The sequence below is a fragment of the Deltaproteobacteria bacterium genome (genome assembly GCA_005879795.1).
In the GTDB taxonomy this organism is placed as follows: Bacteria; Desulfobacterota; Binatia; order DP-6; family DP-6; genus DP-6.
This window is the reverse complement of the sequence record VBKJ01000103.1, coordinates 1-42,059: the sequence shown is the minus strand read 5'-3', so window position 1 is coordinate 42,059 and position 42,059 is coordinate 1. Positions and strand designations below refer to the sequence as shown.

The 42,059-nt window shown below is 71.9% G+C and carries 43 protein-coding genes, 2 tRNA genes and 1 other RNA gene; 14 read left to right on the top strand and 32 right to left on the bottom strand.

All coding sequences use genetic code 11. The annotated features are described in order from the left end of the window. The 12 genes from E6J59_05505 to E6J59_05450 all read right to left on the bottom strand — a co-directional run. The coding region (locus E6J59_05505; GenBank protein ID TMB21653.1) for a polyribonucleotide nucleotidyltransferase at positions 1-1,214 on the bottom strand (1,214 nt) is incomplete at its 3' end. Positions 1,215-1,252: 38 nt separating this feature from the next. Next, positions 1,253-1,522: a 30S ribosomal protein S15 gene (rpsO, locus tag E6J59_05500; protein TMB21652.1), complete on the bottom strand. Its 270-nt coding sequence runs from the start codon at positions 1,520-1,522 to the stop codon at positions 1,253-1,255. Positions 1,523-1,641: 119 nt separating this feature from the next. Beyond that, positions 1,642-2,532, bottom strand: a complete 891-nt coding sequence (truB, locus tag E6J59_05495) for a tRNA pseudouridine(55) synthase TruB (GenBank protein TMB21651.1) — start codon at positions 2,530-2,532, stop codon at positions 1,642-1,644. Next, a complete protein-coding gene (gene rbfA, locus E6J59_05490; GenBank protein TMB21650.1) occupies positions 2,529-2,891 on the bottom strand; it encodes a 30S ribosome-binding factor RbfA in 363 nt (120 codons plus the stop codon). Before rbfA ends, truB begins: the two co-directional genes overlap by 4 nt. Positions 2,892-2,898: 7 nt before the next feature. Beyond that, entirely contained in the window at positions 2,899-3,186 is a 288-nt protein-coding gene (locus E6J59_05485; GenBank protein TMB21649.1) for a DUF503 domain-containing protein, read from the bottom strand. Positions 3,187-3,295: 109 nt separating this feature from the next. Further along, the gene (gene infB, locus E6J59_05480) at positions 3,296-6,031 is read right to left on the bottom strand and encodes a translation initiation factor IF-2 (GenBank protein ID TMB21648.1); all 2,736 of its coding nucleotides are present in this window, start codon (positions 6,029-6,031) and stop codon (positions 3,296-3,298) included. 4 nt (positions 6,032-6,035) lie between these two features. Next, complete coding sequence (locus E6J59_05475) at positions 6,036-6,317, bottom strand: YlxR family protein (protein ID TMB21647.1); 282 nt, start codon at positions 6,315-6,317, stop codon at positions 6,036-6,038. After that, complete coding sequence (nusA, locus tag E6J59_05470; GenBank protein TMB21646.1) at positions 6,314-7,666, bottom strand: transcription termination/antitermination protein NusA; 1,353 nt, start codon at positions 7,664-7,666, stop codon at positions 6,314-6,316. Before nusA ends, E6J59_05475 begins: the two co-directional genes overlap by 4 nt. Positions 7,667-7,677: 11 nt before the next feature. After that, positions 7,678-8,172: a ribosome maturation factor RimP gene (locus tag E6J59_05465; GenBank protein TMB21645.1), complete on the bottom strand. Its 495-nt coding sequence runs from the start codon at positions 8,170-8,172 to the stop codon at positions 7,678-7,680. Between the two features lie 129 nt (positions 8,173-8,301). Further along, positions 8,302-10,110 carry a long-chain fatty acid--CoA ligase gene (locus E6J59_05460; protein TMB21644.1) on the bottom strand — a complete coding sequence of 603 codons (1,809 nt, stop codon included), beginning with the start codon at positions 10,108-10,110 and terminating at the stop codon, positions 8,302-8,304. A gap of 143 nt (positions 10,111-10,253) precedes the next feature. Then, the gene (locus E6J59_05455) at positions 10,254-10,733 is read right to left on the bottom strand and encodes a transcription elongation factor GreA (GenBank protein TMB21643.1); all 480 of its coding nucleotides are present in this window, start codon (positions 10,731-10,733) and stop codon (positions 10,254-10,256) included. Positions 10,734-10,740: 7 nt separating this feature from the next. After that, positions 10,741-11,199 carry a hypothetical protein gene (locus tag E6J59_05450; GenBank protein TMB21642.1) on the bottom strand — a complete coding sequence of 153 codons (459 nt, stop codon included), beginning with the start codon at positions 11,197-11,199 and terminating at the stop codon, positions 10,741-10,743. A gap of 284 nt (positions 11,200-11,483) precedes the next feature. On the opposite strand from E6J59_05450, the gene E6J59_05445 reads away from it, so the two are divergent. Beyond that, positions 11,484-12,209, top strand: coding sequence for a ComF family protein (locus tag E6J59_05445; protein TMB21641.1), 726 nt, complete (start codon positions 11,484-11,486; stop codon positions 12,207-12,209). A gap of 11 nt (positions 12,210-12,220) precedes the next feature. Here the strand turns inward: E6J59_05445 and E6J59_05440 are convergent, their stop codons facing one another. The 7 genes from E6J59_05440 to E6J59_05410 all read right to left on the bottom strand — a co-directional run bounded on the left by E6J59_05440 (position 12,221) and on the right by E6J59_05410 (position 17,344). Next, positions 12,221-12,856 (bottom strand): lysoplasmalogenase, encoded by a 636-nt coding sequence (locus E6J59_05440; GenBank protein ID TMB21640.1) that lies wholly within the window; start codon positions 12,854-12,856, stop codon positions 12,221-12,223. An 81-nt stretch (positions 12,857-12,937) separates the two neighbouring features. Next, positions 12,938-13,885: an alpha/beta hydrolase gene (locus E6J59_05435; GenBank protein ID TMB21639.1), complete on the bottom strand. Its 948-nt coding sequence runs from the start codon at positions 13,883-13,885 to the stop codon at positions 12,938-12,940. A 546-nt stretch (positions 13,886-14,431) separates the two neighbouring features. Then, positions 14,432-15,010: a recombination protein RecR gene (gene recR, locus E6J59_05430; GenBank protein TMB21654.1), complete on the bottom strand. Its 579-nt coding sequence runs from the start codon at positions 15,008-15,010 to the stop codon at positions 14,432-14,434. Positions 15,011-15,031: 21 nt separating this feature from the next. Then, entirely contained in the window at positions 15,032-15,358 is a 327-nt protein-coding gene (locus E6J59_05425; GenBank protein ID TMB21638.1) for a YbaB/EbfC family nucleoid-associated protein, read from the bottom strand. Between the two features lie 6 nt (positions 15,359-15,364). Next, entirely contained in the window at positions 15,365-16,948 is a 1,584-nt protein-coding gene (gene dnaX, locus E6J59_05420) for a DNA polymerase III subunit gamma/tau (protein TMB21637.1), read from the bottom strand. Between the two features lie 37 nt (positions 16,949-16,985). Continuing rightward, positions 16,986-17,084, bottom strand: an RNA gene (gene ffs / locus E6J59_05415) — signal recognition particle sRNA small type. 174 nt (positions 17,085-17,258) lie between these two features. After that, positions 17,259-17,344: transfer RNA gene (locus E6J59_05410), tRNA-Ser, on the bottom strand. A 226-nt stretch (positions 17,345-17,570) separates the two neighbouring features. On the opposite strand from E6J59_05410, the gene E6J59_05405 reads away from it, so the two are divergent. Then, on the top strand, positions 17,571-19,145 hold the full coding sequence (locus tag E6J59_05405) for a hypothetical protein (GenBank protein ID TMB21636.1): 1,575 nt from the start codon (positions 17,571-17,573) through the stop codon (positions 19,143-19,145). A gap of 912 nt (positions 19,146-20,057) precedes the next feature. Here E6J59_05405 and E6J59_05400 read toward each other — a convergent pair. The 3 genes from E6J59_05400 to E6J59_05390 form a co-directional block, all read right to left on the bottom strand. Beyond that, positions 20,058-20,148: transfer RNA gene (locus E6J59_05400), tRNA-Ser, on the bottom strand. Positions 20,149-20,314: 166 nt separating this feature from the next. Then, entirely contained in the window at positions 20,315-20,881 is a 567-nt protein-coding gene (tadA, locus tag E6J59_05395; GenBank protein ID TMB21635.1) for a tRNA adenosine(34) deaminase TadA, read from the bottom strand. Further along, positions 20,853-21,116 carry a hypothetical protein gene (locus E6J59_05390; GenBank protein TMB21634.1) on the bottom strand — a complete coding sequence of 88 codons (264 nt, stop codon included), beginning with the start codon at positions 21,114-21,116 and terminating at the stop codon, positions 20,853-20,855. Before E6J59_05390 ends, tadA begins: the two co-directional genes overlap by 29 nt. Before the next feature lie 242 nt (positions 21,117-21,358). Between E6J59_05390 and E6J59_05385 the strand changes: the two genes are divergently transcribed. The 5 genes from E6J59_05385 to E6J59_05365 all read left to right on the top strand — a co-directional run bounded on the left by E6J59_05385 (position 21,359) and on the right by E6J59_05365 (position 25,798). Then, positions 21,359-23,155, top strand: a complete 1,797-nt coding sequence (locus tag E6J59_05385) for an AMIN domain-containing protein (protein TMB21633.1) — start codon at positions 21,359-21,361, stop codon at positions 23,153-23,155. Positions 23,156-23,199: 44 nt separating this feature from the next. Then, entirely contained in the window at positions 23,200-23,394 is a 195-nt protein-coding gene (locus E6J59_05380) for a hypothetical protein (GenBank protein ID TMB21632.1), read from the top strand. A gap of 260 nt (positions 23,395-23,654) precedes the next feature. After that, entirely contained in the window at positions 23,655-23,843 is a 189-nt protein-coding gene (locus E6J59_05375; GenBank protein TMB21631.1) for a hypothetical protein, read from the top strand. A gap of 93 nt (positions 23,844-23,936) precedes the next feature. Then, complete coding sequence (locus E6J59_05370) at positions 23,937-25,451, top strand: aldehyde dehydrogenase family protein (GenBank protein ID TMB21630.1); 1,515 nt, start codon at positions 23,937-23,939, stop codon at positions 25,449-25,451. A gap of 5 nt (positions 25,452-25,456) precedes the next feature. Then, a complete protein-coding gene (locus E6J59_05365; GenBank protein ID TMB21629.1) occupies positions 25,457-25,798 on the top strand; it encodes a DUF779 domain-containing protein in 342 nt (113 codons plus the stop codon). A gap of 19 nt (positions 25,799-25,817) precedes the next feature. On the opposite strand, the gene E6J59_05360 is transcribed toward E6J59_05365, so the two are convergent. After that, complete coding sequence (locus E6J59_05360; protein TMB21628.1) at positions 25,818-26,306, bottom strand: PH domain-containing protein; 489 nt, start codon at positions 26,304-26,306, stop codon at positions 25,818-25,820. Positions 26,307-26,312: 6 nt separating this feature from the next. After that, a complete protein-coding gene (locus tag E6J59_05355; protein TMB21627.1) occupies positions 26,313-27,137 on the bottom strand; it encodes an amidohydrolase in 825 nt (274 codons plus the stop codon). 190 nt (positions 27,138-27,327) lie between these two features. Here E6J59_05355 and E6J59_05350 point away from each other — a divergent pair, with 190 nt between their 5' ends. After that, positions 27,328-27,906 carry a hypothetical protein gene (locus E6J59_05350; protein TMB21626.1) on the top strand — a complete coding sequence of 193 codons (579 nt, stop codon included), beginning with the start codon at positions 27,328-27,330 and terminating at the stop codon, positions 27,904-27,906. Between the two features lie 6 nt (positions 27,907-27,912). Here E6J59_05350 and E6J59_05345 read toward each other — a convergent pair whose 3' ends face one another. After that, positions 27,913-28,416, bottom strand: a complete 504-nt coding sequence (locus E6J59_05345; GenBank protein TMB21625.1) for a hypothetical protein — start codon at positions 28,414-28,416, stop codon at positions 27,913-27,915. Further along, positions 28,416-29,615, bottom strand: a complete 1,200-nt coding sequence (locus E6J59_05340) for a hypothetical protein (protein TMB21624.1) — start codon at positions 29,613-29,615, stop codon at positions 28,416-28,418. The genes E6J59_05345 and E6J59_05340 overlap by 1 nt, the downstream gene beginning before the upstream one ends. 93 nt (positions 29,616-29,708) lie before the next feature. Between E6J59_05340 and E6J59_05335 the strand changes: the two genes are divergently transcribed. Then, positions 29,709-29,918 (top strand): hypothetical protein, encoded by a 210-nt coding sequence (locus E6J59_05335; GenBank protein ID TMB21623.1) that lies wholly within the window; start codon positions 29,709-29,711, stop codon positions 29,916-29,918. Between the two features lie 54 nt (positions 29,919-29,972). Here E6J59_05335 and E6J59_05330 read toward each other — a convergent pair whose 3' ends face one another. Then, positions 29,973-31,013 (bottom strand): 3-deoxy-7-phosphoheptulonate synthase, encoded by a 1,041-nt coding sequence (locus E6J59_05330; GenBank protein TMB21622.1) that lies wholly within the window; start codon positions 31,011-31,013, stop codon positions 29,973-29,975. Positions 31,014-31,103: 90 nt separating this feature from the next. On the opposite strand from E6J59_05330, the gene E6J59_05325 reads away from it, so the two are divergent. From E6J59_05325 to E6J59_05310, 4 genes are all read left to right on the top strand, one after another. Further along, complete coding sequence (locus E6J59_05325) at positions 31,104-32,039, top strand: ATP-binding cassette domain-containing protein (GenBank protein ID TMB21621.1); 936 nt, start codon at positions 31,104-31,106, stop codon at positions 32,037-32,039. A gap of 9 nt (positions 32,040-32,048) precedes the next feature. Then, a complete protein-coding gene (locus tag E6J59_05320; protein TMB21620.1) occupies positions 32,049-32,807 on the top strand; it encodes a hypothetical protein in 759 nt (252 codons plus the stop codon). A 41-nt stretch (positions 32,808-32,848) separates the two neighbouring features. After that, entirely contained in the window at positions 32,849-33,130 is a 282-nt protein-coding gene (locus tag E6J59_05315) for a hypothetical protein (protein TMB21619.1), read from the top strand. Positions 33,131-33,383: 253 nt separating this feature from the next. Further along, a complete protein-coding gene (locus E6J59_05310) occupies positions 33,384-34,544 on the top strand; it encodes a M20 family metallopeptidase (GenBank protein ID TMB21618.1) in 1,161 nt (386 codons plus the stop codon). A 27-nt stretch (positions 34,545-34,571) separates the two neighbouring features. Here E6J59_05310 and E6J59_05305 read toward each other — a convergent pair whose 3' ends face one another. The 3 genes from E6J59_05305 to E6J59_05295 all read right to left on the bottom strand — a co-directional run bounded on the left by E6J59_05305 (position 34,572) and on the right by E6J59_05295 (position 39,171). Beyond that, positions 34,572-35,780 (bottom strand): MFS transporter, encoded by a 1,209-nt coding sequence (locus E6J59_05305; GenBank protein ID TMB21617.1) that lies wholly within the window; start codon positions 35,778-35,780, stop codon positions 34,572-34,574. Positions 35,781-35,857: 77 nt separating this feature from the next. Then, on the bottom strand, positions 35,858-38,605 hold the full coding sequence (locus E6J59_05300) for a response regulator (protein TMB21616.1): 2,748 nt from the start codon (positions 38,603-38,605) through the stop codon (positions 35,858-35,860). A gap of 47 nt (positions 38,606-38,652) precedes the next feature. Further along, positions 38,653-39,171 carry a response regulator gene (locus tag E6J59_05295; protein TMB21615.1) on the bottom strand — a complete coding sequence of 173 codons (519 nt, stop codon included), beginning with the start codon at positions 39,169-39,171 and terminating at the stop codon, positions 38,653-38,655. Between the two features lie 308 nt (positions 39,172-39,479). On the opposite strand from E6J59_05295, the gene E6J59_05290 reads away from it, so the two are divergent. Beyond that, a complete protein-coding gene (locus E6J59_05290) occupies positions 39,480-39,860 on the top strand; it encodes a response regulator (protein ID TMB21614.1) in 381 nt (126 codons plus the stop codon). Between the two features lie 24 nt (positions 39,861-39,884). Here E6J59_05290 and E6J59_05285 read toward each other — a convergent pair whose 3' ends face one another. Both E6J59_05285 and E6J59_05280 read right to left on the bottom strand, forming a co-directional pair. Then, on the bottom strand, positions 39,885-41,309 hold the full coding sequence (locus E6J59_05285) for an MFS transporter (protein TMB21613.1): 1,425 nt from the start codon (positions 41,307-41,309) through the stop codon (positions 39,885-39,887). A 44-nt stretch (positions 41,310-41,353) separates the two neighbouring features. Continuing rightward, entirely contained in the window at positions 41,354-41,665 is a 312-nt protein-coding gene (locus E6J59_05280) for a hypothetical protein (protein TMB21612.1), read from the bottom strand. Positions 41,666-42,059: the final 394 nt, after the last annotated feature.

The following is a 42,059-nucleotide window of genomic DNA, read 5'->3' as shown; positions in this document are numbered from 1 at the left end:
AACTTGACCTCGCCCGTGCTGAAGGGCGGGAAGTTGTAGTGCAGCATGAACTTCTTGTACTGCTCGCCGATGAGCGCATCGATCTTCTGCTCGTCGGAGGAGGTGCCGAGCGTCGCCACCACGAGCGCCTGCGTCTCGCCGCGCGTGAAGAGGGCCGAACCGTGCGTGCGCGGCAGGACCTCGACCTCGCAGGTGATGGGGCGCACGTCGGCGAGCCCGCGGCCGTCGAGGCGGCGCTTCTGCTGCACGATCGCCTCGCGTACGACGTCCTTCTTCATGTGATCGAAGATGCCCGCCACCTGCTTGGCGCGCTCGGCTGTTCCTGCGCCGAGGCGCGCCACCACCTCGTCGCGCGCCTGATCGAGGGCGTCGTAGCGCTCCTGCTTGCCCGACCTGGCGAGCGCCGCGCGGAGGCTCGGCAGCGCCGCCTCGCGCACCTGCCGCTCGAGCTCGGGGTCGACGGCGGGCGGCGTCACGCTGCGCTTGGCCTTGCCGACCAGCCGTTGCAGGCCCTCCTGCAGCGCGATGAGCGGCTGGAGCGCCTCGTGAGCGGTGAAGAGCGCCTCGAGCAGCACCGCTTCGGGCACCATGTGGGCGCCGCCTTCGACCATGACGATGGCGTCGCGGCTGCCCGCGACGATGACGTTCATGTCGCTCGAAGCGAGCTGGCTGGTGGTGGGGTTGATGACGAACCGGCCGCCCACGCGCCCGATGCGCACGGCCGCGATGGGACCGTTCCACGGAATGTCGGAGAGGACGAGCGCGGTCGAGGCGCCCAGGAGCGCGAGGACGTCGGGGTCGTTCTCCCTGTCGTGCGAGAGCACGGTGGCGATGACCTGCGTCTCGCAGTTGAAGCCCTTCGGGAAGAGCGGGCGGAGGGGGCGGTCGATCAGGCGGGAGGTGAGGATCTCCTTCTCCGCCGGTCGCCCCTCGCGCTTGAAGAAGCCGCCCGGGATCTTCCCGGCGGCGAAGGTCTTCTCCTGGTAGTCGCAGGTGAGGGGGAAGAAGTCGATGCCCTCGCGCGCCGTGGCGAGCGCCGTCGCCGTGACCAGCACGACGGACTCGCTGAACTGCACGAGGGCGGCACCCCCGGCCTGCCTGGCCATGCGGCCGGTTTCGACCGTCAGCGGACGGCCGTGAAACTCGATCTGGACTCGCTGGTGTCCGGGCTGCGACATCAAAGATGACTCCTCCGCGGCCGACGGCCGCAGCATCTCGAGCACTCGCGAGGGAAGGAAGGAAGGACGGGGAGTTACTTGCGGATCCCGAGCTGCTCGATCACGCTCTTGTAGCGCTGGAAATCGCGCCGCTTGAGGTAGTCGAGCAGGCGGCGACGCTGTCCCACGAGCTTCAGCAGCCCACGACGGGAGTGGTGGTCCTTCTGGTGCACCTTGAAGTGCCCCGTCAGGTACCCGATGCGGTTGGTGAGGAGCGCGATTTGGATCTCGGGCGACCCCGTGTCGCTCGCGTGCCGGCGATACGCCTGCACGATCTCCTGCGTGCGCTCCTGCACGACTGCCATCCCGCCCTCTTCGTCTCGTTCGTATCTCGCTATTTGAGCCGGCTCTCCTAACATGGCGTTTGTGCCTTGTAAAGCTGGTGTCCTCCTCGGCGCTGGCTGATCAGGGCAGCATCTCCTCCTCACGACACCCCGAGCAGGCGGACGAGGCGCCAGGCCGCGCGCGCCCCCGCGGCCTCGATGACCGCCGCCACGTTGCCCGCGGGGTCGAGCAGGAGCGCCGTCTCGCCCGCGGCGCGCGGCGCGGGCAGACGCGCGAGCGGCTCCTGCTGGCCGCGGCGCAGGCGGCCGAGCGCATCGGAGGGAGCCGAGAAGGCCGCATAGCCGGCGAGCGCGTCGCGGACGGCCACGACCGGCAACGTGGCGCCGGGCGCGAGCCCGAGGAGGGCGTCGACCGCCGTCGCGTCCTCGACGCGAAAGGCGCCGACCCGCGTCCGCCGCAGGCGCTCGAGGTGGGCGACCGTCCCGAGCGCCCGCCCCACGTCGGCCGCCAGCACGCGCACGTACGTCCCCTTCGAGCAGGCGATGCGGAAGTCGATCCGGTCCGGTCCGCTGAGCGCCAGCTCGATGCGCTCGATCGTGATCTCGCGCGGCGCGCGCTCGACCTCGAGGCCGCGGCGGGCGAGCTCGTAGAGGGGCACGCCGTCGCGCTTGAGCGCCGAGTACATGGGCGGCACCTGCTGCTGGCGTCCGGTGAAGCGCGCGGCGACCGCGTCGAGCTCGGGCTGTGCGAGCGGCGGGACGGGTGCCGTGGCGATCGGAGAGCCGGTGCGGTCGAGTGTGTCGGTCGCGGTGCCGAGGCTGATCGTCCCCTCGTAGGCCTTCTCCTCGGCGAGGAGGTAGCGCGCCACCTTGGTCGCCTCGCCGAGGCAGAGCGGGAGGAGGCCGCTCGCGAACGGGTCGAGGGTGCCCAGGTGCCCGACCTTGGTCCGGCCGAGCCGCGGCTTGAGGGTGCGGATCACCCCGGCCGATGTCGTCCCCTCGGGCTTGTCGACCAGGAGGACGCCGGTCACTCCTCGTCCTCGTCCCGGGCTGCCGCGGCGCGCAGCAGGTCGTCCACCCGGCGGGCGATGTCGGGCTGCGTGTCGTACTCGAAGCGCAGCTCCGGCGTGACCCGCAGCCCGAGGGCCCGTCCCACCTGCCCGCGCAGGAACGTCGCCGCACGCGCGAGCGCGCGCAGCGCCGCCGCGCGCGCGTCCGCCGTGTCGCCGAGCGTGCGCACGTACACGCGCGCCACGCGCAGATCGGGCGACATGCGCACGGCGGTCACGGTCAGGTCGCGCAGCCGCGGGTCGTTCGCCCGGCGCAGGAAGAGCGCCGCCAGCTCGGCCTGGACGAGGTGGGCCACGCGCTCGGGGCGGCGCTCGGCCATCGCGCCCTCAGTAATGGAGGAACTCGAGGCGCTCCTCGCCCAGCTGGGCGAGCTCGAGCCCGTCGATGAAGCGCACGACTTCCCTGAGGCAGGCGTCCACGTGCCGCTCGTCCACCCCCACCTGGCTCACCCCCAGGGTCGTGCGCTGCCAGTGATCGTGGTCGGCGCACTCCGCGATCGAGACGTTGAACTTGCTCTGCACGCGTGCCTTGATGGTCCTGAGCACGCTGCGCTTGCCCTTGAGCGAGTGGTTCTCGGGCAGCAGCAGCTCGAGCCGGAGCACGCCGACCACCATCTGTATCCCTCGCTCGCGCTCGCGCAGTATCCCTCGCTCGCGCTCGCGCTGTAACCCTCGCTCGCGCTGGCGCTGTATCCCTCACGCTCGCGGCGCGGCGCCGCGCCCGTCAGGCCGTCCGCTCGGCCGCCTGCGCGCCCTTGGCTGCAGCGGGTGCGAGCCGGCGGGCCACCTGCTCCACCTCGTAGGCCTCGATCACGTCGCCCACCTTCATGTCCTGGTACCCGTCGAGCGACATGCCGCACTCGTAGCCGCCCGCGACCTCGCGCACGTCCTCCTTGAAGCGCTTGAGACTCGCGATCCGCCCGTCATGCACGACCACGTGGTCGCGCAGGAGGCGCGCCTTGGTGCCGCGCGGGATCTTACCCTCGGCAACGAAGCAGCCCGCCACCTGGCCGATGCCCGAGACAGTGAACGTCTGCCGCACCTCGGCCCGACCCAGCACCTTCTCCTGCAGCGTCGGCTCGAGGAGCCCTTCGAGCGCGTCGCGCACGTCGTTCAGGGCCTCGTAGATGATGGTGTAGAGGCGGATGTCCACCCCCTCGCGCTCGGCGAGCGCCGCGGCCTTCGGCTCCGGCCGCACGTTGAAGCCGATCACGACGGCGTTGGAGGCCGAGGCGAGGAGCACGTCCGACTCCGTGATGCCGCCCACCGAGCCGTGCAGCACGGTGAGGCGCACGTCGCCGCTCGAGAGCGCGCGCAGCGCCTCGCTCGTCGCCTCGACCGAGCCCTGCACGTCGGCCTTCAGGACGACCTTCAGCTCCTTCACCTGGCCGGTCTGGATCTGCTGGTAGAGCTCGTCGAGCGAGACCTTGGCGGTCTTCGCCATCTCGGCCTCGCGCTGCTTCGTACGGCGATGCTCGGCGACCTGCCGCGCCTTCTGGTCGTCCTGCACGCCGACGAAGGTGTCGCCCGCCTCGGGCACGCCGCCGAGGCCCAGGATCTCCACCGGGGTCGACGGACCGGCCGCCTCGATGCGCTGTCCCTTGTCGTTCATCATGGCGCGCACGCGGCCGTACTGCGTGCCGCACACGAAGGCGTCGCCGGGCCGCAGCGTCCCCTCCTGCACCAGCACGGTCGCCACCGGGCCGCGGCCACGGTCGAGACGGGCCTCGACGATCGTCCCCTTGGCGAGGCGGCCCGGGTTGGCCTCGAGCTCGAGGACGTCCGCCTGCAGCAGGATCATGTCGAGAAGCTGCGCGATACCCTCCCGGGTCTTCGCCGAGACCGGCACCATGATCGTGTCCCCGCCCCACTCCTCGGGCGCGAGGCCGTGGTTGCCGAGTTCCTGCTTCACGCGCTCGGGGTTCGCGTCCGACTTGTCGACCTTGTTGATCGCGACGATGATTGGCACTTCGGCCGCGCGCGCGTGGTTGATGGCCTCGACGGTCTGCGGCATGACCCCGTCGTCCGCCGCCACCACCAGCACCACGATGTCGGTCACCTTGGCGCCGCGCGCGCGCATGGCGGTGAAGGCCTCGTGGCCGGGCGTGTCGAGGAAGGTCACCTGGCGGCCGTTCACCTCGACCGTGTAGGCGCCGATGTGCTGCGTGATGCCGCCGGCCTCGCCCTCGGCCACGTTGGTCGAGCGAATCGCGTCGAGGAGCGAGGTCTTGCCGTGGTCGACGTGCCCCATCATGGTGACGACCGGCGCGCGCACGGCGCCCTTCTCCTCGCCTCCCTCGGCCTCGGCGGCCTCGAGCATCTGCTCCACGTCGAAGGCGACGTTCTCGACCTGATGCTCGAACTCGGCCGCGACCAGCGCCGCGGTGTCGTGATCGAGCGCCTGGTTGATGGTCGCCATCATCCCCATGTCGAGGAGCTTCTTGAGAACGTCGCCCGCCTTGACCCCCATGGCACGGGCCAGGTCGGCAACCGTGATGACCTCCGAGATGCGGACCACCCGCTTCGACGCGCGCGGGACCGTGATCTCGGTCTTCTTCTGCTCCTTGCCGGGGAGCGCGCGCCGCTTCTGCGGGCGCTTGCCCGGGCGCAGGAAGTCCCGCTCCATGGTGTCGAGCATGTCGGACTTCTTGATGACCTTGCGGCCCTTCTTCTTCTTGGGGGCGCCGTCACCGGCCGCCGGCTCGGCGCTCGGCGCCGGCTCGGCGGCACCGCGGACCGCGGGCGACGGGGCGGGCGCCGTGGGCCGGCGCAGGTCGATCTTGCCGAGGACTTTGACCCCGCGCATCTCCTCGAAACCGGGCGGAGGCGGCGCCGGCACGGGGCCCGGTGCCGGGCGGGCCACCGCCGGGCGCCCGGCCGGCACGGTGGCCGACGCACTCGGCGCGGCGGGCTCCGGCGCGCCGGCGGCAGGGGTCGGCGGCAGCGCGTGCTCCGCGGCCGGCGGCGCCGGGGCCGTCGCGGCCGGCGGCGGGGCGGCCTCCGCGGCGAGAGGCGGCGGCTCGACCGCGGCCTGTGGCACCTCGCTGAGCGGCGGCGGGACGCTCGCTTCCAGGTCGAGCGCGGGTGGCACCTCGCTCACGACACTGTCGGCCGGGCTCGGCGGCGGCAGGTCCTCGCGCTTGAGCACCTCGCGCGCCGTGCGCCGGCGGATCACGTTGGGGCGCAGCCGCGTCTCGGTCGTCTGCTCGCGCGCCGTGACCAGGTGGTCCCCGCCGGCATCGCGCTCGGTCACGACCCGCTCCGCGACCACCCGCTCGGTGCCGACGACCACCCTGGGGCGCGCCCCGAGCCCGAGCACGTCGTGCACGCGCTGCACCTCGTCGTCGGCGAGCGAACTCTGGGAACGCTTGCCCCGAATACCCACCTTCTCGAGCGTCGCCAAGAGGTCCTTGGGCTGCACCCCCCATTCCCTGGCCAGCTCGTGGATGCGCCTCGACATGGTGCTACCCTTCGCCCCGCTCCGCCTCCGCCGCCGCCAGCGCCGCGACGAGCGCCGCGCGCTCCGCCGGCGCTGGGCTCACGCGGAGCGAGCGCACCGGGCCGCGGCGGCGGGCGAAGGCGCGCCAACACTCCGGGCTCGCGTGCAGGTAGCCCCCGCGCCCGGGCGCACGCCGGCGCCCGTCGACGCGGAGGCCGGCGGGACCGGCGACGAAGCGCACGAGCGCCCGTTGCGGGGAACGCGCGCCACAGCCGACGCAAGTGCGGACCGGCTCGTGCACGCTCACCTCCGACCCTCCTCGCCGACCGGCTCCGCCGGCGAGGCCCCGCCCTCCTCGCCGCTCCCGGCGCTCGGCTCGGCCGCTGCGGCCTCGGCTGCGGCCTGGGCCTCCTCGGCCCGCAGGCGCTCGACGTGCTCGCGCGCAGCGGCCAGGATGCCCGCCGCCCGCTCGGAGCCGATGCCCTCGATCTCGCCCACCGTCTCCTCGTCCGAGGCGGCCAGCTCCTCGGCCGACTTGAAGCCGCCCTGGTAGAGGAGCTCGGCGGTCATGTCGCCGACGTTCGGGAGGGCGGTGAGCGAGGCCCGCGCCCGGCGCGCCTCGTCCTCGGCCTCGGCCTCGCTGCGCACGTCGAGCTTCCAGCCCGTGAGCCGCGAGGCGAGGCGCACGTTCTGCCCCTTCTTGCCGATGGCGAGCGAGAGCTGGTCGTCGGGGACGATCACCTCCATGGCGCGCTCGTCCTCGTCCATGATGATCTTCGACACCTTGGCCGGTGCGAGCGCGCGGCACACGTACTCCGCCGGGTCGCTCGTCCAGGGCACGATGTCGATCTTCTCGCCGCGCAGCTCCTGCACCACCGCCTGAACGCGCGTGCCGCGCATGCCGACGCAGGCGCCGACCGGGTCGACGTCGCGGTCGTTGGAGATGACCGCGAACTTCGCGCGCCCGCCCGGCTCGCGGGCCGCGCCCTTCACCTCGACGATGCCCTCGTAGATCTCGGGCACCTCCTGCTCGAAGAGCTTGATCAGCAGCCCGGGGTGCGTGCGCGAGAGGACGATCTGCGGCCCCTTGCCGGTCAGCTCGACGTCGAGGATGTAGGCGCGGATGCGGTCGCCCTGGCGGTAACGCTCGCGCGGAATCTGCTCCTTCTCGGGGAGGATGGCATCGGTGCGCCCGAGGTTCACGATGATGTTCTTCCTCTCGAAGCGCTGGACGATGCCGGAGAAGAGCTCGCCCTTCCGATCCTTGAACTCCTTGAAGATGATCTCGCGCTCAGCGTCACGCACCCGCTGGATGATGTTCTGCTTCGCCGCCTGCGCGGCGATCCGGCCGAACTTCTCGGCTGGAAGCCTGACCAGCTGCTCGTCCCCGACCTGCGCCTCGGGATCCACTCGGACCGCGGCCTCGAGCGACATCTGGTTCTCGGGATCGTCGACCGTCTCGACCACGGTCTTGACCTCGAAGAGTTCGATCTCGCCCAGCTCAGGGTTGAACTCCGCCTCGATTTTCTTGTCGTGCCCAAAGGTCTTCTTGGCCGCCGAGACCATCGCGTCCTTGAGCGCGTCGACGATGATCTTTCGGTCGATGCCCTTCTCCTTGCAAACCTGCTCGATGACGCGGTTGAGGTCGGGTAGCATGAGAGGCTCGTTCACGCGTGCGGCGGCCCTGCGGGCCGGCTGAAGTCGTGGTCGATGTGGGCCTTGTCGATCGCCCCGAGCGGGATGGCGATGCGTCCGGCATCGGGATCGTGGAGCGTGATCTCCTCCGCCGATGCGGCCTCGAGCGTGCCGCGGAAGTGCCGGCGCGCGCCGATCGGCGCGCGCGTCTGCACCCGCACGCGCTCGCCGAGCGCACGGTGGAAGTGCGCCTCGCGCAGGAGCGGCCGGTTGATGCCGGGCGAGGAGCACTCGAGGTGGTAGCGCCCGGGGACGGCGTCGTGCGCGTCGAGCAGGTCACCGAGCTCCCGCGACACGCGCCCCAGCTCGTCGAGCGTCACGCCGCCCTCGGGGCGGTCGAGCAGGAGCCGCAGCACGACGCGGCCGGCTTCGGGGCGATACTGCACGTCCACGAGTTCGAGGCCCCCCGCCAGCGCGAGGGGCTCCGCGACCTCCCAGACTCGCTGGGTCACCGCGGGCCGATCCATGAACCCTGCTCCTCCAAAATGAAAGAGTGGGCGGGGGCCCACTCGGTTTGGTCAGTGAAGGCCGGAGAGCCGGGATCTATAACACGGGGCTCGTAACCCCGCAACGGGCCGAACGAAGTCGCCGCCCGCTCAGCCCGCGTACATCTCCTCGATCTGCGCGCGATAGCGCTCCGCCATCACCTTGCGCCTCACCTTGAGGCTCGGGGTGAGCTCGCCCGTCTCGGTGGAGAGGTCCCGGGGCAGGATGCGGAAGTACTTGATCGATTCGTAGGAGGCGAGCTCCCGGTTCGCCGCCGCCACCTCGCCCTCGATCAGCTCGCGCACCCTGGGATGCGCCGCCATCTCCTCCGGAGACGCGAACCGCAGCCCCTGCACGCTCGCCCAGCGCGCGACCTCCTCCTGATCGAGCGTGACGAGCGCCGTGCAGTACTTGCGGTTGTCGCCGATCACCACCGCCTGGCTCACGTGCGGCTGGAGCTTGAGCAGGTTCTCGATCTTCTGCGGGGCAACGTACTTGCCGCCCGAGGTTTTGATCAGGTCCTTCTTCCGGTCGGTGATGCGCAGGAAGCCGTCCGCGTCGAACTCGCCGATGTCACCGGTGTGGAACCATCCCTCGCTGTCCCAGCTCTCGGCGGTGGCCTCGGGCCGGCGGTGGTAGCCGAGGGCGATGTTGGCGCCGCGCGCCAGGATCTCGCCGTCGGGCGCGAGCCGGAGCTCGCAGCAGTCGAGGGGCAGGCCAACGGTCCCGAGCTTGAAGCGGTCCGGCCGGTTCACCGTCAGGCTGGGGGTCGTCTCGGTGAGCCCGTAGCCCTCCAGGATCGGGATGCCGATGGCGTGGAAGAACTCGGCGATCTCGCGCGAGAGCGGCGCGCCGCCCGAGGTCATGTACCGGATGTTGCCGCCGAGGAGCTGATGGATGCGGGAGAAGACCAGGCGGTGGGCGACCGCGTGCTGCAACGCCATCAGCCGGGGGACCGGCCGGCCCTCCTGCTCGTGTCTGCTACGCGCCCGGCCGACACCCACCGCCCAGTCGAAGAGCGCCCGTCGCAGCGCCCCGCCGGCGTCACGCGCCCCCTGGATGCGCCCGTAGAGCTTCTCGTAGATGCGCGGCACGGCTGGCACGAGGTGCGGGCGAGAGGTCGCAAGGTCCTCTGCCAGCGTGTCGATGGAGCGCGCGAAGGCGGTGACCGTCCCGGCCGCGATCCCGTAGTACTCGATCAGGCGCGCGAAGGAGTGAGCGAGGGGCAGGAAGAAGAAGTCGACGTCGCCCTCGCGCGCGATGCCGACCTTCAGCAGCGACTCGATCGTGGCGAGGTGGTTGCCATGGGTCTGGAGCACGCCCTTGGGCGGCCCGGTCGTGCCCGAGGTGTAGACGATCGTGGCGAGCTGGTCGCGCCGCAAGGCGGCAACCCGCCCCTCGATCTCCGCAAGCGTGCGTCCGAAGGCGACGCGGCCCCGCTCCATGAGCGCTGCCAGCGACTGCCCGGCGCCCGGGTCGCCCTCGATCGTGACCACCGCCCGCACGCCGATCGTCTGGCGCACGCCGTCGAGCTCGAAGCCGCGCTGGGTCACCTCCTCGATCTTCGCGCGCTGCTTCGGATTCTCGACGAATACCACCGAGGACTCGGAGTTGGCGATGATGTAGCCGCACTCGGCGGGCAGGTTCGACTGGTAGATGGGGACGGTGAGGGCGCCGCAGGCGAGGATGGCGAAGTCGATCTCCATCCACTCGGGGCGCGTGTTGGAGAGGAGCGCCACGCGATCGCCGGGGGACACGCCCATGGCGATCAGGCCCGCCGCCATGGCGCGCACGCGCTCGGCCATCGCCCGCCACGTGACCTCGTGCCAGCCGTCCTCGGTACGGTAGCGGTAGCGCGGCCGGGTGGTCAGCTCGTCGGCCCGCTCGAAGAACATCTCTGCGAGGTTCGCGTACGACATGCGCGCCCTTCCCAGCTCGCGCCCGCCTGCGGGCGCGAGCGGCGCGTACCGTACAATACTGCCGTTTCACCCCTCAACCCCGCCGGTTCGGCGCCGGGGGCCGGCAGGGGCCCGGCCGCGCCGGACCGGGGGAAAGCGTCCCGCTACCGCTCGCCCTGCTGCAGGTGGTGCAGCGTCACGAGCTCGAGGATCTGATACGTCCGCTTGCCGCTCGGCGTCTGCACCTCGACCTCGTCGCCTACCGCCTTGTTGAGCAGCGCGCGTCCGAGCGGCGAGGAGAGGGATATCTGCCCCCTGCCCGCGTCCACCTCCTCGGGGAACACGATCTCGTAAGCCATCGACTCCCCGGCGTCGTCCTCCACCGTGACCCGACTGCCGTAGGCGACCACGTCGCGCGGGATCGAAGCGACGTTGTACATCGACAGCTCGCGCACCCGCCCCTCGAGCTGTCCGATGCGCGAGCGGACATAGTCCTGCCGCGCCTTCGCGGCCTCGTACTCGGCGTTCTCGGAGAGATCGCCGTGCGCGCGGGCCGCCTCGAGCTCCTTGGGCAGCTTGACGTTCAGCTCGTACCTGAGATCCGCCAGCTCCTTCTTGAGCCGGGCGATGACCGGCAGCTCCATGAGCTCCTCAGGCGCGGGCGGGCTCGGCCAGTACGCGGCGCGCGATCTCGCTTGCCTGCCGGCCGTCGAAGCGGCCGGCGAACCGCTCGCGCAGCGCGCCCATGATCGCGCCCAGAGTGCGCTCCGCCGGCCGCGCTGCGATGGCGCGGATGGCCTCTTCCAGCTCGGCGGGGGCTAGCGGCGCCGGCGCATACGCCTCGAGGAACACGCGCTCCGCGCGGTTCTGGTCGACGAGCTCGCTGCGGCCGGCCTTGACGGCGAACTCCTCGGCCTCCTCGCGCTTGCGGATCTCGCGGCGCACGAGCTGCACCAGGTCCGCCTCCGCGAGCGCGGCGCCCCGCCGCTCGACCTTCAGGTTCTTGGCCGCGGTGAGGAGACCGCGCAGCACGTAGACGCGCGACATCTCGCGCGCCTTCATGGCGCGCGTCAGGTCGTCGGCGAGCTGCTGCTCCGTGAGTGCGGGCATCGCGCGTTAGGGTAAGGAGAAGTCGCGAGGTTGTAAAGCGCGGCGGCGCGAAACCGGCACAGCGCCTCAGGGCTTCTCGTGGGTGAACGGGGGCGGCGCCGAGGCACGCGCCCACCACGACGCAGCGACCGCGCGCACGTGGTCCCCCTGGGTGCAGTACCAGTACGCCGCCGCCACCCCGAGCAAGACGCCGGCCCAGAAGTTCCTCACCGCTCACCTCCTCCGCCCCGGTTGCTTGAGCGCCGCACAGCCTCACAATGGTGTCGCGCCGCCCTCGGTTCGCCATGCGGCGCTGGCTCCCGATACTGCCCGACCTCCTCTTTCCCCCGCACTGCGAGGCGTGCGAGGCTCCGCTGCCGCTCGGCCACCGCTCGTGCCTGTGCGCGGGCTGCCGCGCCGCGATGGCGGCGCCGCCCGCGCCCCTCTGCCGCTCGTGCGGCGTCCCGCTCGGAGCGAGCTGCCCGAGCGATTCGTGTCCCGGCTGCGCCCACCATCCCCCCGCCTTCACCGCTGCGCGTGCAGCCGCATTGTATCTCCCCTCGGCCTCCGGTCTCAATCCGCTCGCGGCGGCGGTCCAGGGTCTCAAGTATCGCCGCCGGCGGCGGCTGGCCGGCGCGCTCGGCGCGCTGCTCGCGGAGCGCTATCCCTTCCGTCCCAACGCGCTCCTGGTTCCCGTTCCCCTCCACCCCGCGCGCCTGCGCGCGCGCGGCTTCAATCAGGCGCTCCTCCTCGCGCGCGCGCTCGGCCGGCGGCGCGGGCTGCCGCTCGCGCCGCGCCTCCTCGTGCGCACCCGCGCCACCGACGTGCAGGCGCGGCTGCCGGCCGCCGAGCGCCGGAGGAACCTGGACGGCGCGTTCGCCGTGCGGGCCCCGCGCCTGTGCCGCGCGCGCTCGATCGTGCTCGTGGACGACGTGCTCACGACCGGAGCGACGGCCGACGCGTGCGCCCGCGCGCTCCTCGCCGCCGGCGCCGCCCGCGTCGACGTCTACACGGTCGGCCGGGCCCCGTGACGCGCTGGAGATCAGCCGCGCACCGAGAGCGCGATCAGCGTCTGCGCGGCGTAGTAGGTCGTCATGACCGTGGCATCGGCCGCCCGCAGCCGGCGTGCGAAGCGGTCGGTCGCGAGCAGCCCGTCGGAGAGCATGAAGAGGAGCGCGCCGGCGAGCGCGAGCTCGCCGCTCGCGCTCGGCGCGGCCGTCGCGCGCACCGCCGCACGCCAGCCCATGACGGCGATGACGCTCACGTAGACGCCGACCGGGGCCCGGTCGCGCCCGAGATGCGGCCAGAGGTAGCGGAGCATCGCGAGGCTGCCGAGCGCGAAGGGTGCGAGCAGCGCCCATGCGGACGCGCTCCACGCCGCCTCGCGCGCGAAGGCTGCGATGTAGAGGAGGTGCGCCACCAGAAAGTGGAGCAGGCCCGCGACGAAGCCGCGCGGCAAGAGGAGGCAGACGTCCCCCCCGAGCGAGCAGAGGAGCCCGGCGAACACGAGCCAGCGGTACGCGTGGCCGACGGGGGCTGGCTCGGCCGCGACGAGCCCCGCCAGGAGCGCGATCGGCACCGCCTTCGACAGGTCGGCGGCGGCGCGCGCCCCGGCCACGCGCGCCATCACGTGCGCCGTGCCGAGCAGCAGCACGAGCCCGATGCCTCCGCGCCACATGGTCGCGGCGCACTGAACGCCGGCCGGCGCCGGGAAGTCAAACTCCCGGGACGGATCCGGCCGGCTCGGCGTCGGCGGTACTCAGGCCCGGCGGAAGCGGCGCGTGAGCCAGTCGATCATGATGCGGGAGAGCTCGCCGGGTCGCTCCTGCTGCGTCCAGTGGCCGCAGCCCGGGATCATGACCGTCTCGAGATCGGGCACGAGGTCGCGCATCGCCTCGGCCAGCTGGGGCCGCAGGACGGGGTCGTGCTCCGCGGTGATCATCAACGACGGGACGGCGATCGTCGCCCCGGCGAGCTCGGGCGTCGTCTCCCAGTTCCGGTCCATGTTACGGTACCAGTTGATCCCGCCCGTGAAGCCGGTGCGCTCGAAGGCGCGCACGTAGACCCCGAGCTCCTCCTCGGAGAGGAGCGGGCGGCCCGGCAGCTCGGCTCCCGTGACAGCCTCGACCAGGTTCCGGCGGTGCCACAGCTTGCGGGTCTCCTCGAGCGGCACGCCCGAGCGCATGAGCTGGGTGAACACGCGCCGGACGTCGCGCACCAGGGCCGTGTCCGCCTCGCCCGGCTTCTGGAAGTGGACGACGTAGTAGTTTTCCCCCCACATGGCGCGCATGAGCGTGAGGGGCGGCGCCGACGGACGCGGGAAGTACGGCGTGTTGACCCCGATCACGCCCGCGGTGCGCGCCGGGTGGAGGAGCGCCATGTGCCAGACCACGATGCCACCCCAGTCGTGGCCGGCGAAGACCGCGCGCTGGAGACCGAGCGCGTCGAGGAGCCCGACGAGATCGTCGGTCAGATGGCGAATGTCGTAGTCGGTGACGGCCGCCGGCCGCTCCGTCGCGCCGTAGCCGCGTTGATCGGGTGCGATGGCGTGGAAGCCGGCCGTGGCGAGCGCCGGAATCTGATGGCGCCACGAGTAAGCGATCTCGGGAAAGCCGTGGCAAAGCACCACCGGCGGGCCCTCGCCCTGCTCGCTGACCGCCATGCGAATGCCGTTGGTGTGGATCGCGCGCGTGATCGCGGCCGTCATCCCCCCGCGCTCATCGCACGCCGGGCGCGAAAGGAAAAGGGCCGCCGGAGTCACCTCCGACGACCCTCTTCGGATTTGGCTCCCCGGGCCGGACTCGAACCAGCGACCAATCGGTTACACCGGTCCCGCCGTTTCCGACGGGGGTGGACTATCTCATCGCCGTGGGCCGGACGGCCTGTAGGCGGCGGGCGCTCGTGGGGAGATTATCCTTCCGTCACTCCCTAGTCTCTGCACCTTCCCTCCGCCCTGCGTTCTCGGAGGGCTCGGCTCAGGGTTACCATATGCCCCGACCCTGCACTTAGGCTTCCCTGAATTCACCCGCTTTTCACTCACCGGTTTCCCGGTGAGGCTGCGTCATGGCCACAGCCGATCGCTCTACCTACTGAGCTACCGGGGAACGACGAGCTTATAGGCGAAAGCGCCGGGGGTGCGCAAACCGCCGTCGCCGTCAGGCTTGTTCGGGGGCCCGTCCGCTGCTCGCGGCTCCCGCGCGCTGCGCTGCTCCGATGCGGCCAAACCCCGTCGGCCTGCTCGGCGGCGGCCTCCCTACATCTCCCGGCGGCCCTCGAGGGCGCGGCCGACCGTGACCACGTCGGCGTACTCGAGGTCGCCCCCGACCGGAATGCCATGCGCGATGCGGGTCACGCGGATGCCGAGAGGCTTGATCAGCCGGGCAAGGTAGAGCGCCGTCGCCTCGCCCTCGGTCGTGGGGTTGGTGGCGACGATCACCTCGCGCACCGCGCCGGCGCGAAGGCGAGCCAGGAGCGGCTCGATCTTGAGCTCGTCGGGCCCCACGCCGTCGAGCGGCGCGAGCGTGCCGTGCAGCACGTGATAGCGGCCGCGAAACTCTCGCGCGCGCTCGACGGCGAGCAGGTCGGCCGGCTCCTCCACGACGCAGATCGCGTCGGGAAGGCGCGCCGGATCGGTACAGATCGGGCACGGATCCGCTTCGGTGAGTGCGAAGCAGACCGAGCAGAGGCGGGTCTCCTCCTTGACCGCCAGCACGGCCTCGGCGAGCGCCCGCGCGTACGGCCGGTCGGCGCGCAGGATGTGGAACGCGAGCCGGGCCGCCGTCTTCTCGCCGATCCCCGGCAGCCGCATGAGCTGCTCGATCAGGCGCGTCATGGAGGGCGGCTGGGCCACGGCTCAGCCCAGCCCCGGGAGCTTGATGCCGAGGCCGCCGGTCAGCTTCCCCATCTCCTCCGACAGCATGCGCTGCGCAGCCCGGAGGCCCGCGTTCACCGCCGCCACGACGAGGTCCCGGAGCATGTCCGCGTCGGGCTTCTCGAGGAGAGAGGGGTCGATGTGGAGCCCTACCACCTCGAGCTTCCCGCTCACCACGGCGGTCACCATGCCGCCGCCCGCGCTCGCCTCGACCGTGCGCTCGGCCAGTTCCTGCTGGATGCTCGCGATCTTCTCCTGCAGCTGCTGCGCCTGCCGGAAGAGCCCACCCAGGTCGAAGCCCTTACCCATCGCGCGCTACCGGCGCCGGTCCCGCACGCCGCGCACCTCGGCGCCAAAGATCTCGACCGCGGCTTGCACCATCGGATCGGCGAGCGTCTCCTCGGTGCGCCGCCGGGCCTGCGCGAGAGGCGCCTGGCCGGCGTGCTCGCTCGGCAGCGGACCCACCTCCACCCGGAGCTCGCGTCCGGCGACCTCGCTCGCGATGGCGCGCAGGCGCTGCAGGGTCTCCTTGCGCGACAGCTCCCGCCGCGCCGCCTCGTTCTCGATTCCGATGCGGAGCGCTTCGCCGTCGGCCCCGAGCAGCGTGCCGCTCACGAGCATCATGTAGGGCGCGACCAGCTTTGCCTCCTGTACGCGGGCCAGGAACCGCTCCCACAGGTCGCCACCGGGCGACGGCGGTGCGCTCTCGCGCAAGGCGCCGTCAGGTGCCGGGCCGGGAGCGGCGGGGTTTCCCCCGCCCAGGGCCTCCAGGCGGCGGAGGATGTCGTCCAGCGGCAGGAGCGACGGCAGCGTCGCGAGCCGCACCGCGCACATCTCGAGGACCAGCTTCGGGTCGACGCTGCGCGCGGGCGCCGCGAGCGCCTCGTCCGCCTCGAGGAGGAGACGGAAGAAACGCTGCAGGTCGTCGGCCGAGCGGCGCTCGGCCTGCGCGGCGAGTGCGTCCACGTCCGCCTCCGGCAGGTCGGCCACCAGCGCGCGCTCGCCGGTCGCGGCCAGCACGGCCAGGTGGCGGAAATGCTCGAGGAGATCACGGCAGAAGCGCTGCGCGTCGTAGCCGTGCGCATGGAGCTCGCCGAGGTGGCGGACGCAGGCGGCGGGGTCGCCGCCCAGGATGGCGTCGGCCACCGCCAGCACGAGCCGCCGGTCCGCCGCGCCGAGCACCTGTCGCACGGTGGCGGCGTCGGCCGCACCGCCCGCGGCCGTGAGCACCTGCTCGAGGAGGGACTGCGCGTCCCGCAGGCTCCCCTCCGCCTCCCGCGCCACGAGGGCCAGCGCCTCCTCCGAGAGCGCGAGCCCCTCGGCGTCGGCCGTGCGCCGGAGGTGCGCGCGCAGCTCGCCCAGGCCGATGCGCCGGAGGTCGTAGCGCTGGCAGCGCGAGATCACCGTCGCCAGCACCTTGTGCGGCTCGGTGGTGGCGAAGACGAACTTCACGTGCGCCGGCGGCTCCTCGAGCGTCTTCAAGAGCGCATTGAAGGAGTGCGACGAGAGCATGTGGACCTCGTCGATGATGAAGATCTTGAAGCGGCTCTTGAGCGGCAGGTGCGCGACCGTCTCCATCAGGTCGCGCATCTTGTCGACCTGGGTGTGCGAGGCGCCGTCGATCTCGAGGACGTCGAAGGCCGTGCCGTCGCCGATCTCCCTGCAGTTCGAGCAGGCGTTGCAGGGCTCCGGCGTCAGGCCCCGCTCGCAGTTGAGGGCCTTGGCGAGCAGCCGCGCCGTGGTGGTCTTGCCGACGCCGCGCGGGCCGCTGAAGAGGAAGGCGTGCGCCACGCGGCCCGCGGCGATGGCAGCCTGCAGGGTACGGGTCACGTGATCCTGCCCGACCACGTCTGCGAAGCGCTGCGGCCGAAGCCGCCGGGCGAGCACCTGGTATGTCATCTACTACTACGCGGCGAGGCCAGAGGCGTCCGGCGGTAACGGCTAGGGCGCCCTGCGGCACAGGAGGACATTCGGTACCGCTGCTTCCTTCCGGACCTGACGGGGTTCGCGACGCCTTCTTGCGCAGGACCTAGCCGCCACCGCCCGACGCCCGCGGGGCGAGCGTCACAGTACCCACGTTCGATGAAGGGCGCAAGGCAAGATGGAGGCCGAGCGCGAGAGCGCTCGAGCTGGCCGACGGGGTCTTGGGGGCAGCGGAGCGCGCGGCAGCGCGCGAGCAGCGGACGGGCCCCCAGGAATGTTGGTCGAGCGGAGAGGGAGGGATTCGAACCCTCGGTACCGGGTAGGTACACACGCTCTCCAGGCGTGCCCCTTCGGCCGCTCGGGCACCTCTCCGGCGCGCCAAGCGTCGCAAATGGCGACGAGAGGTGCAAGCGGGATGGGGCACGGCTGCGGGCCGTCGAGTGCGCGTGGGGCGCAGAATGTGGTAGCCCCTCGGGGCGGCATGGACGGCATACCACCCTCGCCACATCCGCCGGGCCGCCATCGGCGGTCGCCGCGGCGACGCGGAGGAGGCGACCATCCCTCCGCCTCGCGTGCGCCGGCCGCGGTCGTCCCCGAGGTGAGCCGCCTCGCCGCCACCACGAGCGGCAGCGATCGGCTGGAGGCGACCGAGGTGGCGGAGATGAGGGAGCATCTGTCCTTCCTGCGCCGCTACAAGGACCTCCTGCGCCTGAGGCTCAATGCCGCTGAGGACCTGCTCGTGAACGGCCAGCGCGAGCCGAGCGAGCGCGGGGTGTGCCATCATCTGCTCGCCAAGGTCGAGCGCGGCGTGATCGAGGCGGCCGTCCAGCGCGAGCCCCTGCGCTCGGACCCGGCAGCGCGTGCGCGCATGCTCGCGGGTGTCATCCGGCTCACCGCGGACGTCGGGGTTCTGCTCGCGTACCTGGAGACGCTGGCGCTGGTCCGGTCACGCGCCGAAGCGGCCGCGGCCTTCGGCGAGGTGGTCCGCCGCATCGACTTCGAGAGCCTGTCGCCCACGCGCCTCGCACGCCTTCTCCAGGTCCTGATCGCGACCTTCGTCGATCACGAGCGCATCCAGGTCCTGTTCAACCTGCTCGCCACCGCACCCTTCCGCCGCGCGTTCGACGCCGCAGCCGCGACCCTGCCGCCCGAGGTGACGGATGCCTTCGCCCCGCTGCGCGCGGTGCATCGCCGGCTCCTCGAAGACCCGGCCGCGCCCGAGGCCCCCACCCTGCTCGCGCGCGGGATGGAGCAGGTCCTGTCCGCGCCGGATCCCGTGCTGCGCGCCTACCCCGAGGGTCTGCGCGCCGGGCTGCTCGAGCTCGCGCTCCGTCCCGAGACGCCGCTTGCGCTCGCCGACCGTGCCGCCGCAGCGCTCCTCGCGACCCTGCCCCGCGCGGGCCGCACCTACCCGCGCCTCGCTCTCCGACGCGCCGCCCAGCTCCTCGAGCGCCATGCGGATGACCGGGCGCGGGTCGTGCTGGACGATCTCCACCGCACGCGGCAGGACGTGGGCGCCGCGGTGCGCTGGCGCGCCGCGCTCGACGCCCGCCGCCTGGGCCGCGTGGCGCTTGCCGGCGAGCTGCCGGCGCGCGGCCGCCTCGCCCCGGCGTTCTGGCTCGATGGGCAGCGCCCGGTCTGGCTCCGCACGGCGGCGACGCCCGAAGCCGAGCGTCTCGCCGCCGAGGCGCGCCAGCAGGCGGCCCTCGCGCTCCCCGCCGTCGCCCCGGTCGTCGAGCACGGAGTCGCGAGCGCCATCCCCTATGTCGCCGTGAGCGGCCCGGGCAGACCGCTCGTCCTCGACGGCGCAACCCCGTTCGAGGTCGCCCGCGGCCTTCTCCTCGCCGCCGCCGCGGCCCGTATCCTGCGCGCGCTGGCACTCGCGGGCGCCGCCCTCCCCGATGCCGCCCCGGAGCGGTTCCTCCACGCCCCTCCGTCGACGCTCGTGCTCGCCGATCTGGACGGGGTCGAGTGGCGCGAGCCGGCCGACGCTGCGGCGCTCCACGCCCCGCTCGCCGTCGTCCTGGCGCTGGCTCTCGTGCCTTCGGCTGGGGTCGGCGCCCTCGCGCCCGAGATCGCCGCGGCTCTCGCGCGCGCGCTCACCGAGCCGCGCGAGCTGGGCGACTTGATCAGCGCGCTCGACGGCGCCGCGCTGCGCGCCGCCCGTGCCTGAGGGCGCGCCGCTCAGCCGAGCGGAGAGTCGGGAATTCGAGCCCCTGTAAAGCCGGAGCGATCGGCGCAACGAAACGGCCGCAACTGCAGCAGTTTACGCAGCCCGCGGTCTCTCTTGCCCACGTCGATCCCTCAGCCTTGCGATCCGCTCCGTAACGGCCGCTTCAATCCGGCCGCGATAGGCTTCTGAGCTCTCCGTCGGCCGGGGCGGCGCGAGCGGGGTCCGGATCGCCTGCCGATGCGCCGAGAGGATCGCGTCGATCACGGTCCCCACCGACAGGCGATCCCCGTTCCGTTGCCGCAACCACGCCTCCGGGCCAAGCGGCAGAAAGGTGCGAATCCGTCGCTGCCGCTCACTGACGCACAGGAGAACCCAGCGCCTCAAATGGCGCACGAGGTAGGCGACGTCGCCCCGCGCTTGCCGGGCGACGACAAGCCCCTGCGCGGCGACGAGGCGGAGGAACATTCGCTCCCGCGCCACGGTCAGATCGATTCCATACCGCTGCGCAGCCTGTTCGACCCGGTGCGCCCGAGCATGGTCGAGGGAGCATCTCATCGCGGGTCTGCTAGCTAGACTCCTACCCAGCGGGCGGTGACGGAGCGAGTTACGTCCCGCGCCACGAACCGCACGCGACAGTCTCCTAACGCCGGAAGCCGAAGCGCGTCAAGGTGCGATCAGACGGACCGCTACTCAACGAACCTACTGCGCGCCATGTACGTGCACGCCAAGACCACCGACAATCGCCTGACCCTCGTGGCACATCCCGGCTTATCCACACCTGGGGATAACACACGGTTGTCGCGCGGAGGTCGAGCGTGCGCAGCGGCTCTTCCAGCTGCGCCAGGATTCTCGCTTCAAGACGATACGCTGGTCATGCCGGCGTTCAGGGTGTAGCGAAGGATCTGCAATCTCTAGCGGAGAGGGGGGGATTCGAACCCCCGGAGCCACGAGGGCTCACACGATTTCGAGTCGTGCCGTTTCAACCGGGCTCACGCACCTCTCCGGCGCGGCCCTGCCTAGGAGGCCGTGGGGGTTAACCATGGTGAGCGAGGTGAACGAGCCGCGGAGCGAGCACGCCGTTCGCAGCCCCAGGATCTCTCGCCGCAGCCGCCATGGTGTTCCCGACAGCCTCCTAGCACAGCCGCGGCGCGGGGGCCATGCGCGCGTCGCTACGTCGAGGGCACGCGACGCGTCCGGAAGAACTCCCGCAACAGGGCACGGCAGCCGTCCTCGGCCACGCCGGCCGTGACTGCGATGCGGTGGTTGAGGCGCTGGTCGCTCGCGAGGTCGAAGAGGGAGCCCGCGGCGCCACCCTTCGGGTCTGCGCAGCCATAGACCAGGCGCGCCACACGGGCGTGGAGCGCCGCGCCCATGCACATCACGCACGGCTCCAGGGTGACGTACAGGGTCGTCTCCAAGAGACGGTAGTTTCGGGCCGCGTGTGCGGCCGCGCGCAGCGCCCGCACCTCCGCGTGCGCCGTCGGATCGTGCACGGCCACGCTCGCGTTACCCGCGCGCGCGAGCAGCCGATCGCCCAGCACCACCACCGCCCCGATCGGGACCTCGCCGCGCGCGCCCGCCGCGGCGGCTTCGCGGATCGCCTCCTCCATCCAGCGGCGATCGGCGTCGAGGTGCGGATCCGTCGGGGGCTCGTGTACGAACGACGGGTGGCGATCGGGCCTCCGATCGCCACCCACGCGGATCGTCCTACTTGGGCTTGTCCTTGGTGGCCGCATCGCCCGCGGGCTTCGCCGCGTCCTTCGCGCCACCCGCTGCGCCCTCGCTCGCGGCCTGCTCCTGACACTTCTTCACGTCCGCCTCGTCGATCACCATCGTCTGAGCGACATCCGACACCGATCGTCCGGTCCCCAGGTATTTGTTCACCTGCTTGCAGTTCACCGTCCCGGCGAACCCGGGACCCGCCGTCCCCAGCAACAGCCCTACACCGATCACAAGCGTGCCGAGCTTCATGCGTGAGCCTCCTTGCGCTTGCGCGCAGCCATTGGATGCAGATCGTGCCGCCTGCGTAATACCGGGCGGTTGTATAGCAACGGCCCTCCGGCAAGGAAAGTTACGCGGGCCCGGTTCGTCTCGTCCTCACCCTCGCCCCGCGGGGGTGCTGTCCGAGGGAGAGCACCCCCGCTGCCGCCCCGCTGCCGCCCCGCTGCCGCCCCGCTGGACACCGGCTGCGCACCCGGCGTACATCTGAAAGGATGCGCCTGCGGGTGTTGGTGATGGTGATGCTGGCGGTGGCGGAGCCCACACTGGCCGCCACGCCCAGGCTAGAACGGATCGACGTGGTGGGGGACCGGGCCCCTGCTGTGCGGCTCCACCTGTCGGCGGCCGTGTCGGCCACGGCGCACCGCCTTCCCGCCCAAGGCGGCGCCCCCGCGCGCATCTACATCGACCTGAGGGGCGCAGCGCTTGACGGCGGGCTGCTCCACGTGACCCCGGGCGCCGGGCCCGTGCTGCGCGTCCGCGCCGCGCAGTTCGGCCCGACCACGGCACGCGTCGTCGTCGAGCTCGAGCGCGCCGTGCCCTTCTCGCTCCGCCAGGAGGGCGAGACGATCACGCTCGAGCCCCAAGCGCCCGCGCCGACGGTGGCGGCGACCGAGCCGCCTGCCCCGCCCGCGCCCCCGGCTCCGCCGCTGCCCGCCGAGGGACCCTCGGCACCCACGGCCCCCGAGGCGGCGAACCCTCCGGCGGACGCCGCCCCTTACCTCGACTCCACGCCCCGCTCCGTGTCCTTCTCGCTCCGCCAGGCGGACTCGACGATCATGCTCGAGCCCCAGGCGCCCGCGCCGACCGTGGCGGCGACCGAGCCGCCTGCCCCGTCCGCGCCCCCGGCTTCGCCGCTGCCCACCGAGGGACCCTCGGCACCGGAGACGACGAACCCGCCGGCGGACGCGCCTCACCTCGACGCCGCGCTCCCCTCCGTGCCCCTGGCGCTCCGTCAGGGGGACCCGACGATCATGCTCGAGCCCCAGGCGCCCGCGCCGACCGTGGCGGCGACCGAGGCGCCTGCCCCCTCCGCGCCCCCTCCCTCCGAGGCGCCCTCGGCGCCCCCGGCGACGAACCCGCCGGCGGACGCCGCGCCTCACCTCGAGGCCGCGTCCCCCTCCGCGCGCCTGGCGCTCCGTCAGGGGGACGCGACGATCATGCTCGAGCCCCAGGCGCCCGCGCCCAGGGTGGCGACGACGGAGGCACCCGCCCCGTCCGCGCCCCCGGCTCCGCCGCTGCCCTCCGAGGGACCCTCGGCGCCCGAGGCGCCGCCGCTGCCCTCCGACGCACCCTCGGCACTCGCGACCCCCGAAGCGACGAACCCGCCGGCAGACGGCACATCCCAGCCGCCGACGTCGCCACGGCGCCCCCAGTCACCGGGCTCGCAGGTCAAGCCGCGGAAGGCCACCCGTCCTCTGGTGGTGCATCCGCCCCTCATCGTCCTCGACGCCGGGCACGGCGGGCGCGACCCGGGCGCCGCAGGCATCGGCGGCGTGCTCGAGAAGGACATCGTGCTCGAGGTGACGCAGATGGTCGCGAGCCGGCTAGCAACGCGCCTTCCCGTCGACGTGCTGCTGACACGCACCGGCGACTCCTTCGTCCCGATCGAGCGGCGCATTGCAATGCCGGGCGACGGGGCCACGCTCTTCATCTCGCTGCACGCGAACGCGTGCAGCGACCCGAGCGCACAGGGGCTCGAGGTGTTCTACGGCGGCGGCGGGGTGCGGACCGCCAGCACCCCCGGTGGCAGCTGGCGTGCCGCCCTGCTCGGCCGCTGCCTCGACCACGCCCTGCAGAGCCGGGTCGGCGGCGTGCGCGGCGAAGCGCGGCCCGGGTCCTTCGGGATCCTCGTGCGCAACCCAGCCCCCAGCGCGCTCATCGAAATCGGTTACCTGACGCACCCGGGCGAGGCCGCCCGTACCCAGGACCGGCGCTACCACGAGCTGCTGGCCGACGCGGTGGTGGAGGGTGTGGCGGCCTTCCTGCACGCCTCCGCCCCACCACTCTGATCCGTCATTGACACTGGCTCGGCTGGCGAGCAACCTAAACCGAGATGAGACTCGTTGCTCAGCACGACGAGGAGCTGGTGCAGCTCGCGACGCGCATTCCGCGCCGCATCGCCCGCCGGCTCAAAGAGTTCTGCGTGCGGAACGACGTCCGCATGCAGAGCTTCGTGCGCAGGGCTCTCGCCGAGAAGCTCGCCCGAGCGCGCAGCAGCAAGCGCGGCGTCCAGCGCTCGCGAGCCTGAGCCGGAACCCGGGCGGGCGCACTCACCCCGTCTACCAGCGCGTACCCACGTACGTACGCAGGGCTCCGTCTCTCCCAATGCGCCGCCTCCCGGCTGGAGGTGAGCACGCCGCGCTCCTGACGCAGCGTGCCAACCACGCCCGCATTGGCGAGGGACCGAGACATGCAGCAATTCCTGGCATCTGCACACTTGCATAGCGTTCTCTGGAAGGATAGCTATGCACGTACCGAGTCCGTCGCGACCGGTGAAGGCGAGGAAAGATGGCGAGCGAAGGCGAGGTCTGGGTTCAGCTGGCGACGCGTATACCGAAGCAGCTACATCGGGAGCTCAAACTCTACTGCGTCAAGTCCGACGTTTCGGTGATGGACTTCGTGGTGAGCGCGCTGCAGGACAAGCTGGCGCGCGACGCTCGCGGCAGCCGTGAGCGCCGGCGCGCTCGCGCCTCCTGAGCCCTCTCCCGCGGCCACGCCGAGGGGCCACGCCACCGGATTGACCCCCGGCGCGGGTCCCACTAAGTAGGGCGCTCGGAAGGAGGCCTGGCGATGGCAGGCACCGCTCAGCCCCTCGGCGCCGAGAACGGCGCGCGCCGGTATCAGCTGTTCATCAACGGCAAGTTCGTCGACAGCCGGTCCGGCAAACGTTTCGAGAGCATCAGCCCGCACGACCGCTCCGTGGTCGCGGTCGTCGCCGAGGGTGACAAGGCGGACATCGACGCCGCCGTCGCTGCCGCGCGCGCCGCCTACGAGGGCACGTGGTCCGGCACGCCCGCCGGTGAGCGTGCCCGCCTCCTCAACAAGATCGCCGATCTGCTCGAGGCGAGCGCTCCCGAGCTCGGTCGTCTCGAGACGCTCGACATGGGCATGCCGATCCTCATGACCGGCGGCATGGGCGCGCTCGCCGCGGAGGTCTTCCGCTACTGGGCCGGCATGGCGACCAAGCTGCACGGGCTCACCAGCCCGGCGCTCCGTCCCGGCGACTTCCTCGGCTACACGCTGCGCGAGCCGCTCGGCGTGGTGGGCGGCATCACGCCCTGGAACGCGCCCCTCCTCATGGCGACCTGGAAGACGGCGCCCGCGCTTGCCTGCGGCAACACGGTGGTCCTGAAGCCCGCCGAGCACACGCCGATGACCAGCCTCGAGCTGGCCCGCCTGGCCGCCGAGGCCGGGCTGCCCGAGGGCGTACTCAACGTGGTGCCCGGGTTCGGGCCGACGGCGGGCGCCGCCCTCGCCTCGCACCCCGCGGTCGACAAGATCGCCTTCACTGGCGAGTACGTGACCGGCCGACTGATCGTGCAGATGTCGGCCAGCAACTTGAAAACCGTCACGCTCGAGCTGGGCGGGAAATCGCCCCACATCATCTTCGACGACGTGGACTTGGAGACGGCGGTCACCAACGCCCTCTTCGGAATCTACCTGAACACGGGCCAGATCTGCTCGGCCGGGACCCGCATCCTGGTCCAGGACACCATGTACGAGCGCTTCGTCGAGCGCTTCGTCGAGCGCTCGCAGCAGATCAAGGTCGGTGACCCGCTCGACTTCGCGACCCGCATGGGACCGCTCGTCTCCGAGGAGCAGCAGCGCAAGGTCCAGCGCTACGTCGAGATCGGCAAGAAGGAGGGCGCGCACCTCCGCTGCGGCGGCGGGCCGCCCACGGATCCCGCCCTCGCCAAGGGCTTCTACTTCGAGCCCACGGTCTTCACCGAGGTCGACAACAAGATGCAGATCGCCCAGGAGGAGATCTTCGGGCCGGTGGCGAGCATCCTCAAGTTCCACGACGAGGACGACGCGGTCCGCATCGGCAACGACGTCATCTACGGGCTCGCCGCGGGCGTGCAGACGAAGGACCTGAAGCGCGCGCACCGCCTCGCCAAGCGCCTGCAGGCCGGCACCGTGTGGATCAACACCTGGCACATGATCGAGGCCAACTCGCCCTTCGGCGGCTACAAGCTCTCGGGCTACGGGCGCGAGAACGGGAACGCCATGGTGGAGCACCTCACCCGGCTGAAGCAGGTGTGGGTCGACCTGAACGACTTCACCATGGACTTCTTCGGCATGTGAGCCGCATGCCCGCCTGCGCCGGCTTGACCCCGCGGGCGCATCGTCTCCTCGAGCGGGTGCGCGGCGCCGCCGACTCCGCCGAGGATCCGCTCGCGTTCATGATCAGCGGGGGCTGCTGCGGGGGCACCAACCCCGTGCTCTGCCGCCGCTCGAACGTCATCGAGGGCTTCGACGTGCCACTGGGCGAGGCCGGCGGCATCGCGGTCTATGCCCATCCCGACCACGCGCGCTACCTGGCCTCGGACCACTTCGTCATCGACGCCATCGACAACGCGCGCGGCGACACGTTCTCGCTCGAGATCCCGTACGGCGGCCGCTTCGTGCTGCGCGAGATCGGCACCGCCTGAGCCGCGGGCGTTCGTCTCGCTAGCGCGTGCGGGCGACGCGTGAGCCCGGCGCCTGGCGGACCACCGCCTCGCGCACCGCCTGTGGGCGCGCGACGCGCGCGAACGCCTCGTCGGCCCCCTCCGTGCCCACGATCCGGAGCGTGCCGTAGCCGAGCAGGCGGCCCCCGATCGTCGGCTCCACCTCGATCCGCGCCTGGGCAAGGGGCAGCTCCAGCGTGTGCACCGAGAGCAGACCCATCTTGACGAGCACGCGCCGGTCGGTGACCGCGAACTCGGAGGTCTGCCAGCGCACGTAGGGCGGCAGCAGGGAGCCGAGCGCGACCAGCACGCCCGCGAGCCAGAGCAGCGCCACGGTCCGGGCGGCGAGCTCGTTGCGGCTCACGATGAGCGCGACCACCCCCAGCACGAAAGCCGCGAACGCCACCGTGCCCGCGAAGATCACCGGATGGAGACGCGTGCGGAGGACGACACGCTCGCCCGGAGCGAGGTGCTTGTCGATGTGGCCCATGTCGATTCAGTCCCAGCGGAAGAGCGCGAGCGCGTTCTCGCGCAGGTACCTGGCGAGCACGCCCTCACGCAGGGGCAGCGCGACCGCCTCGGTGAGGCAGCGCTCGAAGGAGAGGAACGGATGGTCGGAGGCGAAAAGGACCTTGTGCGCGCCGCGCGTGTTCATGAAGTGGATCAGCTCCTGAGGCAGGTACTTCGGCGCGTAGGCCGAGGTCATCATGTAGAGGTTCGGGTACTTGAGCAGGAGGCGGATCGCCTCACCCCACCACGGGTCGGCGCCGTGCGCCATGATGAGCTTGAGCTCCGGGTAGAAGAGGCACACTTCGTCCAGGTGGAGCGGCCGTTGCGGCTCCGCGGGCATCGGCGGGCCCGGGATACCGGTGTTGACCGAGATCGGCAGGTCGAGCTCGATGCACTTCGCGTAGAGCGGATAGTAGACCTTGTCGTTCGGCGGTCGATTCACGAGGAACGGCACCACGCGCGCGAGCCGGAGGCCGTGTCTGGCGACCAGTCGCTCGAGCAGGCGGAGCGCTTCCATGCCGGCCATCGGGTCGATCGTCGTCGAGCAGATGAACCGCCCCGGGAAGGCCCGCGCGAGCTCGGCGATCGGCGCGGGATCGTGGGGGTTCATGGTGATGATCGCGCGCTCGACGCCGGCGGCGTCCATCTGGCGCAGGAGCTCTTCGATCGGCGTCGGGGTGAAGGCCTCCTTCTCGCGGTGGAAGTAGTCGCGGGCGACGCGGACCAGGAACTCGGGGGGCTGCTCGGCGAGCCCGGTGGTCGGATTGAGCCAGCAGTCGATCGCCTTCGGCCGCTCGGGAGCGTCCGACATTCGCGGACCGTAGCACAGCGGGCACGGCGGCCCCAGCCCGAGCCCCCCGAACCGGGTACCCGCGCACAGGGTGCCCGCGCCCTCGACAGGGGTCCCCGCGCCCGTGTCCCCGCGCCCGTTGACCGCGAGCGGACGGCAGTGTTAGGCGGGGGCCGACGACCACCCATTTCTCCGCAAGGAGGACGCGATCATGCGGATCACGCGCTGCACCCTCCTCGCCTTTTCGCTGCTCCTCGTGACCTGCAGCGAGGGCGGCGTCGACTGGAACGCGCCGGAGAACCTGGTCTTGCGCGAGAAGAGCGCCAAGGTGAACGAGGGCGTCCAGCTCGAGTACTGGTCGCTGGTGGACGCGGGCTGCCAGGCCGTCTACGACGCCCTCGTCGACATCGAGCACTACCCCGACTTCATTCCCGGTGTGGACCGGGCGAATCTCCTCAACGTGACCCCGACCTCAAAGACCGCCCAGATCGCGCAGCGGGTCATCGGCCGGCAGTCCAACGCCAAGGTCGAGTGGACCTTCCACCCCGAGAAGCACGAGATCGACTTCAAGACGCTCAACAGCGATCTCAACTACAACGACGGCCACTACGAGCTGGAGCCGTCGCCCGACGGCAAACGCTGCCTTGTGCGCAGCAAGTTCCTGGTGAAGGAGGGCCAGGGGATGGCGCAGTCGGTGCCGATCGGCGTCCTGGCCGCGGGCACCAAGGAGGCCTTTCTGGCCGCCGCCCAGGGCGTGAAGAAGCGCGCCGCCGGCGGCACGTCGGGCTGAGCGCGGCTACGGCGCGGCCTGGCTGCCGATGGTGGCCAGCCGTCTCCCGTCGGGGTCGAGGACGGTGACCACGCCGCCCTCGACCACGGTGCCGCGGGGCACGTCGGGCGTCTCGTAGACGACCATCGCCTTCCCCCGCTCCACCATGAAGGGCATGCGGACGTCGGGGAGCGCGCCCGGCGGGAACGTGCCGATGCCCGGCACGGTGACCTGTCCGGTGGCGAGCACGACCGTGAACTGGACCCCGCTCGCCAGGTTGCCGGCCGCGTCGCGCACGCCCTTCAGCTCGAGGATGAACGCGGTCTTCCGGCTCCGCAGGAAGCGGGAGACCGGCGTCTTCAGCACCGCGCTCCCGAACGTGAAGCTCGAGTCGTGCCGCGGCGGGAAGCAGGTCTGCGGCCCCGTGCAGCTCTGGAACGAGGGCACGAGGAAATTCCGGTTGAACCCGGCGGCGGCGGGGGCCGCGAGCAGAGCGACCAGCAGGGCGGCGGCGAGCCAGGAGGTCCGCATCACGAGTACGGGTCGCAGGCCTGCTCGGGTGGCACACCCGGCAGCGGGTCGAAGAGGGCGCCGGGCAGGATGCACATGTCGTCGTCGGAGAGCGGTCCGAAGACGAGGTTCGCCTCGACGCAGCGACCGGTCCCGTAGCCGACGCAGTTGACGCCGTCGAGGCCGCAGGGCCGGGCATGGGTCTCGAGCGGGGAGAGGCCAAGCGCCTCGCCCGCCACCCACGATATCCCGGGCACCACAGCCGCCTGCGCCTCGCATCCCATCTTCACCGGCTCGTAGGCCGAGCCGTTAGCATGCGTGCACGAGTAGCGGAAGCGTGGATGGCCGTTCGCCGCGGTGTAGGCACGCAGGAGGAAGCCGCGACCGTAGTAGACGACGCCGGGGTGCACGTAGTCGGTCGCGCGCAGCAGCGGGTGCGGGTCCTTCCCGTCCTCCTCGTAGTCGAGGGCGAAGAGCGTGCCGCGCTTGTGCATGTGGCCGGTGAGGTAGAGGACGCACACGTCCCCGGCAGGGTTGAAGCCGCCTTCGGTGACCTCGTCGGGCGCCCCATCCGCCTGCCAGGTCGCGCTCACGGTGCGGGTGTCGCCGGGGGGCACCATGATGTAGCGGCTCGCATCGGCCGCGGTCAGCATGCGGAGAGCGCGCTTGCTCGGGTCCGCGGGCGCGAGTCGGAGGGTGAGCTTCACGAGGCCTCGCGCCGCCTTGCGGCTGTTGTTGAAGTAGTGCGAGTTGAGCACGATGACGGCCTCGTCCGGGGCGTCGGCGGAGTTCGGCAGCGGCTGCACCAGCGCCGGCGGCACGCCGCCGCTCGTGATCGCCCAGCGGCCGTGCACGTATTCGCCGCCCGACCCGGCCAGGAAGACGCGGCTCTTGAAGAAGTCGGCGGGCCCGAATCCGTTGCAGCCCGGATCGTCCACCAGCTTGCTCGGGAACGCGGCGCTGTCCCTGCCCTGGTAGGCGTAGGCGACGAAGTGGTGCGTCCCCACGTCACGAGCGGTGCGCGAGCGCGTCTCGTAGGCGACCACGTCGAGGCCGCGGGCGTGGGGAATGCGCACCGCCTGGCACACCTCGCGGTCGCGGCGCGCCTCGATGCGGAACGGCCCGACCTTGAGATGCACGACCCGCTCCCTGGCGCCCGCCGGAACGGCCGCCGCCGTGAGCGTGAGCGCGAGGACGAGGATGGTCCACGCTCGCTCCATACCCGGCACGTCTCCCCGCCGCGACCATGCCCGACCAACCCCCGCGACGTCAAGCCGTTCTCGCCACTTTGTCGATGTGGCAGACTCGGTCCCATGCGCGTCGACGTGAGCTGCAGGAAGTGCGGGCAGCGCCGCCGCCTCGAGCTGGGCGACCCCGGCGACACGCCGGTCGACGAGTTCATCCATCGCGTGAAGGAGCGGCTCGCACATCAGCCGAGCTTCGAATGCTTCGGCGGGCACCTGGAGCTGGCCGCGCCCGTGCCGCGCTTCTGGGAGATCGACTGGACGAGCTGCGGACCCTGACCGGAGGGCTTTTAGGTGCTGCGTGGTCGGATCGTGCTGCAGCAATAGCGCCGCTCAGCGCAGCGCGGCCGCGGCGTCGGCGAGGGACTCCTCCGTCGTCGGCCAGTCGATGCACGCGTCGGTGATCGACACCCCGTAGCGGAGCCCGGCGCGCCCGCCGGCGAGCTTCTGGTTCCCGGCTTCGAGATTGCTCTCCAGCATGAAGCCCAGGATGGAGCGGTTGCCGGCGCGGATCTGCGCCATCAGGTCGGCCAGGACGCGCGGCTGGCGCGTGAAGTCCTTGGCCGTCTGCGCGTGGCTGCAGTCGACCAGGATGCGCGCGGGCAGACCGGCCGCAGCGAGCAGCGCCTCGCAGCGTCGGATGCTCTCGGCGTCGTAGTTGGGCGTGCGCCCGCCGCGCAGCACGATGTGCCCGTCGGGGTTCCCCTCGGTGTGGATGACGGAGGCCACGCCGTCCTGGTCGATGCCGAGAAAGGTGTGGGGATGACGGGCCGACTCGAGCGCGTTGATGGCAGCCTGCGGGTTGCCGTCGGTCGTGTTCTTGAAGCCGACCGGCATCGAGAGACCGCTCGCCATCTCGCGATGCGTCTGGCTCTCGGTGGTGCGCGCGCCGATCGCCGTCCACGAGATCAGGTCGGCCAGGTACTGCGGCGTGATCGGGTCGAGCAGCTCGGTGCCGGCGGGGACGCCGAGCCGCGCCAGGTCGAGGAGCAGCTTGCGCGCCAGGCGCAGCCCGGTCTGCATGTCGTGCGTGCCGTTCAGGTGCGGGTCGTTGACGAGCCCCTTCCAGCCGATGGTCGTGCGCGGTTTCTCGAAGTAGACGCGCATGACGACGAAGAGCTTGTCCGCCAGCCGCGCGGCGAGCGCGCCGAGGCGCCGGGCGTAGTCGAGCGCCGCCGCCGGATCGTGGATCGAGCACGGGCCGACGACGGCGAGCAGACGATCGTCCCTGCCGGCGATGATGTCGCGAATCGTCGCCCGAGCGCCCACCACCACCTCGTAGAGCGCATCCGAGCCCGGGAACTCGCGCTTGATCGCGCGCGGGGCGACCAGGGGCTCGGTCTTGACGACGTGGAGGTTCTGGGTGCGGAGCATCGCGTCCGAGTCTCCGGGCGCCCGAGCCCGGGGTCAAGCGCCGCGCCGCCGGCGGGTTGCGCGACGTCCCCGGCCTCCTAAGATGCCGCCGTGGACGGGACCCCGCCGATCGTCGACGCGCGCGGGCTGTGCAAGGACTATGGCGCCCGCCGGGTCGTGAGCGACGTCTCCTTGGCGCTCGCGCGAGGCGAGTGCCTGGGCCTCCTCGGCCCGAACGGGGCCGGCAAGACGACCACGATCCGGATGGTCACCTGCTTCACCGCGCCGAGCGCCGGCGCCCTGGCCGTCCTCGGGCTGCCCGCCTCGCCGGCCAACCACGCGGCCATCAAGGCAGGGCTCGGCATCGTACAGCAGGACGATTGTCTCGATCCCGACCTGAGTGTCGAGCAGAACCTGATCGTCTATGCGAGCTACTTCGGCATCGCGCGGCGCGCGGCCGCCACGCGCGCCACCGCGCTCATGCGCTTCGCCGAGCTGGCCGAGCACCGTGGCGCGCGCATCCGCACGCTCTCGGGGGGCATGAAGCGCCGCCTCATGCTGGCGCGGGCGCTGCTCAACGACCCGCGCCTCCTCGTCCTCGACGAGCCGACCACCGGCCTCGATCCGCAGGCGCGACGGATGGTCTGGGAGCGCATCCGCACGCTCAAGCGCCAGGGCACGACCATCCTCCTCACCACGCACTACATGGAGGAGGCGGCACAGCTCTGCGACCGGCTCATCATCATGGACCACGGCCGCATCGTCGCCGAGGGCACGCCGGCGGAGCTGGTCGCGGCGCAGGTGGGCTCCGATGTCGTCGAGGTCTACCTCTCGGGCGTCGAGGCCGAGGACGCGCGCACCGTGGCGCGCCTCGGCGCGGGCCCGTGGCGCAGGGAGCGCGTCGGCCAGGTGTTCTACCTCTATCTCCGCGACGGCGAGGCCGGGCCACACCTCTTCGGCGCGCTCGACGGCCTCGACTTCGCGCGCCGGCGCGCCACCCTCGAGGATGTGTTCCTGACCCTGACGGGGCACGCGCTCCGGGACTGAGGCGAGAGCATGCCCACGCTGCGCGCCCTCCGCGTCTGGCGGCGGAACCTCGAATCCTGGAAGCGCTACGCGCCCTCGTTCTTCGTGGCCGCCCTCGGCGAGCCGATCTTCTATCTTCTCGCCATCGGCTACGGGCTCGGCCGCTACGTCGCCCGCATCGACGGGCTGCCCTACGCGGCCTTCCTCGCCCCCGGGATGGTCGCCTTCACGGCCATGAACAGCGCCACCTTCGAGACCACCTTCGGCTCCTTCACCCGCATGACCGAGCAGAACACCTACGCCGCCATCCTGGCCACGCCCTGCTCGGTTGCCGACATCGTGGCCGGCGACATCCTGTGGGCGGCCTCGAAGAGCGCCCTCTCGGTGTGCTTCGTGCTGCTGCTCACCGCGCTCTGCGGCCTGGTCGCGAGCCCGCTGGCCCTGGCCCTCGTGCCGGTCGGGTTCCTGGTCGGGCTCATGTTCGGCGGCCTCGGCATGATGGTCACCGCGCGCGCCCCCTCGTACGACTTCTTCAACTACTACTTCACGCTCGGCATCTCGGTGATGTTCCTCTTCTCGGGGGTGTTCTTCCCGCTCGACAGCCTGCCGGTGTGGGCCCGCTCGTTCGCGTGGCTCCTGCCGCTCACCCACGCGGTGAACGTGTGCCGGGCGCTCGCGAGCGGCAGCGTCGCGCTCGGTGTCGCCGCCGACCTCGCCTGGATGGTGATCGCGACCGGCGCGGCCTTCGTCGTCGCCCAGCGCTGGGTCACGCGGCGCGTGCTCCCCTGATCGCTTGACACCGAGGGAGCGCGTGGCGCACCCTGCCCGGCATGCGGACCGGGCGGCACGCGGGTGCACTGATTCTCTCCGGCGGCTGGCTTCTCCTCTTCAACCCGGAGGCGCACCGTCCCGACACCCCTCTCGGCCGCTGGAAGAAGCTCCGCGACTACGACACGAGCTACCTCTGCGAGCAGGCGCGCAGCAAGTCGGTCGCCGACCTGCTGCGTGACGAGCGCGAGCGCCGCGACGGCCCGCGCCTCGGGCCTGCCGAGGCCGAGCTTCGCTATCGTTGCGAGCGCGCCGAGCGTTTCGAGGCGGTGAAGCCGCGCTGATGCCCGGCCCGCGACCCGCTGCAGGCCCGCGCGCGCCGCACGCCCTGGCGCAGCCGCCGTGCCTGGCGAAGGCGCTCCCGGCCCTCGCGCTCGACCGCGACCAGCCGCCGCTCCAGCTCGACGACCGCCGCCGCCACCCTCTTAGCTAACCGAGCGTTTGAATACCATGGTAGGCGGACGAAGGCGAAATGGGGCCTCGGCCCCGCCCTTGACGGCGGGCACCCCCTTCCGGCAACTGGAGTCGGAGGTCGCCATGGATGCCAGGGCCGCCGTCCGCGAGCGGGTCGCCGCGCACCGGGACCGCTTGGTCGCGCTGAGCCACCGCATCCACGCCCATCCCGAGCTCGCCTTCGAGGAGGAGCGCGCGTCCGCCTGGTGCGCCGAGGCCCTCGACGCCACCGGCTTCACCGTCGAGCGCGGCGTCTGCGACCTGCCGACGGCGTTCGTGGCGCGCGCCGGCGCGGGGCCGCTCCACCTGGCGCTGTGCGCCGAGTACGACTGCCTCCCCGGCATCGGCCACGCCTGCGGGCACAACCTCATCGCCGCCATGGCCGTCGGGGCGGGCATCGCCGCCGCGCGCGTCGCCGACGACGTCGGCCTCACGGTGAGCGTCGTCGGCACCCCGGCCGAGGAGCGCGGCGGCGGCAAGATCCTGCTCCTCGAGCGCGGCGCCTTCGCGGGCGTGCACGCGGCCATGATGGTGCATCCGGCGCCGGTCGACGTGGTCGAGCCGGCGACGCTGGCATGGTGGGAGTTCGAGGTGCGCTACACGGGCAAGTCGGCGCACGCGTCCGCCTTCCCGGAGCTCGGCATCAACGCCGCCGATGCGCTCACCGTGGCACAGACGGCAATCGGCCTCCTGCGCCAGCACATCCGCCAGGGCGACCGCATCCACGGCATCGTGACCGACGGCGGCGACGCCCCGAACGTCGTGCCAGCGCACACGGCCGCGGACTACATCGTGCGGGCCCGCACGCTCGCCGAGCTGGACGACATCCGCGCCAAGGTGCTGCACTGCTTCGAGGCCGGCGCCCTCGCCACCGGCGCCACGCTGGAGGTGAAGCCGAGCGGCGAGCCCTACGCCGAGGTCCGCTGCGACGCGGCGCTCGCCGCCGTCTACCGCCGCAACGCCGAAGCCGTCGGACGCTCCTTCCCCGACCTGGGCGTGCTCATCGAGCGCGCCGCCGCCTCGACCGACATGGGGAACGTGTCGCACGCCCTCCCGAGCATCCACCCCATGATCGGCATCGCCTCGCTGCCGGCGGTGAACCACCAGCCCGAGTTCACCGCCCACTGCGTGACGGCGCCGGCGGATCGAGCGGTGGCCGACGGGGCGCTCGCGCTCGCGTGGACGGCGGTCGACGTGGCGTGCGACCCGGCGCTCGCCGCCCGGCTGCAGGCGCGCGGCCGCTGAAGGGCTACGGCCTTTCGACGAGCCCGCTCATGGCTCCGCCGGCGGACGGAGAGTGCGGAACTGCACCAGGAGGAGGACGTCGTAGAGCGCCTTCAGCGCGCCGCCCAGCACGAGAGGCCAGCCAAACGAGGAGCGGTCGAGGAGGATGCCCGTGAAGAGCGGCGGGATCGCGGCGGCCAGGCTGCGGGGCACGTTGGTAACGCTCGAGGCCGCCATGCGCTCCTCGGGCGGCACCAGGGACATGACGTACGCCTGCCTGGCGGGCACGTCCATCTGCGACATCGAGGCGCGCAGGAGGAGGAAGGCGACCGCAAGGGGCGCACTCGGCACCACGCCGGCCGCCAGCAGGAAGAGGTTGGCAGGCAGGTGGGTGTAGACCATCGTGCGCACGTGCCCGATGCGCGCCGCGAGCTTCGCGGAGAGGAACTGCGAGAGCGCGCCCACCATCCCCGCGCCGAAGAAGATCGCGCCCGCACTCGCCACCGAGAGCTGGAAGCGGCGGTAGAGCCAGAGCACGAGCAGCGACTGCACGACGAAGCCGCCGCCGAAGGCGTCGAGGCTGAAGAGCGTGGCCAGGCGGAGCACGACGCGGCGCGAGCGCGCGAGCGGCGCCTGCCCCGTCCGCACCGCGCGCTCGACGGACGGGGAGAGCCGCTGGTAGATCAGCGCGACCACGGCGGCCACGGCCGCGTAGAAGACGAAGCCGCCGCGCTCCGCCGCGAGCGGATCGACGCCCGCCAGTCGGGCGACCACGTCGGGTACGCCGCCCGCGAGCGCGCCGAGCCCACCCGCGAGCGTGCCGGCAACGTTGTACCAGGCGAACACGGCGGTGCGCTCGCTGCCGCCCACGGTCTCCGCGAGCACCGCCTGCTCGACCGGCAGGAAGACGCTCACGTCCCCCGCGGTGGGGTTGAGCGTGCCGACCACCGCGACCGCGAGGAGCGGCCAGAACGCGCGCAGGCCGGCGAAGCCGAGCCCGGTGGCGAGCATCAGGAGCGCGGCGAAGAGGAGCACGCGGCGGCGCTCGAGCGCCTGACCGGCCAGACCGACGGTCGTCGTGAGCGCGGCCGAGCCGAGGAGCGTCCCGGTCACGATCGCGCCGACCTGGAGGGGCGTGAAGCCGAGCCGGGTGAGGTAGCCGGCGAGCAGCACGCTCACCAGCCCGTCCGCGAACCCGCGCAGCGCACGCGTCACGAGGAGGTGCCGGGCGTCCGGGGGGAGCAGCGGCGGGAGAATAGCAGCCGCCCGGCGCCAGCGTCGAGGAGAGTCGACGCCCGGTAATGGTCGCCGAACTAGCCCAGCAGCCGGCGCCGCTATCCGGACGACGAGACGGGGGCGGTGCGGGGAACGGGGCGCGTCCTCGCGCGGTCCCCGGCCTCCGCCCGCAGCCGCTGGGCCGCGCGCCCGAGGTTCGCCACCACGGCCGTCAGCTCGGTCGGGTCCACCGGCTTGGGCACGTGGGCCCGGAACCCGGCAGACAAGAGCCGGATGCGGTCCTCTCTGCTCGCGTAGGCCGTGAGCGCCACGGCGAGAATCTCCGCTTGCTCACCCTGCTGAGCGCGGATGCTGGCGAGCAGGTCGTAGCCATCCTCGTTGGGCATCGCGATGTCCGTCACCAGCACATCGGGCCTCCATTCCGCCAGCGTCTCGATCGCCCGTCGCGCCGACCCGGCGAGCCGAACCTCGGCGCCACAGGACGAGAGCAGCGCGCCAACGACGTCGTTGTTGTCGGGCTCGTCATCGACGACCAGCACGCGCACGCCGTCGAGCGGGGCGAGCTCGGGCGGGCAGGCCGGCGCGCCGGAGCCCGGGGGCCGGCGCTCCAGCTCGCGCCCCGCCTGCGCCACGGGGAGAGGGAGCCTCACGGTAAAGACCGCTCCGCCGCCCTCGCCGGGGCTCTCCGCGCGCACCGTCCCCCCGTGCAGCTCCACGATGTGCCGCACGATGGCGAGACCCAGCCCGAGCCCGCCATGAGCGCGCGTCGATGTGCTGTCGGCCTGCTCGAAGCGCTGGAAGATCTGGGGCAGGAAGTCTGGCGGGATTCCCTGACCGGTGTCGCTCACCCTGATCTCGACGCGCCCGTCGACCCCCGCCAGCTGCACCTCGACGTGCCCGCCCGTCGGCGTGAACTTCACCGCGTTGGACGCCAGGTTCCAGACCACCTGCTTGAGACGCTCGGCATCTCCTGCGACTGCCCCGGCCTCGGAGTCGAGCAGCGCCCGCAGCGTGAGCCCCTTCGCCTCGGCCGCCGGCCGGACGACCTCCACGGCCGCCTGGACCACGGGAGCCAGTTGGACGGGTCGCACGTCCAGCCTGAGCTTCCCCGTGATGATGCGGGAGACATCGAGCAGGTCCTCGATGAGCTTCGCCTGGGACCGCGCGCACCGCTCGATGACCTCGAGCGCCCGCCGTGTCTTCTCCTCGCCGAGGTTCCCCTGGCGGAGCATCCGGGCCCAGGCGAGGATCGGCGAAAGCGGTGTTCTCAACTCGTGCGAGACGGTGGCCAGGAACGCGTCCTTGGCGCGGCTGGCCGCCTCGGCTGCGGCGCGTGCGCGGCCCTCGGCCTCGTAGTGACGCGCGTTGTCGGCAGCGAGAGCGGCACGGTGCGCGAGCTCCTCCGCGACGGCCAGGTCGGTCCGAGCGAAGCGGCGATCCGGGTCCGCGGACCCGAAGGCGATCGCTCCCAGCGTCTCACCGCGCGCGATCAGCGGCACGACCATGTACGAGGCGACACCGAGAGCGCGGAGCAGCCGCAGATGCTCCTCGTCCTGAGCCACCGCCTCGAGCAGCGAGTCGGGAATCTCGCTCACGAGCTCCGAGGCCCCGGTGCGGATCACGCGCCCCGGCCCGTAGGGCGCATTCAGGCTGGCCGGGTAGCGCTTCTCTACTTCCCACGCGAACTCCACCTTCGAGGGGTCCACGTGCCCGACGGCCAGCTGCCGGATCGTCCCTGCGGGGTCGAGGACGCTCACGGCGCACCAGTCGGCCACCCGTGGCACGGCCAGGTCGGGGACGCTCTTCAGGGTGGAGTTGCAATCGAGCGAGGCGCCGAGCGCGGCGCTCGCCTGGGCGAGGAAGGCGGCACGCCGCTCCGCCGCCTCGGCCTGGGCGCGCGCGCTCTGCTCCCGGTCGAGCTGGGCACGCTCGTCCTCGACCCGTTCCAGCGCCCGGGCGTTCCACGCGATCAGGGCGGCGAAGAAGACCAGCGTCGCCACCACCATGAGCGCTACGCCCGCCGCGGTGTCATAGAATCCCGCGCGTTCGCCCTCCAGGCACAGCCAGCCGAGCAACGACGGGACGCCGACGGCGGCAGGGAGGACCCGGCGGGCCATGTAGCCCCCGGCGCTGTCGCAGGTGAAGATCGCCATCACCCCGCTCCGGGGCCGGCTGGCCAATGTGCCGAGACAGAGCAGAGTGAACGCGAGCGCCGTGTGTGCGCCGACGTGCGTGAACCGGTACGAGGGGACGGCGTAGAGCGCGACGCCGTAGGCGTGGCCGAGCAGGGCCTCCCACGAGATCAGGGCCGCGGTGAGGGTCAGGCACTGGCTCGACCGCAGCCATCGCTCGCTCCCCTGAGCGATGAGCAGGAGCGCGACGCCGACCAGGAGGAAGCTCCCCGCCTCGGCGGGCGCCATCCTCCCCGGCAGCGTGGTGGCGACGGCGCGGGGGGCGTCACGTACCAGCAGCTGATCGATGTGCAGGTTCCAGCCGAGCAGATGCTCGCTGAGCGTGATGATGCCGACCACCGCCACGGCCAGGGCGCATCGCTGGGCGGCGAGGCGCGGCCCCGGCGTGTCGCGCCCGGCCCGCTCCCGCCAGAGCGAGGCACCCGCCAGGACAAAGCACAGGGCGGCGTTGGCCTTCATCACGCCGAACCCCGGGAAGACGCTCTCGACGGCTCCGACGCCGAGCACCCAGCCGAGGAGGACGAGGCTGCCCACGGCGACGACGAAGGTGCTCGCCCCGCGCGAGAAGGCGTCCAGCCGCGCGATGAGCGTCGGATCGAACTCGCGCGGGCGAGGCGTCAGCCCGATCCCCGCTCGTGACCCAGCATCGGACACGTCCGCTCCGCGCGCAGCGCCGTCTAGCGAAGCCGCTGCGGCCTCCGTCAGGCCGACGGAGCCCGGCCGGCGAGGTGCGCCACGAGCGTAACGAGCTCCGGAGGGTCGAACGGCTTCGCGAGGTAGACCTGGAAGCCGGCCAGGAGCGCCCGGGTGCGGTCCGCGGGCGTCGCGTACGCCGTCAGCGCCGCGGCGGGAGTTCTCCCTCCCCGCTCCGGACCGAGCGTCCGGATGCAGCGAATCAGCTGATGCCCGTCCATGGCCCGCATCGCGATGTCGCTCACGATGACGTCGGGTCGCGCGCTGCGGAGCGACTCGAGCGCCCCGGCTGCACCTGCGGCGGTGACGACCTCGGCACCGCAGCTCTCGAGCACTGCCGCGACCGCCTCCCGCGCGTCCTGGTCGTCATCGACCACCAACACATGCACGCCGTCGAGCAAGGGAAGGCGTGCGAACTCCTCCTGCTGCCCGCGCGTCCGGGTGGGCTTCGCGAGCCGTGGGTTCAACATGGGTCGCTCCCTTCCTCCGGTCACCGCGTTGCCAGCCGCGCCCGCCGATGCGGACATGGGCCGCGGCCCGGATCAACGTGGAGTTCGCAGGGGGTGTCTGCAGGCACCGTGCCGAGGGAGGGCGCGCGCGAAGGGCTGTGGAAGGTACAGCCCGTGGGCTCGTGCCCTCACCACAATCCGGAGGCTGTTCTCACCCCTCCACGTGAGAAGGAGCAGCCGCTTGCCTTGCCGCTTGCCGGTATGGCGCGCGTCGAGCGGGAGCTACAAACTTGTCGGGGGACCGGCCACGTCGTTCGTTGCTGAACCGATCGTCGGCGGGAAGGCGGCCCTTGAGGGATCGACGACGTGAGCCGAAACAGCTCTGGATGACTGCCGAGCGGCCCGCGGCTCCCGTCCTGGTCGTCGAGGACAACGTCGAGGTGCGCCAGGCACTCGTCGCTCTTCTCGAAGCCGAGGGCTACCGCGTGGCGGAGGCGGGGGACGGCGTGTCGGCACTCAGGCTGCTGCGCCAGGGTGACGTGCACCCGTGTCTGATCGTGCTCGACCTGATGATGCCCCGGATGAGCGGCTGGGATTTCCGGGCGGCGCAAAGCAGCGACCGTGAGCTCGCGTCCATTCCCGTCGTGGTCCTGTCCGCCGATCCTCTCGCATCTCAGGCGTCGCGCCTCGGCGCAGCTGCCGTCCTGCCCAAGCCGGCAGACCCCGAGCGATTCCTCGAGCTGATCGGGCGCCTCTGCACGCGGTAGTCGGGCGGAGGCCGGTCGGAGCGTTCATTCGTAGTTGCTCTTCGGCACGCCTCCGACCGCGGACAGGGGCGCCGCGATGTCCTCCAGGGGCATCCGCTCGGCCTTCACGCCGATCAGCGCCTCGACGACGCCGGCCTGAACCATGATGACCGCGGCGAAGAGGTAGCCGTAGAAGAGGCGCGTGGGGTCCGGGTGCTGCTGGTCGCCGATCAGGTGACCGAAGATCCACGGACCCGCCGCCCCGCAGACCTGCGCGATCGCGAAGAACAACGCGATGGCCTGCGCCCGGATCTCCAGCGGGAAGATCTCGCTGCAGGTCAGGTAGGCCGAGCTCGCCGCCGCCGAAGCGATGAAGAAAATGCCCGACCAGAGCGCGGTCTGCGTCGCGGCGTCGAGCGCGCCGACCTGGAACAGGTAGCCCGAGAGGGCGAGCAGCAGGCCGGAGCTGGCGTAGGTGCCGGCGATCATCTGCCTGCGGCCGATCGTATCGAAGAGCCGTCCGAGGGCGAGCGGACCGAGCAGGTTGCCCGCCGCGAACGCGAAGAAGAACTTCGGCACCGCCGGAGCCGGCACCCCGTAGAAATGGGTGAGGACGAGGCCGTAGGTGAAGAAGATCGCGTTGTAGAGGACGGACTGGCTCGTCATGAGGGTCAGGCTGAGCACCGAGCGCGCGGGATATCTCCCGAAGAGCACCTTGGCCAGCGCGACGTAGGCCAGCGGGCGCTGCGTCCGCACCTCGAGGGCCTGGCGCTCGTCGACGGGCGTCAGCCGGTGGCCCGATGCCTCGACCTGACGCTCGATCTCCGCCACCGTGCGCTCGGCCTCCTCGGCGTATCCGTGCGTGAGCAGCCAGCGCGGACTCTCGGGCAGCGCGCCTCGCAGCCTCCAGATCAGGCCGCCGATCACCGGGCCCAGGAAGAAGCCGATGCGCCAGCCGAGGTCGAGCGGGAGGATCCTCGGGTCGAGCAGGACGTACTCCCCGAGCGCGCCGATGATGGCGCCGAGCCAGTACGTCCCGTTGATGGCCAGGTCGGTGTGCCCGCGGTATTTCGCGGGGATGAGCTCGTCGATGGCGGAGTTGATCGCGGCGTACTCACCACCGATGCCCGCGCCCGCGAAGAAGCGGAAGAACACGAACGTCACGTAGGTGAACGCGAGCGCGGTCAAACCGTTCGCCACGAGATAGAGGCCCAGGGTGGCGATGAAGAGCTTGCGGCGGCCGAGCCGATCCGACAGGTAGCCGAAGAACAGCGCTCCCGCAACCTCCCCGACGAGGTAGACGGAGGCAGACCTGCCCACGTCGACACTGCTCAGGTGGAGCGAGTGCTGGCTCTGCAGCACGGGCCCGACCAGGCTCGCGATCGTGATCTCGAGGCCGTCGAGCACCCACGCCGTGCCGAGCGCAACCACCAACCTGGTGTGGAACCGGGCCCAGGGGAGTCGGTCCATGCGCGCGGGCACCGAGCTCCTGACGACGCCGGACGGAGCCTCACTCACGGGAGATCCGCACGGCGCCCCCGCGGTACCGGGCTATGGCTGGTGCCCCGCGCTGGTCGCGCCGCCGCCCGGCTGACGGCGCTGCTCGGAAGCGGAGTGCGCGGGCACCGCTCGCCGCGCCGCTCCCCCGACATGGGGTGATGGTACCACCAGGATGGGGCGGCCGAGGCGCTTGGAGCCCTTCTCCTCGCCGCCGCCCGGCTGCCCGCCGGTTCCCGCCGGGGCGGTCTGGCCCTCCTCCGTCCGGGGGGCCTGCAGCACCGGCCGGCCGAGGCGCGACGGCGCGGGTGGCGAGGGCGGCTCGGCACCGCCAGCCGACGCGAGGAGCAGAACGGCGAGGACGACGAGCCCCTCCCGCAGCTCCATCTCAAGCCACGCGGAGCTCCCGCTTCGGCACGTCGCGGAGGAGCACGTCCTCGGGCCCCTCGCTCGGCTCGTGACGCAGCAGCCGCTCGAGGCCCTCGCGCACCTCCTTGCGGGTCATGAGCACGCCGTAGGTCTGCAGGATCTGCCGGATCATCTCGTAGTGTGCCTCGATCGCCTGCGTCACCGAGAGATAGCCGTGCGCCCCCGCGCTGCGCCCCGCCCACAGATTGAGCGGCGCCATCTTGAAGAAGGCGAGATCGGTCTCGCCCGGCTCGAGCAGGATGATGTCGCCCTGGAAGTTCGGATCGTCCTGGTACTGCTGGATGCCGAGCTGCA

Bases quoted from the DNA above. Each gene is read 5' to 3' on its own strand.
- E6J59_05370 (TMB21630.1), top strand. From the start codon at position 23,937: ATGGCAGGCACCGCTCAGCCCCTCGGCGCCGAGAACGGCGCGCGCCGG.
- rbfA (TMB21650.1), bottom strand. From the start codon at position 2,891: ATGGCCGAGCGCCGCCCCGAGCGCGTGGCCCACCTCGTCCAGGCCGAG.
- E6J59_05340 (TMB21624.1), bottom strand. From the start codon at position 29,615: ATGGAGCGAGCGTGGACCATCCTCGTCCTCGCGCTCACGCTCACGGCG.
- E6J59_05360 (TMB21628.1), bottom strand. From the start codon at position 26,306: ATGGGCCACATCGACAAGCACCTCGCTCCGGGCGAGCGTGTCGTCCTC.
- E6J59_05465 (TMB21645.1), bottom strand. From the start codon at position 8,172: ATGGATCGGCCCGCGGTGACCCAGCGAGTCTGGGAGGTCGCGGAGCCC.
- rpsO (TMB21652.1), bottom strand. From the start codon at position 1,522: ATGGCAGTCGTGCAGGAGCGCACGCAGGAGATCGTGCAGGCGTATCGC.
- E6J59_05285 (TMB21613.1), bottom strand. From the start codon at position 41,309: ATGGACCGACTCCCCTGGGCCCGGTTCCACACCAGGTTGGTGGTTGCG.
- tadA (TMB21635.1), bottom strand. From the start codon at position 20,881: ATGCGGCCACCAAGGACAAGCCCAAGTAGGACGATCCGCGTGGGTGGC.
- E6J59_05290 (TMB21614.1), top strand. From the start codon at position 39,480: ATGACTGCCGAGCGGCCCGCGGCTCCCGTCCTGGTCGTCGAGGACAAC.
- E6J59_05450 (TMB21642.1), bottom strand. From the start codon at position 11,199: ATGCCCGCACTCACGGAGCAGCAGCTCGCCGACGACCTGACGCGCGCC.
- dnaX (TMB21637.1), bottom strand. From the start codon at position 16,948: ATGACATACCAGGTGCTCGCCCGGCGGCTTCGGCCGCAGCGCTTCGCA.
- E6J59_05355 (TMB21627.1), bottom strand. From the start codon at position 27,137: ATGTCGGACGCTCCCGAGCGGCCGAAGGCGATCGACTGCTGGCTCAAT.
- E6J59_05440 (TMB21640.1), bottom strand. From the start codon at position 12,856: ATGTGGCGCGGAGGCATCGGGCTCGTGCTGCTGCTCGGCACGGCGCAC.
- E6J59_05335 (TMB21623.1), top strand. From the start codon at position 29,709: ATGCGCGTCGACGTGAGCTGCAGGAAGTGCGGGCAGCGCCGCCGCCTC.
- E6J59_05320 (TMB21620.1), top strand. From the start codon at position 32,049: ATGCCCACGCTGCGCGCCCTCCGCGTCTGGCGGCGGAACCTCGAATCC.
- E6J59_05350 (TMB21626.1), top strand. From the start codon at position 27,328: ATGCGGATCACGCGCTGCACCCTCCTCGCCTTTTCGCTGCTCCTCGTG.
- E6J59_05445 (TMB21641.1), top strand. From the start codon at position 11,484: ATGCGGCGCTGGCTCCCGATACTGCCCGACCTCCTCTTTCCCCCGCAC.
- recR (TMB21654.1), bottom strand. From the start codon at position 15,010: ATGACGCGCCTGATCGAGCAGCTCATGCGGCTGCCGGGGATCGGCGAG.
- E6J59_05310 (TMB21618.1), top strand. From the start codon at position 33,384: ATGGATGCCAGGGCCGCCGTCCGCGAGCGGGTCGCCGCGCACCGGGAC.
- E6J59_05375 (TMB21631.1), top strand. From the start codon at position 23,655: ATGGCGAGCGAAGGCGAGGTCTGGGTTCAGCTGGCGACGCGTATACCG.
- E6J59_05385 (TMB21633.1), top strand. From the start codon at position 21,359: ATGCGCCTGCGGGTGTTGGTGATGGTGATGCTGGCGGTGGCGGAGCCC.
- nusA (TMB21646.1), bottom strand. From the start codon at position 7,666: ATGCTACCCGACCTCAACCGCGTCATCGAGCAGGTTTGCAAGGAGAAG.
- E6J59_05295 (TMB21615.1), bottom strand. From the start codon at position 39,171: ATGTCCGCATCGGCGGGCGCGGCTGGCAACGCGGTGACCGGAGGAAGG.
- infB (TMB21648.1), bottom strand. From the start codon at position 6,031: ATGTCGAGGCGCATCCACGAGCTGGCCAGGGAATGGGGGGTGCAGCCC.
- E6J59_05390 (TMB21634.1), bottom strand. From the start codon at position 21,116: ATGAAGCTCGGCACGCTTGTGATCGGTGTAGGGCTGTTGCTGGGGACG.
- E6J59_05460 (TMB21644.1), bottom strand. From the start codon at position 10,110: ATGTCGTACGCGAACCTCGCAGAGATGTTCTTCGAGCGGGCCGACGAG.
- E6J59_05315 (TMB21619.1), top strand. From the start codon at position 32,849: ATGCGGACCGGGCGGCACGCGGGTGCACTGATTCTCTCCGGCGGCTGG.
- E6J59_05380 (TMB21632.1), top strand. From the start codon at position 23,200: ATGAGACTCGTTGCTCAGCACGACGAGGAGCTGGTGCAGCTCGCGACG.
- E6J59_05485 (TMB21649.1), bottom strand. From the start codon at position 3,186: ATGGTGGTCGGCGTGCTCCGGCTCGAGCTGCTGCTGCCCGAGAACCAC.
- E6J59_05330 (TMB21622.1), bottom strand. From the start codon at position 31,013: ATGCTCCGCACCCAGAACCTCCACGTCGTCAAGACCGAGCCCCTGGTC.
- E6J59_05345 (TMB21625.1), bottom strand. From the start codon at position 28,416: ATGCGGACCTCCTGGCTCGCCGCCGCCCTGCTGGTCGCTCTGCTCGCG.
- E6J59_05365 (TMB21629.1), top strand. From the start codon at position 25,457: ATGCCCGCCTGCGCCGGCTTGACCCCGCGGGCGCATCGTCTCCTCGAG.
- E6J59_05425 (TMB21638.1), bottom strand. From the start codon at position 15,358: ATGGGTAAGGGCTTCGACCTGGGTGGGCTCTTCCGGCAGGCGCAGCAG.
- E6J59_05455 (TMB21643.1), bottom strand. From the start codon at position 10,733: ATGGAGCTGCCGGTCATCGCCCGGCTCAAGAAGGAGCTGGCGGATCTC.
- E6J59_05435 (TMB21639.1), bottom strand. From the start codon at position 13,885: ATGACGGCCGCGATCACGCGCGCGATCCACACCAACGGCATTCGCATG.